The organism is Streptomyces sp. NPDC054883, assembly GCF_053610645.1.
Genome location: NZ_JBSGYT010000061.1, coordinates 1 through 46,719, shown reverse-complemented (window position 1 = coordinate 46,719; position 46,719 = coordinate 1). Strand labels below are relative to the sequence as shown.

General features: G+C 69.5%; 42 protein-coding genes, 1 tRNA gene and 1 pseudogene. 13 read left to right on the top strand and 31 right to left on the bottom strand.

Features of this window, described 5'->3' with window-relative positions:
* Positions 1-49: 49 nt before the first annotated feature.
* From ACWGH1_RS31590 to ACWGH1_RS31580, 3 genes are all read right to left on the bottom strand, one after another.
* On the bottom strand, positions 50-1,969 hold the full coding sequence (locus ACWGH1_RS31590; protein ID WP_453357433.1) for an RICIN domain-containing protein: 1,920 nt from the start codon (positions 1,967-1,969) through the stop codon (positions 50-52).
* 302 nt (positions 1,970-2,271) lie between these two features.
* Positions 2,272-3,909, bottom strand: a complete 1,638-nt coding sequence (locus ACWGH1_RS31585; RefSeq protein WP_453357024.1) for a trypsin-like serine protease — start codon at positions 3,907-3,909, stop codon at positions 2,272-2,274.
* A gap of 264 nt (positions 3,910-4,173) precedes the next feature.
* Entirely contained in the window at positions 4,174-4,695 is a 522-nt protein-coding gene (locus tag ACWGH1_RS31580; protein WP_453357023.1) for a hypothetical protein, read from the bottom strand.
* Between the two features lie 600 nt (positions 4,696-5,295).
* Here ACWGH1_RS31580 and ACWGH1_RS31575 point away from each other — a divergent pair.
* Together ACWGH1_RS31575 and ACWGH1_RS31570 are read left to right on the top strand one after the other, a co-directional pair.
* Complete coding sequence (locus ACWGH1_RS31575; RefSeq protein ID WP_453409220.1) at positions 5,296-8,655, top strand: hypothetical protein; 3,360 nt, start codon at positions 5,296-5,298, stop codon at positions 8,653-8,655.
* A 157-nt stretch (positions 8,656-8,812) separates the two neighbouring features.
* On the top strand, positions 8,813-9,340 hold the full coding sequence (locus ACWGH1_RS31570) for a hypothetical protein (RefSeq protein WP_453355749.1): 528 nt from the start codon (positions 8,813-8,815) through the stop codon (positions 9,338-9,340).
* 187 nt (positions 9,341-9,527) lie between these two features.
* On the opposite strand, the gene ACWGH1_RS31565 is transcribed toward ACWGH1_RS31570, so the two are convergent.
* The 5 genes from ACWGH1_RS31565 to ACWGH1_RS31545 all read right to left on the bottom strand — a co-directional run bounded on the left by ACWGH1_RS31565 (position 9,528) and on the right by ACWGH1_RS31545 (position 15,396).
* Entirely contained in the window at positions 9,528-9,935 is a 408-nt protein-coding gene (locus ACWGH1_RS31565) for a hypothetical protein (RefSeq protein ID WP_453355748.1), read from the bottom strand.
* Positions 9,936-10,072: 137 nt separating this feature from the next.
* A complete protein-coding gene (locus ACWGH1_RS31560) occupies positions 10,073-10,738 on the bottom strand; it encodes a DedA family protein (RefSeq protein ID WP_453355747.1) in 666 nt (221 codons plus the stop codon).
* 67 nt (positions 10,739-10,805) lie between these two features.
* On the bottom strand, positions 10,806-11,996 hold the full coding sequence (locus ACWGH1_RS31555) for an MFS transporter (protein WP_453355746.1): 1,191 nt from the start codon (positions 11,994-11,996) through the stop codon (positions 10,806-10,808).
* Positions 11,997-12,105: 109 nt separating this feature from the next.
* The gene (locus ACWGH1_RS31550) at positions 12,106-14,655 is read right to left on the bottom strand and encodes an ABC transporter permease (protein WP_453356127.1); all 2,550 of its coding nucleotides are present in this window, start codon (positions 14,653-14,655) and stop codon (positions 12,106-12,108) included.
* A 6-nt stretch (positions 14,656-14,661) separates the two neighbouring features.
* Entirely contained in the window at positions 14,662-15,396 is a 735-nt protein-coding gene (locus tag ACWGH1_RS31545) for an ABC transporter ATP-binding protein (protein ID WP_453356130.1), read from the bottom strand.
* 194 nt (positions 15,397-15,590) lie between these two features.
* Here ACWGH1_RS31545 and ACWGH1_RS31540 point away from each other — a divergent pair, with 194 nt between their 5' ends.
* From ACWGH1_RS31540 to ACWGH1_RS31525, 4 genes are all read left to right on the top strand, one after another.
* A complete protein-coding gene (locus ACWGH1_RS31540; RefSeq protein WP_453356128.1) occupies positions 15,591-15,971 on the top strand; it encodes a BlaI/MecI/CopY family transcriptional regulator in 381 nt (126 codons plus the stop codon).
* A gap of 10 nt (positions 15,972-15,981) precedes the next feature.
* Complete coding sequence (locus ACWGH1_RS31535) at positions 15,982-16,938, top strand: M56 family metallopeptidase (RefSeq protein ID WP_453409219.1); 957 nt, start codon at positions 15,982-15,984, stop codon at positions 16,936-16,938.
* Between the two features lie 518 nt (positions 16,939-17,456).
* The gene (locus ACWGH1_RS31530) at positions 17,457-18,488 is read left to right on the top strand and encodes a hypothetical protein (RefSeq protein WP_453352071.1); all 1,032 of its coding nucleotides are present in this window, start codon (positions 17,457-17,459) and stop codon (positions 18,486-18,488) included.
* A 347-nt stretch (positions 18,489-18,835) separates the two neighbouring features.
* Positions 18,836-19,309, top strand: coding sequence for a nuclear transport factor 2 family protein (locus ACWGH1_RS31525; RefSeq protein WP_453352070.1), 474 nt, complete (start codon positions 18,836-18,838; stop codon positions 19,307-19,309).
* Positions 19,310-19,364: 55 nt separating this feature from the next.
* Here the strand turns inward: ACWGH1_RS31525 and ACWGH1_RS31520 are convergent, their stop codons facing one another.
* The 5 genes from ACWGH1_RS31520 to ACWGH1_RS31500 form a co-directional block, all read right to left on the bottom strand.
* A complete protein-coding gene (locus ACWGH1_RS31520; protein ID WP_453352074.1) occupies positions 19,365-19,583 on the bottom strand; it encodes a transposase in 219 nt (72 codons plus the stop codon).
* A gap of 8 nt (positions 19,584-19,591) precedes the next feature.
* Entirely contained in the window at positions 19,592-19,732 is a 141-nt protein-coding gene (locus ACWGH1_RS31515) for a hypothetical protein (RefSeq protein WP_453352075.1), read from the bottom strand.
* Between the two features lie 182 nt (positions 19,733-19,914).
* Positions 19,915-20,538, bottom strand: coding sequence for a transposase (locus ACWGH1_RS31510; RefSeq protein WP_453352069.1), 624 nt, complete (start codon positions 20,536-20,538; stop codon positions 19,915-19,917).
* A gap of 578 nt (positions 20,539-21,116) precedes the next feature.
* Entirely contained in the window at positions 21,117-21,479 is a 363-nt protein-coding gene (locus ACWGH1_RS31505; protein WP_453352068.1) for a hypothetical protein, read from the bottom strand.
* Positions 21,469-21,693 carry a Ku protein gene (locus ACWGH1_RS31500; RefSeq protein WP_453352073.1) on the bottom strand — a complete coding sequence of 75 codons (225 nt, stop codon included), beginning with the start codon at positions 21,691-21,693 and terminating at the stop codon, positions 21,469-21,471. Before ACWGH1_RS31500 ends, ACWGH1_RS31505 begins: the two co-directional genes overlap by 11 nt.
* Before the next feature lie 678 nt (positions 21,694-22,371).
* Here ACWGH1_RS31500 and ACWGH1_RS31495 point away from each other — a divergent pair.
* Entirely contained in the window at positions 22,372-23,178 is an 807-nt protein-coding gene (locus ACWGH1_RS31495; protein ID WP_453352067.1) for a nucleotidyltransferase, read from the top strand.
* 108 nt (positions 23,179-23,286) lie between these two features.
* Here the strand turns inward: ACWGH1_RS31495 and ACWGH1_RS31490 are convergent, their stop codons facing one another.
* Both ACWGH1_RS31490 and ACWGH1_RS31485 read right to left on the bottom strand, forming a co-directional pair.
* Complete coding sequence (locus tag ACWGH1_RS31490) at positions 23,287-24,879, bottom strand: ISL3 family transposase (RefSeq protein ID WP_453352066.1); 1,593 nt, start codon at positions 24,877-24,879, stop codon at positions 23,287-23,289.
* Positions 24,880-25,200: 321 nt separating this feature from the next.
* The gene (locus ACWGH1_RS31485; RefSeq protein ID WP_453352065.1) at positions 25,201-25,329 is read right to left on the bottom strand and encodes a hypothetical protein; all 129 of its coding nucleotides are present in this window, start codon (positions 25,327-25,329) and stop codon (positions 25,201-25,203) included.
* A 625-nt stretch (positions 25,330-25,954) separates the two neighbouring features.
* Between ACWGH1_RS31485 and ACWGH1_RS31480 the strand changes: the two genes are divergently transcribed.
* A complete protein-coding gene (locus tag ACWGH1_RS31480) occupies positions 25,955-26,356 on the top strand; it encodes a hypothetical protein (protein ID WP_453352064.1) in 402 nt (133 codons plus the stop codon).
* 411 nt (positions 26,357-26,767) lie between these two features.
* Here the strand turns inward: ACWGH1_RS31480 and ACWGH1_RS31475 are convergent, their stop codons facing one another.
* Complete coding sequence (locus ACWGH1_RS31475; protein ID WP_453352063.1) at positions 26,768-27,319, bottom strand: YceI family protein; 552 nt, start codon at positions 27,317-27,319, stop codon at positions 26,768-26,770.
* Between the two features lie 221 nt (positions 27,320-27,540).
* Positions 27,541-28,248, bottom strand: a complete 708-nt coding sequence (locus ACWGH1_RS31470) for a hypothetical protein (RefSeq protein WP_453352062.1) — start codon at positions 28,246-28,248, stop codon at positions 27,541-27,543.
* Positions 28,249-29,019: 771 nt separating this feature from the next.
* Between ACWGH1_RS31470 and ACWGH1_RS31465 the strand changes: the two genes are divergently transcribed.
* Entirely contained in the window at positions 29,020-29,229 is a 210-nt protein-coding gene (locus ACWGH1_RS31465; RefSeq protein ID WP_453352061.1) for a hypothetical protein, read from the top strand.
* Between the two features lie 15 nt (positions 29,230-29,244).
* On the opposite strand, the gene ACWGH1_RS31460 is transcribed toward ACWGH1_RS31465, so the two are convergent.
* From ACWGH1_RS31460 to ACWGH1_RS31440, 5 genes and pseudogenes are all read right to left on the bottom strand, one after another.
* Positions 29,245-29,655, bottom strand: coding sequence for a hypothetical protein (locus ACWGH1_RS31460; RefSeq protein ID WP_453352060.1), 411 nt, complete (start codon positions 29,653-29,655; stop codon positions 29,245-29,247).
* A gap of 133 nt (positions 29,656-29,788) precedes the next feature.
* Positions 29,789-30,617, bottom strand: a pseudogene (locus ACWGH1_RS31455) (transposase).
* A 1,039-nt stretch (positions 30,618-31,656) separates the two neighbouring features.
* Positions 31,657-32,652, bottom strand: a complete 996-nt coding sequence (locus tag ACWGH1_RS31450) for an alkane 1-monooxygenase (RefSeq protein WP_453352072.1) — start codon at positions 32,650-32,652, stop codon at positions 31,657-31,659.
* Positions 32,653-33,081: 429 nt separating this feature from the next.
* Positions 33,082-33,996: an SDR family NAD(P)-dependent oxidoreductase gene (locus ACWGH1_RS31445; RefSeq protein ID WP_453352059.1), complete on the bottom strand. Its 915-nt coding sequence runs from the start codon at positions 33,994-33,996 to the stop codon at positions 33,082-33,084.
* Positions 33,997-34,051: 55 nt separating this feature from the next.
* Positions 34,052-35,077 (bottom strand): 3-oxoacyl-ACP synthase III family protein, encoded by a 1,026-nt coding sequence (locus ACWGH1_RS31440; protein WP_453352058.1) that lies wholly within the window; start codon positions 35,075-35,077, stop codon positions 34,052-34,054.
* A 283-nt stretch (positions 35,078-35,360) separates the two neighbouring features.
* On the opposite strand from ACWGH1_RS31440, the gene ACWGH1_RS31435 reads away from it, so the two are divergent.
* The gene (locus tag ACWGH1_RS31435) at positions 35,361-35,975 is read left to right on the top strand and encodes an HtaA domain-containing protein (protein WP_453352057.1); all 615 of its coding nucleotides are present in this window, start codon (positions 35,361-35,363) and stop codon (positions 35,973-35,975) included.
* A 169-nt stretch (positions 35,976-36,144) separates the two neighbouring features.
* Entirely contained in the window at positions 36,145-37,995 is a 1,851-nt protein-coding gene (locus ACWGH1_RS31430) for an acyl-CoA dehydrogenase family protein (protein WP_453409218.1), read from the top strand.
* A 97-nt stretch (positions 37,996-38,092) separates the two neighbouring features.
* Here the strand turns inward: ACWGH1_RS31430 and ACWGH1_RS31425 are convergent, their stop codons facing one another.
* The 3 genes from ACWGH1_RS31425 to ACWGH1_RS31415 are packed head-to-tail and all read right to left on the bottom strand — an operon-like array spanning position 38,093 to position 40,710.
* A complete protein-coding gene (locus tag ACWGH1_RS31425; protein ID WP_453355054.1) occupies positions 38,093-39,322 on the bottom strand; it encodes a beta-ketoacyl-[acyl-carrier-protein] synthase family protein in 1,230 nt (409 codons plus the stop codon).
* The gene (locus tag ACWGH1_RS31420; RefSeq protein WP_453355053.1) at positions 39,319-40,338 is read right to left on the bottom strand and encodes an acyl-ACP desaturase; all 1,020 of its coding nucleotides are present in this window, start codon (positions 40,336-40,338) and stop codon (positions 39,319-39,321) included. The genes ACWGH1_RS31425 and ACWGH1_RS31420 overlap by 4 nt, the downstream gene beginning before the upstream one ends.
* A 60-nt stretch (positions 40,339-40,398) precedes the next feature.
* Positions 40,399-40,710 (bottom strand): acyl carrier protein, encoded by a 312-nt coding sequence (locus ACWGH1_RS31415; protein ID WP_453355052.1) that lies wholly within the window; start codon positions 40,708-40,710, stop codon positions 40,399-40,401.
* A gap of 371 nt (positions 40,711-41,081) precedes the next feature.
* On the opposite strand from ACWGH1_RS31415, the gene ACWGH1_RS31410 reads away from it, so the two are divergent.
* A complete protein-coding gene (locus tag ACWGH1_RS31410) occupies positions 41,082-41,978 on the top strand; it encodes a class I SAM-dependent methyltransferase (protein WP_453355051.1) in 897 nt (298 codons plus the stop codon).
* Positions 41,979-42,065: 87 nt separating this feature from the next.
* Here ACWGH1_RS31410 and ACWGH1_RS31405 read toward each other — a convergent pair whose 3' ends face one another.
* The 3 genes from ACWGH1_RS31405 to ACWGH1_RS31395 all read right to left on the bottom strand — a co-directional run bounded on the left by ACWGH1_RS31405 (position 42,066) and on the right by ACWGH1_RS31395 (position 44,786).
* Positions 42,066-43,424, bottom strand: a complete 1,359-nt coding sequence (locus ACWGH1_RS31405; protein ID WP_453355056.1) for a cytochrome P450 — start codon at positions 43,422-43,424, stop codon at positions 42,066-42,068.
* A gap of 188 nt (positions 43,425-43,612) precedes the next feature.
* Complete coding sequence (locus tag ACWGH1_RS31400) at positions 43,613-44,020, bottom strand: nitroreductase family deazaflavin-dependent oxidoreductase (RefSeq protein ID WP_453355055.1); 408 nt, start codon at positions 44,018-44,020, stop codon at positions 43,613-43,615.
* Positions 44,021-44,525: 505 nt separating this feature from the next.
* Positions 44,526-44,786 carry a hypothetical protein gene (locus tag ACWGH1_RS31395; RefSeq protein ID WP_453355050.1) on the bottom strand — a complete coding sequence of 87 codons (261 nt, stop codon included), beginning with the start codon at positions 44,784-44,786 and terminating at the stop codon, positions 44,526-44,528.
* A 267-nt stretch (positions 44,787-45,053) separates the two neighbouring features.
* On the opposite strand from ACWGH1_RS31395, the gene ACWGH1_RS31390 reads away from it, so the two are divergent.
* Positions 45,054-45,127: transfer RNA gene (locus tag ACWGH1_RS31390), tRNA-Met, on the top strand.
* A 118-nt stretch (positions 45,128-45,245) separates the two neighbouring features.
* On the opposite strand, the gene ACWGH1_RS31385 is transcribed toward ACWGH1_RS31390, so the two are convergent.
* From ACWGH1_RS31385 to ACWGH1_RS31375, 3 genes are all read right to left on the bottom strand, one after another.
* Positions 45,246-45,668 carry a hypothetical protein gene (locus ACWGH1_RS31385; RefSeq protein ID WP_453357689.1) on the bottom strand — a complete coding sequence of 141 codons (423 nt, stop codon included), beginning with the start codon at positions 45,666-45,668 and terminating at the stop codon, positions 45,246-45,248.
* A 282-nt stretch (positions 45,669-45,950) separates the two neighbouring features.
* Positions 45,951-46,097, bottom strand: coding sequence for a hypothetical protein (locus ACWGH1_RS31380; RefSeq protein ID WP_453409217.1), 147 nt, complete (start codon positions 46,095-46,097; stop codon positions 45,951-45,953).
* Positions 46,098-46,398: 301 nt separating this feature from the next.
* A partial coding sequence (locus ACWGH1_RS31375) for a MerR family transcriptional regulator (protein ID WP_453357691.1) occupies positions 46,399-46,719 on the bottom strand: 321 nt, incomplete at its 5' end.

Here is a 46,719-nt window from a genome sequence, read left to right as displayed (position 1 = left end):
CGTGAACGCAGGGCGGTCGGCCGTTCGTGGTGCGCCCGGACGCTCCTGGTCACAGGTACCAGGTCTGGCCCGGGTAGGCGGGGTCGGTGGAGTGTCCCCACTGCTGGGCGGGGGCGCCGTTGTCCCTGCTGGAGTTGGTGATCTCCAGCGTCTTGCCGCTGTTGACGTTGCTGATGTTCAGGCCGACTGTGCTGCCGGCCTGCTGGACCGTCCAGAGCATCGTCGGAAGGGTCGTGCAGGTCCACTGCTGGGCGGGAGCGCCGTTGTCCTTGCTGGAGCTGGCGATCTCCAGGCACTTGCCGCTGTTGACGTTGACGATCTGGTAGACGCCCGGGGTGCCGGTCGCACGGAACTCCCAGTTCGCGCCGGCCTGTGCGCCGCACGTCCACTGCTGGGCGGGGGCGCCGTTGTCCTTGCTGGAGTTGGTGATCTCCAGGCATTTGTCACTGTTGGCGTTGTGAATCTGGCCGGTGGCAGGAACCGGGAGGGGGGAGGGCCAGGCGTTGACGCCGTAGGCCAGGGCACCCTGGCCGTTGCCCTTGTAGAAGTTGAAGCGCTGCTGGTTGCTCCACAGACCGCCGAGGTCGGTCTTGCCGTCGCCGTTGAAGTCACCCGACAACACGACAGGCATGCCGTTCCAGCTGGTGTCGGGCCACATGGAGACGCCGGAGTCGAGGCCGCCCGCCGCGTTTCCACTGTAGCGCCGCAGGGCGCCGTCGGATGCGATGGCGACGAGGTCGTCACGGCCGTCGTTGTTGAAGTCACCCGCGGTGATCTTCTGAATGCTCAGCCAGGTGGCGTCCGGCCACATCTTGCGGTTCTGGCCACTGAGCACGCCGTCCGAACCGGTCGGGTACGCGTAGAGGGAGCCTTTGGAGCCGCCGGAGCCCCACACCGCGAGCAGCCCGTCACGCCCGGAACCATCGAGCCGGTAGCGAGTCAGCTGGAGCATGGCATTCCAATTGGTGGTCTGGTCGCCCCACATGGACTTGGCGGGGGCCAGCGAGCCGTCCGGCCGGCCGGTGTACAGGCGCAGCGTTCCACTGCTCCACACCGAGGCGATGTCGGTGATCCCGTCGCCGTTGAAGTCACCACCGATTATCTTCGTAGCGCCGTGCCAGCTACCGTCGGACGTCCACAGAGGACGGCCGTACTCGAACGTGCCGTCGGGCCGCCCGGCGAAGGCGTGCAAGTTCCCGTCGTCGGTCACGGCAGCGACATCGGTGCGCCCGTCCCGATTGAAATCGCCGGTCGCCATCACGCCGGTGACCTTGGGCACCAGCGACGCCAGCCGCACCGCGGGCGTGCTCTTGCGGACCTGGTCGATCCAGGCCGCCACATCGTCCAACCGTACGGCGACCGCACCGGTACGGGTTTCGGCCGGATCCGTGCCGAGGCAACCACCCTGCCAGGAACGCGAGTTGACGGCCACCAGCTCCACGCCACCGTCCTGCTGCCGCAGGGCGGGACCACCGGTGTCGCCCTTGCAGACCACCGTGCCCCCGGACGCGCTCAGACCGAGCGCACCGCCGTCCGTGGAGGCCACGGTGAACACACCCGTGTGCGCCTTGTCCGGGACCCATTCCGTCTTCGTCCGCCCAAACCCCAGGGACGTGAGCTGCTCACCTGGCAACGGGGCGGTGGTGGCGACCTTGACCGGATCCGTCCCGACGAGCCGCCAGGCCAGCTTGACCATCACCAGGTCGCGGTCCGGGTGCGGCACCAGCTCCACCGCCTCGACCACGGTGCCCGTGGACTGGGCGAGGTCGGTGCGGCCCACGGTCACGGTCGTCACCAGCGCCGGCTTCCCGGCCGGGACCGGCACGGCACCGTCCCGGAAACAGGACGCGGCGGTCATCACCCACTGGGCGTCGACCAGCGCGCCGGAACAGGCGGCCTTGTCACCGATGGTGACCTTCGCCGCAAAGCCGTAGCCGGTACCGGGGGCGTCAGGGCCCGCGAGGGCCATGGCGGGAGCGATCGCGAGGAGTCCAGCTCCTAATGTCGTAGCGACCAAGGTGGCAGCCCACGCGGTGCGCGAACCATGTTTGGACATGATGATCCTCTTGGTATGGGAAGGAGCGGAATCCGGTCGGACCACGGCGCGGACACACCCTCGGGCGCGTCAGGTGCGGATGGCTTCGCCGCCCGGCCCGCGGACCGGCTGCGGGCGGGAACGCCATGGCTCCTGCTCCTCCGGAAGGGTGGCGCCCGAGCGCGTACCGGTCCCCGCGGCGCCGTGGGGCTCCGCGGGGACCGGCGTCCGGTGGGTCAGAGGGTGCCGGCGACGGAGACCGTGCCCAGGGTTCCGGCGACGCCTTGGGTGTTGACCGAGGTGACCGGAGACCAGGTGCGGTCGGTGTGGCGGATGATGTGCACGATCCGGTTGTCGCTGGTGGTGACGGCGAGCTGGAGTTCGCCGTCGACAGTGCCGGCGCCGATGGAGGTGGCCGTCAGGGTCCCGAGGCTGCTCTTGAGGTCACCGAAGGGCGCCCACGTGCCGTTGGCGTAGCGGACCGAGTGGTACTGACGAGTGCCGTTGTCGGTGGCGATGACGATGTGAGTGTCGCCGCCCGCGCCCGCCGTGCTCACCGAGCTGATGGGGCCGGTGGCTCCGGCGGCCTGTGCGACGTTCCCCCACGTGGTCCAGTGAGCCGTGGTCCGGCGAATGGTGTGGAAAGCCTTGCCGCCGCTGACGGCGACGACGTGGAGCTCGCCCCCGGAGCTGGCGGTGGCGACGGAGGTGACGGTACCGATCGGGCTCGTGGCGGCGGCGACGTCACCGAAGGCGGTCCAGTTCCCGGTGGCGTTGCGCACGGTGTGGAACACCTTGCCGCCCGCGACCACTATCACGTGGAGGTCGGCGCCGATGGAGACGGTGGAGACCTGGGTGATGTTGGCGAGGGCGCCGGCTTCGGCGGAGAGGTCACCGAACGCGCCCCAACTGCCGTCCGCCTTACGCACGGTGTGCCGCAGACGGCCGTCCGTACCCAGCGCCACCACGTGCGTGTCGCCGTTGATGCCGGCGGCGGCGGCCGTGCGCACGCCGCCGATGTTTCCGGCCTTGGACTGCACGTCGGTGAAACCGGTCCAGGATCCGTCGGTCAGGCGGATGCCCTGGTAGAGGCCGGTTCCCGCCTGCACGAGGGCTTCGGCCTTCCAGCCCGGCGTCAAGGCCCTCGCCTGCTGCACCCAGTCGTTGAGGTCGTCGATCCGTGCGGAGACGGCCCCGGTGCGGGTTTCGGCGGTGGCCGTCCCCAGGCACCCTCCCTGCCAGGAGCGGCTGTTGACGCCGATCAGCTCGCCGGCCGCGTTGAGCAGCGGGCCACCGGTGTCACCCTTGCAGATGACGTCCGTTCCCTTGCCGGTGATGGTCAGCGTGGTGGGGTCGGCGGCGTCGACGGTGAAGGTGCCGGTGTGCGCCTTGTCGGGCACCCACTCGGTCCTCGTACGGCCGAACCCGGCCGACGTGGTGTCGGCGCCGACGGCCGGGGCCGCGGCGCTGCGCTTGATGCCCGTGATGCCGGTGGCGGGACCGGCGAGGCGGCCCAGGACCAGATCGCGGTCCGTACGGGGCACGAGCTCGACGACCTCGACAGCCTGGCCGCTGCTGAGGGTGGCGGTGCTCTTCAGCACGGGCTTCCCGGCGGGGACCTGCGCACCGGGCGTGGTGGCGAAGCAACTGGCGGCGGTGGCGATCCACCACTGGTCGACCAGGGTCGCGGTACAGGCGCGGGAGTGGGCTTCGTCGCCGATGTTCAGCTTCGCGACGTTCACGAGCTGCCCGCTGGCGGCCTCGGGACCGGCCATCGCCAGGGCGGGTACGCACGGGATCAGACCTGCCGAAACCGCGGTGGCGGAGACCAGGAGACCGGCCATCCGTGCCGAGTGCATACGGAGTGCAGACATGCGTCTTCCTTCAATTGATCAAGTGCGTAGGAAATCGATCGAGGGTGCTGCCGCGAAACGCGTCGTCGGTCGCGCACGTCATACGCCGCACCGGAGTCGGCCGGGGCTCATTGCCTCGATCGCGCGTCACCGGACTGCCGGCGATGTGGGGTTCCGTGAGTCCGCGTGCCGTCACCGGGAAGTCTTCCGTCGGCCGGGTCGGATTCATGCTGCTGGAACCGCAGTCGGCGACTTCACGGGCGGAAGTCACCGGTCCTGCTCCGGCTACTTGGTAGACCTGATTTCCATGAGCATGAAGTCCCGCCCCTGCTCATCCGCGCTTTCGCCGACCGGAGTCCACGTACCCTTGGCCACGTCGAAGGTCTTCGACTCCGCGCCCACCGACATGTCGACCTGGGTGGCGTACGAGTTCCCCTTGATGCTGAAGACCGAAGGAATCTCCAAGGTCAGGTAACCCTGGTTGCCCGTGATACGGAAGCAGATCTTATCGTTCGTACGGGACCAGACTTCAAGCAGATCGTTCGCGCTCGCGCAATCGGCGAGAAGGATGTGCCCGTCACCGCGCTTCAGCGTGATGTGCTGTTCCGCGAGAATCTTGTCCGCGTTCGGGTACCCGAAGTCCTCTACGGCGTAACCGGGGCCCTCTTCGACAACCGCCTTCATGCCGGTGCCACTTGCGGCGACGGTCGTCCCACCCGTCACTCCGCTCGCGATCGCGGCCCATGCCAGGGCGCCCGCGCCCATGGCCGCGCCAGCGGAGCGCACTATTGCCTTGCTTACCTTCATCGCTGTCCTAGTCGTCGGTTCCGGGAGTGACTCCCGCAACGTGTGCCAACGCGGAGGTGAAGGCCGTGAATGACCAATGGGAAATGCGGTCGCACGCGAACGCATCACCCCTGGAAGTCCCCCACTCCCAGCAAGATCGAACTGCGTGCCCAGTTTTCCGTAACTCCCCGCAAAAGGAAGAGAGATGGCGGACGGCGGTAAGTGTGCAGTACCGCAGGGCCCTACGTATAGAAACACCTGCCTTGGTACTCGTCCATCCATATATTGGTGACAAAGCAGGGCAAGCGGGCCAGTTGGTACGTGATGTGCGCCACGTTTGCCACCGCCTCTCACAGTTTCGGAATATTGCATTCCACACGTAGTCCGCGGAAGATTTCATTCCAGGTTTTGACGAGGATCACGCGGCGCCTTCCCATTCGAAGTGACGGGTGTTCAACCCGCTCTTTGACGCATAGGGTCGTGGCGCGTGCCCATCACTTCCCCCCGATTTCCTTGCACGCCGGGGGACATGGGCGCAGCCAAAACAACTCGCTGTCTGGCGATGCCGTCACGCGCGCGCCGCCCACCAGGCACTGATCCTTAAGGACCGTTTTGGACACCATGTATTGGAGCAGGCGGCGCATCCTCGGCGCCGTCGCGGCCACCTCGGCCGCCATCACCACCTCCAGCCTCGTGCTCAACCCGGCGGCCGCCTGGGCCGCCGCCGCGCCGCCGGCGGACGACAACGGCGACCCCTTCCTGCTGCCGGACACCGACCGGGCAAAGGTCGTCAAGGCGTGGCTGCTGGGCGGCAAGGCCGTTCGCGCGTCAGCGGCAGCAGCGCTGACCGGCTCCGACGCGGAGGTACAGAACTTCCTGACCGTGAAACTGCCGTCCGACACGGCCATGGACAACCGGGTTGCGATCGTCACCTCCCTGGCGCGGGGCGGCAAGGGCAGCCGGCGCGAAGCCGTCGCCGCGATCAACGGCGGTGACTCCACCATTGCCGCCTACCTGGCGGGCGGCTTCAAGGGCGCCATCGCCGAAGACCTGCGGGTTGCCACCGCCATTGTGATGGCCAGTGGCGGCAAGGCCGTGAACCGTGTCGGCAACGCCGCCATGAACGACGGCTCCCAGGCCGCCTTGGAGGCGTTCCTCACCGACGGGCAGTACGCGGCTCGCGAGGAGGACATGCGCGTCGAGACCTCCAAGCTGATGGTGCAGGCAGGTCCGGAGGTGCAGAAGTACGCCTCTCGGGCGCTCTCCGGCTCCGCTGCCGACATCGAATGGTTCCTCGAGACCGGCCAGTACATCGCCCGGGCCCGCGACCAGGAGGCTTCGAAGATCCAGGAACTCGTAGCGGTCGTCCAGCGCGAAGGCAAGAAGGCCGACGCGATGACGAAGCAAGCGGTGGAGGCCGGCGCCCGGGCCGTCGATGCGGCGTCGAAGGCCAAGGAAGCAGCGGAGAACGCTGCGGCCGAGGCCCAGGCCGCCCAGAACGACGTCGCCAAGGCCGGTAAGGCGGCCCGAAACGCCGGAGAGGCGGCAAAGGGCGCGGCCGACTCGGCTCGGGTCGCCATGAGCGCGTCCAACGCCGCTGTTCAGGCCTCTCGCCGCGCTGCCTACGCGGCCGCTGCCGCGAGTCAGGCCGCGGCCAGCGCGGGCTCCGCCGCCGCCCGGGCGTACGGCGCTGCCATCGCCGCCTCCAAGGACGCCTCGCAGGCAGCCGCCTGCAAGGACGCCGCCATCGCCGCTCGCACCGCCGCGGCCCAGGCACGCAGCGCCGCTACGGCTGCCGACTTCGCCGCCGGTGCGGCGTCCCAGGCCGCGGGGGCCGGGGACGCCGCCGCCTCGGCGGCGCGCAACGCCTCCGCCGCCGCGAACGCTTCGGCCGCCGCAGCCAGTGCCGCGGGTGCGGCCCAGGCCGAGGCCGCGGAGGCCAAGCGGCAAGCGCAGATCGCCGGCGCCAACGCCCAGATCGCCACCAACGCCGCAGGCACCGCTCAGGTGTTGGCCAACGCCGCGGCGACCGCCGCGCGGACCGCACGCGATGCCGCGAACAGCGCGGCCAACCACGCCGAGAAGTCTGCGGCCGCCGCCGACTGGGCCGTCCAGTACGCCGGTCAGGCGGTGGAGTACGCGAAGAAGTCCACCGAGTTCGCCAACGAAGCCACGAAGGCCGCGAACACCGCCACCGACGCCGTCATCCAGGCGGTCGCGGTGGAGAAGAGCGCGCGCGAGGCCGAGTGGCAGCGCCTGGACCAGGACATGAAGCAGGCGATCGAGGAGACCCGCCTGCTGGCGCAGGCCGAAGTGCAGGAGAAGGCCGAGTACGCCAAACGGCGCACCCAGGCCCAGCAGGCCGAGCAGGCCACCAAGGACTTCGTGACCCAGGCCGAGTCCGCCCTCAGAACGGGAGACCTGGGGGGTGCGGCCACCCTCGGACGCAAGGCGGCCATCGCCCTGATGGCGTCCAAGGGATCGTGGTCGCAGGAGGCGGCGCGGTTCGCGCTGGCGGGCACGGACTCGGACGTGCACGTCTGGATCGACACCGACCGGCGGATCGCCCAGCGCCAGGACGACCGGGAGACCAGTCTCTACCTCGCCAAGACCTGCGCTCCGGACATCGCCTCCGCCGCGACCACAGCACTGGCGAGCAATGCCCCGGACGCCGCGACGGACTTCCTCAGCACCGGCGTGATCCGGGCCGCCGCGATGGACAACCGTGTCGCGGTCAACCGCGTCCTGGCCAACAACCCGGGCCGCGCGGTGACGAAGGCGGCGACCGACGCGCTCGACACCGGGACCCCCGAGGCCCTCTACGAATTCCTCGGCAGCACGTACGAGGCGGCGCAGCGGGAGGACGACACCGTCGCCACTGCGACCCTCCTCAGCACCGGGGGGCCGTACACCAAGTCCCACGCACAGGCCGCGATGGAAGGCCCGGCATGGATGCGCCGTAACTTCATCGCCTCGGTCCAGCACAAGACCGCGCAGCTCGACTACGACTCGGCCACCCACATCGCCGCGATGCAGGGAGCGATCGCCGCGGCCGCGAAAATCGCGCACAAAGCACAGGAGGACGCGGCGCGCGCTCAGGAGGCGGCTGCCAAGGCACGCAATGCCGCCAATGAAGCGCTGGAGTGGGCGAACAAGGCCACCCAGTCGGCTTCGAACGCGGCAACCTCCGCGCGGGAGGCGGATACGCTCGCGAGCAACGCCGAGAAGTCGGCCGCGTCCGCCCAGGCTTCGGCCGACAAGGCGAAGCAGGCCGCCGCCACCGCCCGGACCGCCGCGCGTTCGGCGAACTACTCGGCCAACCGCGCGGTGGACGCCGCTTTCAACGCGGTCGCCTCGGCCAACGCCGCCCAGGCGTCCGCCGCCTCCGCCCACTCCTCCGCGGTGCAGGCCGGCCATGACGCGAAGACCGCGGCGACGGCGGCGAGCGAGGCCCACCAGATCGCCCTGGACAAGCGGACGGCCGAAGTCGCGGCCGCGGCCAAGAAGGCTGCCGAAGAAGCGAAGGCGGCCAAGGACGCCGGTCTGAACCCGGCCGACAAGCCCGAAAACGACAGCGTCAAGGGCGGCCTTCCCTGGTGGAAGGAGGACGCGCGGTGGATGGCGGACGCCACGAACGCCCTCAGCATCATGTTCGGATTCGCCTCCGCCTTCACCGGTCTGGCCGGCTTGGGCATCGGGATGTTCTTCCCGCCCGCGGTCCCGTTCATCGAGGGTCTCGCGACCGGCTTCGGCTACACCTCCATGGCCTTCTCCGGGCTCAGTACGCTGTTCACCGGGATCGGCTACGGCTGGACGAGCAGCCAGTTCAAGTCCTCTCTCGCGAGCACCGCCCTGGGTGTCCTCACCTTCGGCCAGTCCAAGTGGATCGGCGCTGTGGGCGCCGGGACCGTCGCCACGAAGATCACGCAGTTCGGGCACGACCTGGTATCGCCGGTCACCAGCCTGCTGTCCCTCTTCTAACGGGACACGGCACGACAGGCGCCGCACGGGCTGACGGCAGAGCTGCCAGGGGCCCGTGCGGCGCCGTATGAGGGGCCGTCGCACCAGCACGGCCGGCCGTCGGCCGGCGGTCCGTCCGTCGGTGGGTCAGCAGGGGAGCATGTGCTCAAATGAACCCATGGCGGATACGCGCACGGCCCTGGGACCACTGGAACGTGTCGACGGCACCTGGGCAATTGGCGACCGCAGCCGACCCGGTGGATCCTGGATCGAGTTCCGCGCGGAGGGGCTGTACCGGCACGGGCGCGGCGGGGACGGAGAGTCGATCCCCTGGTCGAGGATCATGCTCGGGGTCGGGGTGGTCATCGGGCGCGGCCACCCGAATCACGGGCAGTACTCGCTGCTGGGCATGCTCGGGAACCTCCGGGGCCCCTTCAGCGGCCGCGGCGGCGGCCATATCGACATGACGCTCCGCCACCCCTACGAGAACCGCGAGCTGACCTTTGTCCGGCATGCGCGTGCCTACCGTCTCTTCGACACAGTGCTGTTGCAGGAAATGTTGTCGCAGGTGGTCGCCGCCGACGAGGCGCAGCGGCTCGGTGACCCCGACTGGGTGGAGCACCTGGTCGGCCGGCTGGAATTGCTGACTCCCTGGCCGAAGGGCTCGAGACTCAGCGAAGCGGTGGAAGGGGCCTGGCGGGCCTGAGGCCCGCCGCGGTGCCCCGCTCGGCCCCCGTGCACCGTCCTTCCTTACCAAGTCCCCCCTGGCAGCCCGGTTTTCGGCGAGGGTGTGCCCAATACGGTGAGGGGCGGACCGTACCTGGGTTGATGTACGCGGGCGGTGACGCGTGCACACTGCGTGACCGTGCAACTCGGTGAACTCCCGCGCGAGGTCACAGGCCAGGGCGAGCTCCGGGCAGGCACTCCGCACAGCGTCGAGCTGGGCAACGTCGAGAGGCGTTGAGTGTCTCCTGGGGGCGCATGATCCATGAGGTGATGTCGCGCGGGTGGGGTGTCACCGATCGAGCAGGGACCGCGATGCCTTTCCGGATGGTCACCACGTAGCGGTTCCCTACGTGGTAACCGTCGGTGTAGCCGAGGGCGAGCAACTTGCGATAGAGCTGCATCGAGCTGGTGCAGTCCGCATGGAAGCGGTGCTGCACCAGCTTGATGAACGGGTCGCGGACGCCGTGCCCTCGATCCTGCGCCGAGGCGAGAAGCCCAGCCAGGTCTTTGTTCCGGTAGAGCCTGACCGTCTTGCGATCCAACTGCAATCGACGGCCGATGGCGTTCAGCGACATGCCGGTGGCGGCGAGCTCGCTCGCCGCCCTGAAGACACAGGCCCTGGCCCCGGGCCCGATGGCCGACAGCAGGCTGCGGGCGGACTGATGCCCGGTGCCGAGCCCCGTGCGGGACGGCAGTCGGTGGCGGGGTACGGTCAGTGGCGATCCCCGCCGTTGTCCTGGCGGGCATTGTGGTTGTCTCCGGCTGAAGCGGGGGCGTCGGCGCGGCGGCGTCGGCGGATGTGCCACACGATGAGGGCGACGGCTACCAGTGCGGCGAGTAGCAGGGCGATGGCGCGTCCGATGAGGCTCTCGACTCGGGTGTAGGCGGTGCCGGCGAAGTAGCCGAGGGCGGTGAACCCGATGCCCCAGGTGAGTCCCCCGAGGGCGTTGAAGAGGAGGAAGCGGCGGTAGGGCATGCGGGAGATGCCGGCGAGGGTGGGCATCATCGCGCGGAAGAATGCGAGGAACCGGCCGAGGAAGACGGCCACCGCCCCGCGGTTGCGGATCAGCTCCTGGGCTTTGCCGACGCGGTCCTGGTGGCGCCGTAGCGGGCGGGTGTCCATGATCCGCGATCCGAAGTGACGGCCGATCTCGTAGCCGACGCTGTCGCCCGCGATGGCGGCGAACACGACGACCAGCGCCAGCCACCACACGGACACCTTGCCCTGACTGGCGAGGACGCCGCCGAGCACGACGGCGGTCTCTCCGGGAAGCACGAACCCGAAGAACAGGGCGTCCTCGGCGAAGACGAGAGCGCCGACGACCGCGTACACCACTGGCCCGGACAGCCCGCCGAGCCAGTCGGTGATCGAGTGCATCAGACTCCCTCCTTGTTCCACGCTACGGCGCGCGGTACGGGGCCGCCGCCGGACGCCGCATTGCGGCTTACCCGGCCGGTTCGCCGCCCGGTGGCGAGCCGGCCGTGCCGGCGCGGGCCAGGATCAGGGCGGCGGCGGCCAGCAGCAGCGCGAGGGCGGCGTAGCCGGGGGTCAGGGTGGCGATCGTGGCGATGGCGCCGACGAGCAGGGGGCCTGCGGCGTCGCCGAGTTCGCGGCCGAGTTCGGCGGCTCCCATGGTTTGCCCGAGTCGCTCGTGCGGGGTGGAGGCGGCCAGGGCGGCGAAGCCGATCGGGGTGATGATCCCGGTCCCGATACCGATCAGGGCGGCGGCGATCAGCACGGGGGCGATGCCCGGGAGCGTCGCGCTGGCCAGGCCAGTGGCGGTGATGAGCAGGCCGGCGCTGATTCCGGCTCGGGTGGTGATCCGTCCGGCGTCCAGGGCGCGGCCCGTCCCTGGCTGGATGACGGCGGCGCAGGCTGCGAGCACTGAGACGGCGGCGCCGGTTGCGACTGGTCCCATCCCTGCCGCCGTGCCGGAGACGGGCAGGAACCCCACGCCGACCGAGAGGGCTGCGGTGGCGCATGCCAGGGCGGTGGTCGGTCGCAGGAAGCTGCTCTGGTTGAGCCGGCGGGCGAGGTCGAGGACGGTCTGCCGGGCGCGGGGCAGTGGCGTAACGCTGGGCACTGCCAGGGCTGCCCAGATCGCTACGGCTGTCGCCAGGGCGGTCATCACGCCGAAGAGCAGTGACAGGCCGCCCGCCCAGACGGTGAGGCCGCCGAGGAGAGGGCCAGCGGTGTAGCCGAGGCTCTTGTAGAAGCCGTAGGAGCCGAAGGCCCGTCCGTGCCCGGCGGCGGGGTTGAGGCGGGCGACGAGCGTGGAGGCTGCGGGTGAGAAGGCGGAGGCGGCGGCGCCCTGTCCGAGGCGGGCTGCCCAGAGCAGGCCGGTGTCGTCGGCGAGGACGAACGCGGCTGAGGCCAGCGCGAATCCGATCAGGCCGCCGAGCAGGACCGGGCGGGGCCCGATGCGGTCGGCGAGGGTGCCGAAGACCGGTTTGAGGAGGACTTCGGCGCCGTCGTACAGCGCGAGGAGGCCGCCGAGGACGAGTAGGGATTCGGCCTGGTCGGAGGTGAAGTGGCCGAGGTTGGCGGCGATGCCGTGGGCGCCGAAGGCGGTGGTGAACCCGGCCGCGTAGAGCGGCCACATCCGCCACCGCGGGGCGGTCGGCGAATCGGGCATGCGTGCCTCCTGGCGGGTTCGTTGCCGGACATCTTCCCAGCCCGGCCTACGGGCCCGGTGGTGCGTCCGTCGGCGGGTTCCGGGGGGACCCGCCGACGGACGCGGTCTGTCACCCGGCGGCGATGGCCACCAGGACCTTGGTCCGCGCCGCCTTGAAGGCCGGCAGGATCGCCGCCGCCAGGCCGGCGAGGGCAGCGCCTGCGAGGACGGCGAGGATGGTGGTCCAGGGGATCGTCAGCGTGGTGATCCCGTAGAGGGTGAGGACCTTCTGGCCGGTAATGCCCCAGGCAAGGCCGAGGGCGAGGCCGAGCAGGGCGCCGTGGCCGGCGATCAGCACCGATTCCAGGCGGATGAGGCGGCCGATCTGGCGGCGGGAGGTGCCGATGGCGCGGAGCAGGCCGATCTCGCGGGTGCGTTCGACCACCGAGAGGGCGAGGGTGTTGATGACGCCGAGGATCGCGATGGCGATGGCGAGGGCGAGCAGGCCGTAGATGAGGTAGAGGACGGAGTCGACCTGGCCGGTGATCTGCTTCTTGTAGTCGGCCTGGCTCTGGACGCTCACCTGGGGGTAGCCGGTCAGGGCGCGGTCGAGGGCCTGCCCGAGCTGCTTGGCGGCGCCGGGGGTGGCGTTGAGGTAGAGGGTGAAGTCCTTGGCTTCGGGGGCGTAGCGGCCCAGGGTGTCGAGGGAGACCTGGAAGGTGCCCGCGTCCTTGCCCGCGCCGGCCGGGGGTTTGGTGATCGCCCCGACGGTGAGGGTTGCGGTGTTGCCGTTGAGGAAGTGCAGCTCCACCGTGGAGCCGATCTCGAGGTGGTCGGTGTTGGCGGTGGTCTCGTCGACCATCAGCTTCCCGGCGGCGATGTCGGCGGTGGAGCCGGCGACGTATTGGGGTTTGACGGCCTGGTCGACGGTGGCGGTGTCCACGCCGGAGGCGATGACCTGGAAGCCGTTCAGCTGGGCGACGGCGTATCGCTGGCGGGTGACCGCCTGGACGCCGGGGATGGCGCGGACCTTGCCGGTGATCTCGGGGCCGATGGGCTGCTGACCGTTGCCGCTGACGATGTAGTCGGCGCCGAAGGTGTTGTCGACATCGCGGTCGACGGAGGTGGTCAGGGAGGCGGCCAGGACCGCGACCGCGCCGACGAGGGAGAGGCTGATCATCAGGGCGCCGGCGGTGGCTCCGGTGCGGCGGGGGTTGCGTACGGCGTTGAGCCGGCTCATCCGTCCGACGGCGCCGAAGAGCGCCGGGTAGGGCGCGCCGAGGGTGTGCACGACGACCTGGGAGAGGGCCGGTCCGAGGATGACCAGGGCGACGAGGGTGGCGACGATGCCCGCGCCGAGCAGTCCGGCGCCGGTGACCAGGGTGGCGTGGTGGGTCGCGGCGCCGTAGAGGGCTCCTGTGCCGGCGAGCAGGACGACGGATCCGATCACGGCGCGGATCGCCAGCGATGTGGCGGGCGGCGCGGCGGCTTCGCGCAGGGCGGCCATCGGGGAGATGCGGGCGGCTCGGCGGGCGGGCAGGTACGCGGCGATGAGAGTGACGAGGACGCCGACGGCGTAGGCGGCGGCCGGGGCGGCCCAGTTGATGACCAGGGCGGTGCCGGACAGGTCCACACCGAACTGGCCGATCAGGGACTTCAGTGCGGCGGCGAGGCCGATGCCGGCGCCCAGGCCGAGGGTGGAGCCGGCCGCGCCGAGCAGCAGGGCCTCGGTTAGGACGGAGCGGGTCACCTGGCTGCGGCTCGCGCCGAGGGCCCGCAGGAGGCCGAGTTCGCGGGTGCGTTGGGCGACCAGCATGGCGAAGGTGTTGAGGATCATGAAGATCCCGACCAGCACGGCGATGCCGGCGAAGCCGAGCAGGGCATAGGTGATCACGCCTAGGAAGGCGGTGATCTGCTGGGTGGCGGACTGGGCCTGCTCCTCCTTGGTGGCAACCGAGTAGCTGTCGCCGAGCACGGCCTTGATCCGCTGTTGGACGGTGGTGTGGGTGGCGCCGGGCGCGGTGTCGACTGTGACGGTGGTGAAGAGGTCCGGCTTGCCGAGCATCACCGCCTGCGCGGTCGCGGTGTCGGTGTACACCATGGTGACACCGGGGTTGGCGGTGGCGAAGGAGGCGATGCCGACCACGGTGGCCGGTGTGGACCCCGACGGACTGAGCACGTGCAGCCTGTCACCGAGGTGCACGCCTTTGTGCCGGGCGCTGGCCTGGTCGAGGACCAGCTCCCCGGCCTTCGACGGGGCACGGCCGTCGCTGATGCGGACCTGTGGGTTGTCGTACCAGTTCTGGCCCATGGTCGGGGCGCCGGTGGTGGCGCCGATGGGCCTGTTGTCCTTGTCCACCACGGTCAGGGTTTGCAGGCTCACCTGGCCGTGCGCGGCTATCACGCCCGGTACCCGGGCGATTTTCGCCACCACGTCGGCGGGCAGGGTGGGAGTCTCCCCGGACAGTGCGCGGTCCTCGACCTCGGGGTTGAACGCCTGCTTCGGCTTGATCGTGACGTCGGCGGCGGTGGAGGTGGAGATGGAGGTGAACGCGGCGTTGATGGTGTCGGAGAAGACCAGGGTGCCGGAGATGAACGCGACGCCGAGCATCACGGCGAGCGTGGACAGGGCCATGCGGCCCTTGTGGGCGAGGAAGTTGCGCAGACTTGCCTTGATCACGGTTCGTCAGCTCCTGCGTCCGGCGCCGTCGAACTTGCGCATCCGGTCGAGTACCGAGCCAGCCGTCGGCTCGGCCAGCTCGTCCACGACGTGGCCGTCGGCGAGGAAGACGACGCGGTCCGCGTAGGAGGCGGCGACCGGGTCGTGGGTGACCATCACGATCGTCTGCCCCAGATCGGTGACGGACTGGCGCAGGAAAGCGAGGACCTCGGCGCCGGCCCGGGAGTCGAGGTTGCCGGTGGGCTCGTCGGCGAAGACGATCTCGGGGCGGCTCGCCAGCGCGCGTGCGCAGGCCACCCGCTGCTGCTGGCCGCCGGACAGCTCGCCGGGCCGGTGGGCGAGGCGCTCGCGCAGGCCGACCGTGTCGATCACCTGGTCCAGCCACGCCTGGTCCGCCTTGGTACCGGCGATGTCCATCGGCAGGGTGATGTTCTCCAGTGCCGTGAGTGTGGGCAGCAGGTTGAACGCCTGGAAGATGAAGCCGATCTTGTCCCGGCGCAGCCGGGTCAGGTGCTTGTCCTTGAGGGCGGTGAGTTCGCTCTCGCCGATCCAGGTCTGCCCCGCGGAGGCGGTGTCCAGGCCCGCCATGCAGTGCATCAGCGTCGACTTGCCCGACCCGGACGGGCCCATGATCGCGACGTACTCGCCGCGCGTCACGGACACGTCGACCGCATCCAACGCCACCACGCGGGTCTCCCCGGAGCCGTAGGCCTTGGTCAGGCCCGCAGCGCGGGCTGCCACCGTGCGGTGGGCCGTCCGCGGGGCCTCGTTGGCCGTTGTTGCTGTGCTCACGCACATCCTCCTGGGGGCTCTGGGTGCGCCGGCTCGCTGCGTGCCGGTGCGCGGGCGTGGCACACTCGGGGCATGCGAGTAACTTCTACGAGATCGTAGAAGTTCTACGTGATCGTAGAAGATAGCGCAGGAGGAACCGCACCGTGGACGCACCCGAAGCCGCCGCACCCAAGGGCCGGGCCAAGGGCGAACTGGAGGCCGAGGTCCTCGCGGAACTGCACCACGCCTCACCGCAGGCCCTGACCCCCGGCGACGTCAAGGACCGCCTCGGCGGCGGCCTCTCGTACAGCACGGTGGTCACAGCCCTGTCCCGTCTCTACGCCAAAAACCTGCTGACCCGCAGCACCCGGGGCCGCGCCTTCGCCTACCTCCCCATCGCCGACGAATCCGGCCTGGCCGCCCGACAGATGCGTCAGGTCCTGGACGCCCGCAGCGACCGCGAAGCCGTCCTCAGCCGGTTCGTCGACGACCTCTCCGACGACGACGAAGAGCTGCTGCGCAAGCTGCTCGCCCCCGGACAGTAGGCGCCACCCCATGCGCTACGCCGTCTACCTGCCGCTCCTCTTCCCGCTCCTGGCAGCCCCGGCCGCCCGGCCGCTGGGCGAGCGCCTGTCACCGCGGCTGGCCACCTGGATGCTGAGCGCCGGCGCCCTGGTGCTGGCCGCCGCGAGCACCGCGGTCCTGGCGATGCTCACCACCACCGGCCTACTGCGCTTTCCCCTGCTCGCCCGCCTGGCCCACGGGCACTGGTCGGCGCAGGCGGCCCAGCAGCACGACCCGGCCTCGCTGTCCGTGGCCCTGCTCGCGGGTGTCCTGCTGGCTGCCGCCGGTTCGATGGCCGCCCGCACGGCGTGGCGCCGCGCCCGCGCCCTGATGCACGCCGCCACCGAGGCCGCCTGCCTGCCGGGCCACGACCAGCTCGTCGTCGTGGACGATCCCGCCGCCGATGCCTACGCCCTGCCCGGCCGCCCGGGTCGCATCGTGATCTCCACCGGCATGCTCACCGCCTTGAACCCCGCCGAACACGAGGTCCTGCTCGCCCACGAACGCGCCCACCTCGCGCACCACCACTACCTGTTCGTCGCCTCCGCCCATCTGGCCGCCGCCGCCAACCCGCTGCTGCGGCCCGTTGCAGCCACCGTCGCGTACACCGTCGAGCGGTGGGCCGACGAAAGCGCCGCCACCCACACCGGCGACCGAAGGCGCGTCGCCCACACCGTCGGCAAGGCCGCACTGGCCGCGAAACGCACCACAAGCCGGGCATGGATCCCGGCCGGCGCCCTCGGCATCCTCGGCCGCCTCGCACCCGCCGGCCCCGGCCCCGTACCCCGACGGGTCGCCGCCCTCCTCGCCCCACCCCCACACAGTCACACCCTGACCGTCCTGGTCCTCGCGGGACTCCTACTGGCGAGCGGCCTGTGCGCCGCCGAAGCCGCACACGACCTGGAAGCCCTCCTCGAACTCGCCAAACACGCAGCATCGCGAGGCTGAGCCGTCAGGCCGCCCGGGCGGCGGGCAACAGCCGGGTCCCTCCGGCAGAGGACGGCGGCGCCAGATCCAGGTGCCGCAGCCCTCAACGCCCCGCCGACGGCCGACCCTTGGCCGGAGCATCGCGAGCGGCACCCCAAGGGCCTCCGTCAGCCGGTCCGCCGCCACCCCGGCACCGATCGGACCGCGCAGCGCGGCACGCACCTGCTCCGCGTCCACGGCCTCCACCACCGCCCGCGACCACAGCCCCGGACCGGCGTCCGCCGACGGGACCAGACCGCAGCCGGTAGCCCACCGCCACGCCCCCACCGGAACCCGCAGCCGGCCCGCCGCCGCGACTGCTCGAAGGACCTGCGGCGGTGGTCGGGCTCGGTGAATCTCCCCACTCGACGCTCAGGGGTGGGACGGACCTGCTCACCGAGATTCCCCACCCCCGGCACCGCTGAGCTCACCCGGCTGGGGGAGGGAGGTCGTCCCGGCGGCCGACGCCGCGCCACCACGGTCGATGCGACGTTCAGAACATGACCAGTGATGAACGGACGATGAAGGCACTCTGGAGCGCCTGGTGGCAGCGCTGGCCACGCTGGGTGGCCAGGGCAACGATGCTGTGGGCCGTGGTCTATGCCGGCTTCGGCCTGGCGTGCGCGCTGAGCGGGACCTCTTTGCTCTATCACGGCACCGACTCGGAGGTCTCCGGGCTGGGTTGGGCGGTCGTGGCGGTGGGTGCGCTGGCCGCATTGGTCAGCGGAGCGGTGGTGCTGTACGGGCTGCGGTCGGCGCTGCGGGTGCTGCTCTGGGTGGTCTGCGCCCTGGTAGGGATCACCGCGTTCAGCCTGCTGATGGATGTGATCACGCTGATGCTCGGTCAGGGAGTGGACAGTCGGGCCTCCGCTGCGAACAAGGCCCTCGCCGCGATCGGGGCGGTCCTGCTGGCGGCCACGGCCCGGTCCGACCGACCGACCGCCGGTACCTCCGTCCGAACACGATCCGCCGCACCGCGGTGTGTCCGACTCGCTGCCTGGGCGGGCACGCTGGCCTTCGTCCCGTACACGGCGATGAAGCTGGTCTGGGCGTCGGGCGGCACGTTCGCCGGGATCACCGGCGAGGAGATGCTCGCGGTCTCGGAGCGCAACGGCGCCTCGAAGATCTTCCTCACCCTGGAGTCCTGGGGGCTGGATCCGACCGCGCTGCTGGCCGCGCTCGGCGTTTTCCTGCTGTGGGGCCTGGTCCGCCCGTGGGGCCAGGTCTTCCCCCGCTGGACGCTGTTCCTGCGCGGCCAACGGGTGCCGCGCTGGCTCCCGCTCGCCCCGGCTCTGCTCGGTGCTTCCGCGCTCGCCCCGTACGGTGTTCTGGGGGTCGGATACTTGGCCCTAGCCACGGCCGACGTAGTGACGATGCGGCGCGGCGACTTCCACTCGTCGGGCGACGCCCTGCTGGTCGGCTGGATCGGAATGGTCGCCTTCGCCGGCTACGGCATCGCCCTGACCATCGCGGCCCGCTCGTACTGGCTTCGGACGCGTCCAGCTTGCCAGATGACTGTCGTCACAGAGTGACCGTCGGTGGCCAGCCAGATACCGCTGCCTGGCCACGGAGGATTTCAACTGGCCACTCACGCCAAACGCGGCCCGAGCCGTCCAGGATGAGCGAAACGCCGCCGCAAGCGCCCTTCGCTGCTCGGCACGGCCCCACACTCCGAGGCGGGCCGCCCCGACCCCGGTTGCCGAAGCAGCGGGCTGGGGAACGAAGAGCAGCCCTGGGGAAAATTCGGGCTCTGACCGAAGTTCCGTGAAGGCGTCGTTGCGCGAGGAGTGGAAGACCTGGACGAGGGGCGCGGGCGTAGGTGCTGAGTACCCTTCGGGGAAGCCTTCGCTTCCATGCGCGGGTCTGATAAGAGTTGATCATGGATGTTGAAACCCTTGGCCCGATGGAGCGCTTGATTGCCGAGCGGGCATGTGAGCGACTGATCATCGAGTTCGTCCGCCAGCTCGACCTCGGGGACCCGAGCTCGGTGGCGGACCTATTCACCCCAGACGGGATGTGGGAATGGCCCGCCGGGGATCGCCGCATATCGGGCCGCGAGGCGCTTCGTGTCTACTTCGACGGTCGGCCCGCGGACCGGCTGTCGCGGCGGATGTGCACCAACATCCTGGTCAACGTGACCTCTCCGGACACGGCCGCTGCCACCACATACTTCGCCACGTACCGAGTCGACGGCTACTCCGAGGGCATGGTGCCGCCCCGGCCCCCGACTCAAGTGGGGCATTACGAAGACACGTTCCGCAAGGTGGACGGAATCTGGCTGCTCGCAACCCGGACCTTGTTTCTGTCCTTCGCCGGTCCCACGGAACACCTCGACCATCCCGGTCAATCCTGACGATGACCTGCCGAGCTCTGAGCTCCCAAGCGTGATGCTCTGACTGGAGATTTCGTCAGGGTCGCGTTCGGGTGAGGATGCGGGTCCGAAGAAGATCGAAGGAGGCCCGTCCGTACATCGCCCTCTTGAGCGTTTTGACTCTGTTGACGTGGCCTTCGACGACGCCTGAGCTCCAGTGAAGAGTGAGTCCGGCAGTAACGGCGTCGAGGTCCTGTCGGAGGAAACCGGCAAAGCCGCTTACCGGCTTCGGGGCGTCTTGTTCAGCCTGGCGGATCCACTCGGTCAGAAGGAAGCCACGTCGGTGGCGGAGGAGCTCGGCGAAGGCGCGGCGAGGTCGCAGGCCCGAGCGATGTCCGGGCAAGCGATCAGCACATCGAGCAGGCAGCGTTCGAGTTCGGGTGGAAGGGTGTCTTGCGGTCGCATGATCCAGCTGGTGATCTTACGAGGGCTGGGAATGTCCGCGCGGATGGGTTCGGCGTTGCCGGCGCGGAGGGCGGCAAGGTGTTTGCGAACGACCTGGCGACTGCCGCGGTAGCCTCGTTCGTAGATCTCCAGGAAGAGGCGGCTGCCGCTGACCTGGCCGAGACTTTCGGTGAAGCGGGTGTTCAGGTACGGCTTGAACGGTTCCAGGACTCCGGCCGGCTGGCGTTCGTTGGCCGAGGCCAGGAGCTGGTCGAGGCCAGGAGCTGGTCGAGGTCGGTGTCGCGGAAGCGCCGGACGGTCTTGCGGTCGAGGTGGAGACGGCGGCCAATAGCGCTGACGGTCCAGCCCGCGGCGACAAGCTTCTGAACGTCAGCGTGGCGGTGCCGGGTCCGGTCGATGATCGGCGTCCGGGGTAGTTCGTGGAGTGGGAGCTGCATCAGCGGCGGTGCCTCCGGGATGCGGCTGGTCACCTCGTCGACGCGTTTGCGCAGGCAGGCGCGGTGCTGGTGGCAGGTCTTCTCCACGGCGGCGGCGAGGTTTTGGAGCCGGTGCCAGCGGTCGGCGACTTCCACGGCGTCGGGCGCCGCTTCTTTGATCGCGTGAGTGTAGGCCGAGGCCCGGTCGCGGCAGATGATTTCGGCGCCGGGATGCTCGCGCAGCCAGGCGGCGAAGGTCTCGGAGGTGCGGTCGGGCAGGACGTCCACTACTTGGCTGGCCTCCACGTCGACGAGGATGGTTCCGTAGGTGCGGCCCTTGCGGAAGGCGAACTCGTCGACACCGAGAACCCGCGGGGCTCGCTCCGGCACCGCCGGAGGATCCAGCAGCTCCAGCAGTCGCGTGCGTCCAGCAGCGAGGTGCATACTGCGGCACAGCCGTTCGCCGGCCGGCCCACCGAGCTCGACCGCGACTTGGCGGAGCCAGGCCTTCAGACCGAGACTGGAGCGGCGATACCGCTCGCTCGGCCCCGCTGACCTGCTCGACGAACGTCCGGCACTGACAGCCGGCCCGGTCGCAGAAGAACCGCCGGACCCGCAGCCTGACCAGCAACTTCCTCCCAGACAACGGCCGCTCGGCAAGACACCGCTCATAGCAGGAATGCACCCGCCGAGCCCGGGCACGGCACCCGGGCACCTGGGCGGTGGACCGCACGCGGCCGCCATCACTATCAACACCTCAGCCGTGAACTCCGCAGTCTCCAATCGCACATCGACATCTGGGAACAGCACATCGTCCAGCGAGCAGACCCCCACCAGCGAGAAATGCCCTGCCGGAACGTTCCCTCACACGGCTCCTGACCTGGGATTTCACGGAACTCCGGTCAGAGCCAAAATTCGGGGTCCCCATCAGCGGGCTGACCACTGCGAGTCAGGAGGTTCCCCCTGTCTCAGGCGCTGCGGGGTTTGCGGCCGGCGCTCTTCTTCGCCGGAGTCTCCTCGGCGGTTTTCTTCGGCGCTGCTGTCCTCTTGGTGGCCTTCTTCGCAGCGGGCAGGTCGTGGACGGTGGCATCACCGCAGCCGCTGCGGGAGGCTTTGGCCTCGCTGACGGACTTCTCCAGCATCGCCATCAGGTCCACCACCTCCGGCGAAGCCTGCGCGGGGGCTTCCACGGGCTCCGGGCGGGTGCCGCCGGCCTTGGCCTCGATCAGCTTCTCCAGCGCGTGGCGGTATTCGTCGTGCATGTCGCTGATGTCCCGGCCCGATACGGTGCCCGCGAGCGCGACCGCGGCGTCCACCTCCTCATTGGACACCTCCAGGTCCGGGCACCTCGACCTGCCGGGAGTCCCTGATCTCGTCCGGCCACCGTATCCCGTGCAAAACGATCGCATCGTCCAGCGCCCGCAGCAGCCCCAGCGGCTCCCGGTCACGCATCGCGAACTTGGCGACCGCGACCTTGCTGCTGCGCTCCAGCGCCTGCCGCACCAGCTCGTATGGCTTGGCCGCGACACCCTCGGCGGCGGCCAGGCAGGTAGGAGGCGCCGATCCGGATCGGGTCGATGCTCTCGGTGGGCACGAACGCGACGATCTCGATCGCCTTCGCCGTGGGCAGGGGCAGCGCGTCCAGGTCCCGTCGGCGACGGGGATGCCAGCCCAAAGCAGAACAGCACAAGCCAGTGAACGCTCATGACGCTAACCGGTCCAGGATCCGCGACACCCATCAGGTGACGCCGAGATCCTTCCGCATTTCATCCCTGGCCGCCGTCAACCGGTCCCACAACTCGCCGGTGCGGCTTTCCAGCTCTCGCATAGCGGCCTCCCAATCCAGGGAGCCTCTACGTAGTCCTTGTACGAGGCCGTACATCTTTCGCAGGGAGCCGTTCACTGCCCCCAGCGCAACGAGTACCTCACCTGGCTTTGTCAGCGAGTTACGGGTTCTGGCACAGATCTTGGGGAGCGGTCTCAGAGGGTAACAGCGGTATTCGGTTGCGGGGCTCGGGCTGGCATGAGACCGCGCACGTCCTGCCGCCGCAGCGCGCCGCGGGTTGGGGGAACGAACGAGGACGGCGAAGGTGCGTCCATCGATCCTGGCGGGCCGGTGCCGCACCGCCCGCTGGCGGATGCGTGGGCGGTGCTATTCGCGGACGCCGCACCGCCTCGGAAATCCGCTCGGCAACACGCAGCAGCACAAGGCACAGTGACCCCATGAATGAACGAGGGCTGGACCGCGACGGAACAATCGCACGCGAAGGCGCACTGGACCGAGTGCCGGCAGCGTTCGTCCCCGTCGTCGGTGCCGCCCGCGCTCACATCACCGAGACGTTCGGCAGAACGCGCCTGCACAGCGCCTACCTCTACGGCAGCATCCCCCGGGGCACCGCCACCCCCGGAGTCTCCGACCTCGACCTCCAGCTCGCCCTTCACGACGAGCCCACCGAAGCCGACCACGCTGACGCCAAAGCAATCGAGGCCGTACTCGACCGTGCATTCCCGCAGATCGATGGCGTCGGGATCCTGCTAACCAGCACGCGGGTTCTGCTCAGCGACCTCGAACGTCACGATGGCGGATTCTTCATCGCCTGCCTCTGCACCCCGCTGCTGGGCCCTGACCTCGCAGAACAACTGCCCCGTTACCACCCCACAGCCCTGCTCGCGCGGGAGACCAACGGCGACCTCGCCCGCGTGCTTCCAGACTGGCGTGCTAAAGGAGCCGAAGCCACGACGGACGCCGATCGCCGGACCCTCAGCCGTCTCGTCGGCCGTCGCATCGTCCGCACAGGATTCACCCTGATCATGCCCCGATGGGGCGGCTGGACCAGCGACCTCAACCAGTCCGCCGAGCTCTTCGGCCGCTACTACCCCGAGCGCGTCGAGCAGATGCGTGTCGCCGCGTCCATTGGACGTGCGCCCTCACCCGACCAGGCGGTGCTCGGGATGCTCATCAACGACCTCGGCCCTTGGCTCGCAGCCGAATACACAGCCGTGCACGGCGAGAAGGCCCCGCGTCCCTGATGGGCAGCCCACGCCATGAGTGACCCTCGCAGCAGCCGCTGACACTCCAGATGCCCAGCAGTGTCGATTCTTGGTTTGCACAGATCTTGGGGGAGCACTTGCAGAGGGTTACTGGAGCAGGATCATCTTGCGGAGTAGTTCGAAGCCGGCTCGTCCGTAGAGCTGCCTCTTGATCTTTTTGATGCGGTTGACCGCGCCTTCGATGCTGCCGGAGCTCCAGTCGAGAGTGAGCCCGGCTATCACGGCGTCGAGGTCTCGGAGCAGATGGAGCGCGAAGCCGGTGAGGCCGGGTAGCTGGCTGGCGTCGAGGGCGTCGATCCAGGTGGGGAGTGTGGAGCCGAGGCGGTCGGTGAGTATCTCGCCAAAGTCGCGGACATGTCCGGCGGCCTTGTCCAGCTCGGGGCAGCGGCCCAGTACCTCCTTCAGGCCGGCCCGGTCTTCCTCGGTCAGGGCCGTGGGGTGCCGGGTGAGCCAGCCGGTCACCTGCCGCACCGTCGGCGGCCGGGGCGGCGCCCCGGACGGAGTAGCGCGCAAAGTGGCGATGTGCGCGCGGACCATGCCGTAGGTGACAGGAGCGTGCTCGGCAACCAGCTCGCCGTGCAGCCGGGTGACGCTGGTGCATCCCGCGGCGAATCGCCGCTCCAAGTAGGGCTTGTAGGGGTCCAGTCTGCTGGGCCGGGGCCGGTTCTCGCGGATGGTGTCCTGCCAGCGTGCGGCGTTCGCGTATCTGAGCACGGTGTTGAGGCCCCATCCCAGGTGCCGGGCAATCGCCCGGCGTGAGTGACCTTGGGCAAGGAGCTCGTGGACCAGGGCATGTGCGGCCTTCTTCCGCTCGGCCCGCCGGCCGATGGGCGCCGAGTCGCCCTGCGGCCGACCGGAAGCCAGTCGGGTGGCCTCCGGCAACATGCCGCTGGGCGAAGGATTGCGCAGGCAGTCGCGATGGGCGGCGACGCAGGTCTCCACGGCCCGGCCGAGGCCCTGCCACAGATGGAACCGGTCGGCGACCTGCAGAGCGTCGGGGGCACCGCGCAGGGCACCCTCGGCGTAGGCGCCCGCCCGGTCCCGGCAGATGATCTCCACGCCGGGGTGGCGGATCAGCCAGGCGGCCAGCGGCCCGGCTTCACGCGTCGGGAGCACATCGACCACGCGATGGTCTTCGACGCTGGTCAAGACGGTGGAGTAGGTCTGGCCGCGGCGGATCGCGAAGTCGTCCACGCCCAGCACCCGCGGCGTGCTGAACAGTGGATCGGGCAATGCCATGACCCTGCGTAACAAGGTCATCCGCCCCGCGCCGAAGCCGAGCTGGGCGGCCAGCCGGGCGCCGGCCCGCCCGGCCAGCGCGAGCCCCACTTGCTCCAGGGCGTGGTTGAGCCGCCTGGTGAACCGTGCGTGCGGGGCGGCCAGCCGCGGGAACGGCTCGGCGAACGTCCGGCGCGGGCAGTCCCCCGACCCGCAGATGAAGCGCCGGACCGCCAGTCGGATCACAAAGCCCTGATCAGCAAGCGGTAGGTCCTTCAGCCTCCGCTGATATCGGTCGTGGACCCGGTCCGAGAAGCGGCCACAGTCCGGACATCCATAGCCAGCCTCTCGGCCTCTCGCCACCACCTCGACCGTGCCGAACGCGGCCGTCACCGCCTCGACATCCACATCGTCGATCCCGTCGAACACCAGAGAGTCCCAGAACGGTGCATCGGTCTGCATGACCAGCACCATCACCGTCCACAACCGACCGCAGCAGCGATCGGCAGGTACCTGAGGGAGCGTCAATTCTGTCCGTGGGACGACAAGGCGTACGCCGTCTCACACGAACCCGTCTCCTCACAATCGAACATCGAGGTAACGCTCCGCGACGACTCCCCAAGATCTGTGCCAGAACCGAGATTTGAGAGCACCTGGATGCTTGCTTCGGGACCATGGTTGTGCTCTGCACGATGAGGGGGCCCGGGTGCTGCCGAAGTCCAAGGTCGATCTGTACGCGGCGATCCGTCGTGACTCGCGCCAGGGGTTGTCGAACCGTGCTCTTCAGCGGAAGTACGGCGTCGGGTTCTTGACGGTGCAGAAGGCGTTGTCGTCGGCTTGGCCGGAGCCGAGGAAGCAGCTTCCGCCGAGGGCGACCCGCCCTGCCTCCCTGAGTTCGAAGCCGCATGACACCAACGCATCCCTGGCACTGCGAGCAGCTGCATTGATCCTCGCGTAGGACGCCCGACGCTCTTCTAGGATCTGGGTGTCGTGAGCGTGCTTCCGGTCCTCCAGCCGGTGCCTGTCCAAGCGTTCCCGGTCTTCCCTTCGAAGCCGCTCCGCTCCCCGCTGCGTCAGCAGAACTGACATCAGCGTGACCAGACCCCCTACGACAGCGGCCCCGAGAGTAAGTAGCTCCGGCCCCATAAGTCCCCCTCCATCGACACTCCCGGCCGTACGCACCACCCGGGAGCGCCCATCCTCCTGACCGACGACGGGAACCGCTACCCGCCCTCCGAAGGTCTACGGGCTGCGGCCGCAGCTCGCCAACGGCCTGCTCCACGAATTCAGCATCACCCACATCCAGACGAGGAGGCGGCTCTGCTGGTTGGCCGTGACGAAGGCCGTCCAGGCGAGTTGTGACCAGGCGAGAAGCGTGGGAGCCCAAGTTCGCCGTGCCCCTCCTACCACCGCGCCGCCCTCGCCATCGGCGCGGGACTCTTCGTACGGTGGGCACCGGCCCTGGGCCGCCCCCTCCCATCGGCCTCACTGTCCATTCCCTACGCTGGCCGTGCAGCAAGATCAAAACAGGAGCGCCGTGCCTTACACCAACCGCTGGCATCTGCAAGGTTCCGCCGGTCACGCGTACTCCGGCGAAGAAGCTCGACAGCTGCTTCGACACCGGTGGGACTGGGCGAGCCAGGAGACGTGGTTTGAAAATGACGCTGGCGAGCTCTTGGCCGTGGTCACCAATGGCCAACGCGCGAAGGTCACCTTGACGGGTCGGTCAGGCGATTTCGATGAGTATCTCGTCGATCCACGCGGTGCAGGCTGCTCCGGCGGCTATCTGATGTCCACCGGACAGGTCGATAGCTACGACGACCGGGACACCGTCACCTTCGACGTCGCCGGCCATGCCGTGGCACACCTCATCGAGCATGGCGCCTGGCCCCCGGAGGTGACCGTCGAACGCGGCCGGGTGAATGACCGCGGCTGGTGAGGCCCTCTCATCGATCGGCTGCCCTTGAAGACCCAGCCTCGTGAGCGCCCAACCAAGGCGCTGCGGCTGGAGAAGCGGGGTGCCGAACCGACCGCCGGGCTCCAGCCCGGCGTGCCGGTCTCACCCCGATGGGAGCCGTCGGCGACGGCGGCCCTCCCGTGGACCGCTACTCCACCGAGGACGTCGCGCTCCTGGAGGTGGTCCGCCCCTCCGTGGTCTGACGGGCGGTGCGCACCGTGGCGGCGGGCCGCCGCTCCCCGCTCGCCGCCCTTGACCCGCTTGCCCCGGACAGTGATCGAGTGTTCCTGGCGGAAGTGGCGCGGATCGCCCGGGTGGGCCGGGCCGCGGTGGCAGGGCGGACACCGCGACGCCCATCGAAAGCTCTGGGCAAGATCAATTTGGAGACGGACCCTAGCCCTGCTTGATCGCGGAGATGTCGAACTCGAGGACGATCTTGTCGCCGACCAGGACGCCGCCGCCTTCCAGGGCTGCGTTCCAGGTGACGCCGAACTCCTTGCGGGAGATGGTCACCGAGCCCTCCAGGCCGACGCGCAGGTTGCCGTAGGGGTCGACGGCATTGCCGGTGTACTCGAAGTCGATGGTGACCGGCTTGGTGGCGTCCTTGATGGTGAGGTCGCCGGTGACCCGGTATTCGGCGTCGGACTTCTGCTCGACCGCGGTGGTGCGGAAGGTGATGTCGGGGAAGTTCGGCGCGTCCAGGAAATCGTTGGTGCGCAGGTGCTGGTCGCGCTGCTCGACGCCGGTGTCGATGCTCTGTGTCTTGATCACCACCTGGCCGGTGGACCCGGCCGGGTCGGCGCCGTCCAGGTGCGCGGTGCCCTCGAACTGGTGGAAGGCGCCACGCACCTTGGTGACCATGGCGTGTCGGGCGACGAAACCGATCCGGGTGTGGGCCGGATCGAGGACGTAGTCCCCGGTGAGCTCAGGGAGTGAGACGGCCATGGTCAGGTACCTCCGTAGGGTCCGGATCCCGACGGCGGCCCGCCTGGATCATTCCCGAATCACGCTAGGGGGCAGCGACTCCCGACCCGGCCGAACGCGCATGGCCTCAGAGGATTTCACCCTGACCGGTGAGTCTGAATCACCGCCTTACCGCTGTCTGCCTCACTCGCAATCGACAGCCGGTGTCGATCCGAACACCCCCGTGACCTGGTGCTAAACCTTCAGGATCCGATTGTCGAGGGCGTCGTACTGCACGCGGACTGCTTGGCCCGCCGCATTGACCCGGGTGACCAATCGCCCGGCGGCATCGTGGACGTACCGCACGGTGCGGCCGTCGAAGTCGGTCTCGGACTCCGGCATTCCGGCATTCCGGCGGCGTCGTACGTGTATCGCCGGCTGAATCCGTGCGAGTTGACCACCTCAATCAAGCACAGTCGGGCGTCGTGGACGAAGGTGTGGCGGGCGCCGTCCGGACCGGTACGGGCTTTCACGACGTCGAAGTCGCCGTACTCGACGGCTGTGGTCCCGCCGAGCGCGTCGGTGTGGCGGATGCAATTGCCCTCGCCGTCGTACGCCCAGGACTGGGAGGAACCATCGGGGTCGGTGCGCCGCGCGATCCGGCCCTCCGTCGTCCACTCCAGCACGGTGGTCTTGCCCAGCGCGTCTGTGATCCGCACCGGCCGCCCCGGCTTGTCCCGTTCGCAGCGGGTGACCGCCCCGAAGGGGTCCGTGATCTGGACCGGCAGCCCGGCGCGGTCGCAGCGAACCCGGGTGCTGGCTCCGAGCCCGTCGGTGACGGACGAAATCCCGCCCGAGGCGTCGTACGTGTAGCGGGTCGTGTCCCCGACCGGGCGGGTGCGGGAGGTGCGATTGCCGCGCTCGTCGTAGGTGAACTGCCACGAGGTGCGGTCGGCCTCGGTCTGGGCCACGGGGCGCCCGGCCTCAACGACCGGTTGGAGCGGTCGTCGCGTCCGGGGCTATCGGCTTGGACCCGGCTGATCTTCACCCGCGGATGCTGACGGTGACCGTCCTGGGCGGCCGCCGGCAGCGCGGCAGCCCCCACCCCCGCTCCGGACGCCAGGACGACAACGGCGATACGACGGACCGAGGAAGAAGCAGATGACATGGGTGACGCTCCCTCAACAACACTGCCAGACCTGCAAAGCAGGTGACGGCAACCGGTGCGGATTCCCGGCCCGGAGTGAGCCGATGGCCACACTCTCGACCCCGGCCCCGCCCAGGCGCAGCACCCCCTGAGGGCGGTTACCGGATACGGACATTCACGTCACACTTGCCTGCACACCCCATGCACATCTGCCCGGCGTGGCCCTGACATTCACCGCCGCGTACACCCACCCGCCCGACGAGCGACACCCAAGGGCAGCGCGCTCCGGCGCACCACCAGGCCCGCCCCTCCCTCACCTCACCCACCTGGAGTAGCCGATCAAGTAACAACCTCACCTCGCCAGTCCTCGGCGACGGCGCGTTCACGGCGGGCGAGGAGATCCTCCTCCAGTTCGTCCGGGCGGGGCTGCATCTTCGGGTGATGCTCAGCATCGGGCAGCGGATGCACGCTTGTCCGAACTTGTCCGGTGAGACCGGTGATGCACGTAGCTGGTGGCCGGTCACAGAGCGTGGTGCGCAAAAAGAGGACGGCGTGCTGGTCGGGGTGGGCGCCCTGGGCTCAACGGCGCGCGGGTGTGCGCTGGTTCGCTGAAGCGGCCGGCGCGGTGGTGCCGCAGGGCATGCAGACCCCGCCCGGTTCGCTGGTGGCGGGCGTCCCGGCCGAGGTCAGGCGCGAGCTGACGGAGGCGGGAGCGCCTGGGCATCAAGGCCAACGGCGATATCTGCTGCTCGCCCAGGCGCACTCGAAGCTGTTCGCGGAGGGCGGCGAAGCGGATTTCGACTGAGCGGACTCTTGTGGGTCAGTGCCAGTAGGAGGGCGAAGACGATCCGGAGCCGTTCCAGGAGATGATCAGGAGAATGACGATGATCGCCAACGGGACGGCGACGAGCAGGGCGCACCCGATGGCACCGGGCAGGTTCTTCCTGCGAAGGCGCTGATCGAGCAGCTTGGCCTCGGGGGTGTCGTTCCGCCAGTGCGGCTGGAGCTCCGCGGTGCCGTCGGCGATCGCCCCGGCCACCCGGTCGACGTCCGCGGGGTGGTACGTGCGCCACTTGCTCTCGCCCCAAGTGGATTGCGATACATAGAGGTTTTTGCGGACTCCGTTGGCATTCGCGGTGGCGTCCAGGCACGTCGCCCGGATGGTCGGCCAGGCTCGGGCCAGCTGCCTCTCGGACAACCAGGCGACGTGCTCCGGTTCGGTTGCTGCCACGGGCGCACCTACTCTCGGCTCGCAACCAGTCTCTCCCCGCTCAGGCCGGATGGGCAACACCCTCTTCCCGTAACCGGCTTGGCTCCTCGTGCTGCCAATATTGACTGGACGTCTAAGAGTGGCCGCCAGTGGGTCATCGGACGCGGGAGCTTCGTGGGCGGGTGTCCCAGCGGTAGAGAGGCCAGGCACGTCGGATCAGGCAGCGGACGGTGATGATTGTGCTGGCCAGGGCGATGAAGAACTCGACGGGGGCTCTTCGTCGCTCGGCCCAGCGGCGGAGCTTGCCGAAGCTGTTCATCCAGGAATTCGTGCGCTCCACCACCCACCGTCCGCCGGTCTGGATCGAGGTCTTCGCGCCGCACTTGGCGATCTGGCCTGTGATTCCTCTGGCCTTCAGGTCGAGGTAGACCATGCTGTAGTCGTATCCAGCGTCCGGGCGCAGTCGCGGGTGCTGGGGCAGCGGCCCCAGGGATGCTTCGAGGTCGGTGAAGCAGTTGAGGGTGGCGGGCAGCAGGGTGTGATCGCGGGTGTTGGCCGGCGCGGGGTCGGTGACCAGCGGTATGCCGTACCCGTCCGTCAACTGCAAGCGATTGGAGCCGAGTTCGGCCGGTCGACGGGCGCCTGCCGGCGCACTCGCCGCCGGACCAAGCCTTGGCGATGCAGCCGTCGGCGGAGAGCTGCTCGAGTTCGAGGTCGATCGTGCGGTCTTAGCAGGAGAGCACGAGCAGATGCAAGGTCTCCATCACGCCGGCGGCGATCCATTCATCTCGGCGGCGACGCAGCGTGGTGGCAGAGCACAGGTGATCGGCCAACCGCTCGTATCCGCAGCCGAAAACCAGGACCTGCACCAAGCGGTCGAAGACCACTTGGTCACTGATGCGCGGATTGTGGCAGCCCCACGGATGGCGCTCCTCCCGTACGGGCAGCAAGGCGAGAAACTGGTCTCGGATCGGGTCGAGAATGCATGATGGGACGGCAGCCCGAAAGGATGTGCTCGCGGGCCACCGGGGCCGGACTCGTCGGTCGGCTGCAACTGCCGCGTCCGCTGGCCGTTGTGGTCACCCCGCGGTTGCGGCCGACACTTCCACCGAATCGGGGCACGTCATCGACAGCCGCGTCCAGGCGTGGGCGGACGTCCCGAATCGGATGCCGGTAGACGCCGCCCCGATCGATGGCAATGTCGGCGCTGATCTCCGCGACGAGATCGGGCTGGACCAGGGTGGTGTCGAGGACGTCGCGGGTGCCCCAAGACGAGGAGAACCTCGCACCGGGTCCAGGGATGGCCGATGGCGGCCGGGGTGAGGTGCTCGGCGAGTTCGCGGGCCGCGTCGGGGCGCAGCGGTACCGTGCGGCCGGTGGGGTCGTGGCAGCCGAGGATGAGGAGCTGGGAGTGTGCCAGGGTGTCGGTGATGGCGCCGATGATCGCTTCGATGGTGCCCCGGCGTCGGATCTTGGTCCAGGCGCGGTCGCGGGATCCGGGCCGGTAGCGCTGGTTGAGGGCTTTTACGACCAGGGCCCTCGACACCGGAGACGTCCGTCCAGTCTTCCAGCCGTTCTCTGGCCTTGGCCGGGTCGGTGGTCATGGGGCACAGCGTTCATGGGGCGGTCAGCGTGCGGGCCGCGAACAGGACCTCCAGGCGTCGGCGCTCGGCGCAGGGCAGGGTCAGCATTTCCTCGCCATCTTGCTGCAACAGGTCGAAACCCACGAACCGGCCGTGACGGCTGCAGCGTTGCGGCTGCGGGCGGCAACCCGCCGCTGCGACCCGGGCTCTCGAACCGTGCAGCCGCCCCGTTACCGCCATGAGGACACACGCCCGCGAGGCGCATTGGTCCGCAGGAGGATGCACCACCGATGACTCACGCCGGCTCCTCGGCCAGGATTGTCGGGGCCTGCGGGTCATTCCGCGCGGTGACCTCATCACCGCTGATGGATCCGTGCACGCCTTCGCCGGCCCACGCGTCGAACTTGTGCGCCGTCTCCGACGCCTCGGCCAGCGCGACTCACGCCCGGTTCACGCGACTCAAGTCACCTCCTGCCTCCGCCAGCACACGCGGATCCATCACGTGCCGCCACAAAGGCGGACAGAATGCCAGCACGATCATGGAGACGTATCCGGCGGGGAGCTGTGGCGATTGCTCCACATGGCGTAGTCCCTGGTACCGCGCTGTCGGACGCACGTGGTGATCGGAATGCCGCTGCAACTGGTAGAGGAAGACACTGCTCGCCAAGCGACTGCTGTTCCAACTGTGGCGGTGGGACACGCCCTCGTACCGGCCGGGACTCCGCTCCGCGCGCAATAGACCGTAATGCTGTACGTAGTTTCCGCCTTCGAGAACGCTGACGCCGACGAGTGCCTGAAGAATCAGGTACGGAAGGACATTCACCCCGAACACCCATACCAGGACGGCGAAGAGGGCAGCTGACCCGGTCCAGGAAACCAGCAGTCGATTGCCCGGCGCCCACACCGGACGGCCGCGACGCCGCAGGCGTCGGCATTCCAGGCCCCAGGCACTCAGAATCGTTCCGCTCACCGCACGCGCCAGGAACGCCCACAGGCTTTCGCCCATCCTGGCGCTTGAGGGGTCCGACGGAGTCGCCACGTGCCTGTGATGCCCCAGGTTGTGCGAGACGGAGTAGTGGCCGTACCAGGACTGGGCCAGCCCCACGGCAGCCAGCAGCCGTTCCAGACGGTCCTTCCGGTGCCCGAGTTCATGCGCAGCGGTGATGGCCACCCCGGCAACGATTCCGGTCGCCAGGGCCAGGCCGGTCCCGTTCACCCAGCCCAGGTTCTCATTCGACCACTGGTCACAGGCCCAGAACAGGCTTCCGTACTGAAGCGGGATGTAGAGGTAGACACACCACCGGTAGTACCGGTCGCCGTCCAGCTGGCGGTCGGCTCCCTCCTGGGGGCTTTCTGTGTCCGATCCCAGGCAACGGTCCAGCAGGGGAACCACCAGCACGACAGCGACAACCCCCCACCACCAGAAGACGGACATGCCGGTCACGGACGCCAGCGCGTGACATTGAAGGGGCAGCGTCGGCGCGACAAGGGCCACAGGCCATAGGTAGCGCCTCCTGTCACGCCACCCAGCCGCAGCCACAACTGCCGCCCCATCGCGCGTGATGGACATGCCTGGCTCCCTCATCAAAGAACGATCGCCGTGCCAACGACCCACCGGAGCAACCCGTCACGGCAAAGATCACTGCTGTGCTTGCAGCGCCCTGATGGTGACCTCGGCCTCAGATTTCGGGGCGGCCGCAGTCGCGGCATGCACGAGTGACCCATAAACGGCAGGATGGAGGCATAGGCCCCGCTCAGCGCGTGATCGTCTACCCGCCGCCCGCCCGGGGCGGACGCCTCGTCGGCTGCGGCGCTGCGATCCCCGGCCGCCCCGGCCCCAACGACCTTCTTGAGCGACCCGACGTTATGGACGGGATTTTCCCTTCGGACACTGAGGTATCCCGCCCAGCGTGCTCAACCATCGTGATGCGGTCCGCGGCCCCGACAGGCCCAGTACGAGACGTTTGGCCGGGTCGCTGATCGCGTACGGGAGGGCGGCAATCAGGGGCGCGGCGATCCGGGCGTCCCTCCCTACGGTGTAGCGGGCTCTGGGCCGACGGGCGGTCAGGGCCCGGTGCACGACGGCGGCGGCCGGTTCCGGGCCGCCGAACCGTTTCGAAGCGTTCAGCGCCGCGGCAGCGCTTCGGTAGCAGTCGGTGAAGCGCGTCGAGACGCCGCTTGGTGGTGTGAGGGAGAGGATCGCGTCGTCCAGCAGGCCCGTCGCGTGGAAGCCGTGCTCGATCAGTACGACCTGTACCCCGGAGCCGGCCAGTTCCATTCGTAGTGCATGTGTCAGGGCGGCGGATGCCGCCCTGCTGGCGCCGTACCATCCGCCCAGCGGCAGCACTGAGCGCCCGGCAGCGGAGGAGAGATTCACGATCCGGCCCCTGCCGCGCCGGCGCATCTGGGGTAGTGCCAGCCGGGCGATGCGTACTGCGGCGAAGGCGTTGATCTCCATGAGGCGGTACGCCGCTTCCTCGGTTACGTCCTCCACGGCCCGTGCCACCGCGTATCCCTCCGCGTTGACCACTGCCTCCGGGCCGCCGTCCGTGCGGTCGGCGATGTCCTCGAACGCCGCCTTGCAGGCGTGCGGGTCGGATACGTCCAGCGCTGCTGCCCGCAGATCGAGACCTTCTGCGCTGGCCCGCATAGAAAGCCCGTCGGCTTCGTCCGGCGTGCGGGCGGTGGCGAACACGTCGTATCCGGCCCGGGCCAGCCGAAGGGCTGTGGCCTGGCCGATACCGTTTCCGGCACCGGTGACCAGCACGCTGGAAGTCATCGGCGTCTCCTTGTTTCCGTCGGTATCCGCATCCGCGCCTTGGCCTGCGCCTGGGTCAGAGGCGGATGATCGTGATGCCGGCGCTGAAACCGCTGGCGAAGCCGATCAGGGTGACCAGGTCCCCGGGTCCCGCGCGGCCGGTCTGCTGGGCCAGGGCCAGCTGAAGGGGCAGGGACGCTGAGGCGGCGTTGCCGTGGTCGGCGACCGTGAGCATGCACCGCTCCGCCGGCAGGGCGAGGGCGGTGATCGTCTCGTGGAACTGGGTTACCGAGATCTGGTGGACGGCGATGAACGCGCTGGACCTGACCAGTTCGAGTTCGGCCTGGTAGCCGGTCAGAGCGCGTGTGGCGTGCTGTCGCCCGGCCGCCGCCATGTCGCCCTGCATCTGCACGTAGGTGGTCTCGTCGTCGTCGGGCCGCCAGTTCATCGAGCCGCCTGCCCGGACGGTGCAGACCTGCCAGGCAGCAGACTCGGCGCTGAAGCGGGTGGTGAGGATGCCCGGGTCTCGCTCGCCGGCGGGGCCGGCGGTGAGGAGCATGGCGGCGCCGGCGTCGCTGACGGTGTAGCCGACAGCGGCGCTGTGCAGTGTGCGCACGTCGGGCAGGTGCCAGCGGGTGCCCAGGGTGGGGGTCTCGCCGCAGGTGATGAGGATCGTGCGGTGCTGACCCGATTCGATGAGGGCGCGGGCCACCTGGAGGGCGTTGAGGACGCTGTTGCAGGCGTTCTTCACGTCGAAGACGGGGCAGGAGGCGCCGAGTTTGGTGGCGACGATATGCGCGGTGGCGGGCTCGAGGAGGTCCTGGCACGAGGAGGCGAACAGCAGCAGGTCTACCTCCCGGATGTCTGTTCCGGCGGTGGCGAGGGCTTTGGCCGCGGCTTCGGCGGCGAGGTCGGATGCCTGCTGTCCTTCGGCTCTGACGTGCACGCCGCGTACGCCGGTGAATCGCTCGAGCAGGCCGCGTGGGGGGACCACGGGGCTGCCGGTGGCGGCGATCCGGGCGCGGGTCTGGTCCGTGGTCCGGTATTCGGACGGCAGATGAACTGCTGTGGCGAGCAGGCGTGCGCGTGTGGGGGTAGACACGGTGCCAACGTAGCGAGGCCGGGCGCCTTGACCGGTACCCGTTCACTCTTGAGGTGCATGGCGAACGGTTGAGCAATTTCCGCGAGGTTGGGGCGCTGCTACCACTGCCGCATGCATCACGCGTGGGAACGGGAGCAGCCCGGCTGCGTGGGGTCGGCTCGCTCGACGGTCGCACGCGGGCCTGTGCCCGCTGTGTGGTGCCGCCGGCTGACGGGAGGGTGGCATCGGAGTGATCATCAGCGGCTGAGCATTCCGTTTCGGCTGGTCTGTCGTTACGGGAGACGTGAAATCTGTACTTTCCAAGAAGCGTCTTGTGGTCCTTTCGGCTGCGGCGGTCGTCCTCGGCGTTGGGGCTGTCCAGGCCGGTGCCATCGCCGCCGATCTCAACCTGCGCGGGGCGGGCACTTTCTGCCTCTCTCCGGAAACAGCCCGTAGTTTGGCAACTCAGGAGGTGACCCTCGAGGCGATCGCTCCGGCTACGGCCCGTGGCACCTGCGTGACCATGCCGGGCACGGGCACGCTGGCTCCCGACCTCACCGGCGGTGAAGTGCCCCTCGAAGGAGGGATGCGCTTCAAGGGTGCCGGGCACCGTCTCGATATCACCAAGATGAGCGGTCATGTCCGCCTCGGTGAGGGCTACAACACTGCCGATGTCGCCGTGGATGGCGAGACGGCCGCCAACTTCGACATCGCCCATTGGCCGGTCTCCATGAGCAGGGTCTCGTTCACCCCCACCACGGTGAGTATGAAGGACAACCCGCTCACGCTCACCGACGCCGCGAAGAAGGCCTTCGCCAAGGCCTTCGGCGCCAGTCCGACAGCCGAAGGCGCACCGCTGTTCTTGTTCACCGGGCAGGCAGAGATCACCAATCCCTTCGCCCGGCTCCCCAAGTCCTGACCGCCTCCCTCATGGACACCGGTGGGGCTGCGGGTCTTCCCCCAGCCCCGCCCGCACGGCCGGCACCCCCGGTTCTGGTGAGTGCGCGGCGTTTCCAGCGCGACAATGCAGGCCGTCGTCTCCTGCCCGGGCTGCGTGTCCGGTGCGGCTGTGCCTTCGTTGGGCGGGCATGAGCGCGATGACGGTCAAGGCATCCCTTGCGGACGAGGCAAACGCGCTGAAGTGCGTGCTGTTCGGTGAACAGGCCGAGGAAGAGCTACTGCACGAGCCATGGCGTCGGCTGCTGTCGACCCCGGCGTTCCGCCGGCCCGCAGGCCAGTCAGACCAGGAGCATCTGGAATGGGTGTACGAGCGGCTGCGGCTTCTTGGGAACGCAATCGGCGAACCGCTGGAGCTGGCGGGTGACCCGCTGCGGCTGGCGTGCCTGCACGAGTGGTTGTGCTTCGTCGACCCCACCCTGACGGCCCTGGCCACCATCCACTACAACCTCTTCCTGGGAAGCCTGACCGCGCACAACGCCGAGGAACGCCGGGACCTGGCCCCCTACACCTCGATGCGCCGACTGGGCACCTTCCTTCTGACGGAGGTAGCGCACGGCAACGACGCCGCCGCTTTGGAGACGACCGCCGTCTACGACCGGACGACCGACACCTTCACGCTCCACACCCCGAACGCGGGGGCACAGAAGTTCATCTCCAACACCAGCCCCGCCGGGGGACCGAAGACCGGCCTGGTCGGGGCCCGGCTGATCGTGGACGGCGCGGACCACGGTGTCTTCCTCTTTCTGGTGCCGCTGAGCGATGGCCCGGGTGTGCTGCCGGGCGTCAGGGTACGGCGGCTGCCGGCACGGCTGGGCAGCCCGCATGACCATTGCCTGACCTCGTTCGACGCGGTGCGGGTACCACGGGAGGCGATGTTGGGCGGCCGGCACGGCCGGATCATCGGGGACGGAGTGTTCGTCAGCGAGATGCCCGAACGGCGCCACCGCTTCCAGGCATCCATCGACCGGGTCATGACCGGCCGGATCTGCCTGAGCGCCGGCACGGTCGGCGCGACCCGGGCAGGACTGGTAATGGCCATCCGCTACGGCCACCACCGGCACATCACCGGGCTGACCGAATCCTCCACGCTGCCGGTAATCGCCCTGCGCAGCCATCACGGGCCGCTCGTCGAGGCCATCGCCACCGTCTACGCGATGAACCTGCTCTACCGGGAAGCCGCCCGACGCTGGAGCCGACGCGGCCCGGGCGACGCGTCCGAGGCCGCTCTGTTCGTGTCCGTGGCGAAGGCGTGGATCACCTGGCAGGGACGCGAGGTCGGCGCGCAGATCCGCGAACGCTGCGGCGCGCAGGGCCTGCTGGTCCACAACGGCATCGCCGTCCAGCTCATGGCCGTGGAGGGTGCGATCACCGCCGAGGGCGACAACCAGGCCATCATGGCGCAGGCCGCAGCCGAACTCCTCCTTCGTCACCGCCCCGGCCACCGGGCGCCCAGCCCTCACGGGCGCAGCCTGAGCGATGCCGCCTTCCTGCACGAGCTGCTCGCCGGGGCGGAGCGGATCTGGCTGGACCGTGCCCGCGAGGCCAGGCGCAGCGCTCCTGTCGAGGCGCTTGCGCGGCGCAATCACGCCATGGGCCCGGCGCTGCGGGCCGCGCATCTGTACGGCCACCGTCATGCCGCGCAGGCACTGGGCGGCGCTGTGGCGGAGATGCCCGGCGGTGCGGGTCGCGAGCTGCTGGCTTCGGTGCATCTGCTGTTCGCGCTGCGCGCGGTCGCCGGCCACAGTGGGGACTTGCTGCGCCATGGCCTGCTGACCGGTGAGCAAGTCGACGAGCTGCCGGTCATGGCGGAGCGGTTGGTGGCGGAGCTGGCTCCGCGGGCCGAGGTGCTGGTGGGGGCGTTCGCTGTACCGGAGGAGTTCTTCGAGGGCATGCCCATCGCAGCCCACGACTACATCGGCGCCTACGACGACCCCGACGGGCCGTGGCACCGGCCCGCCCCCGGCGGGCCGGTGCCGTAAGGGTGGCAGGGCGGCTCCGCCCAGCGCGGCTGTGGCGCCCGGCCCGTTCCGGCGGATCGCATGCTTCGGCGGCTCCGTACCTGCTCCCGGCCCGTGTTCAGTGGGCGGCGAAGACGAGTGCCGCGTTCTGCCCACCGAATCCGCAGGACGTGGACAGGGCCAGGTCCATGGCTACCGGTCGGGGGTGCGCGGTGACGATGTCCATCTCCCGTCCGGTGTCCTGATGAGCGAGGTTGGCCGTCGGCGGGACCTCCTGGCGTTCCAGGGCCAGGACCGTCAGTGCCGCCTCGATCGCACCGGCGGCGCCCAGGGCATGCCCGATGACGCTCTTGGACGCCGTCACCGGGGGCGGGGCACCGTTGAAGGCGCGGAGCAGGGCCAGAGCTTCGGCCGTATCACCGGCGCGGGTGGCAGTGCCGTGGGCGTTGATGTGTCCGACGTCCCCGGGCGCGCAGCCCGCATCGACGAGCGCCTGCCGGATCGCCTGCTCGGCTCCCGCCCCCTGGGGGTGGGGGGCTGTGGGGTGGTGGGCGTCGGCGGAGGCTCCGTAGCCGCGCAGCCGGGCCCGGGCGATCGCGCCGCGGGCGCGTGCGTGGTCGGGATGTTCGAGGACGAGGACGGCGGCGCCCTCGCCGAGGACGAAGCCGTCACGGTCGGTGTCGAAGGGGCGGCAGGCGAGTTCGGGATGCGCGGTGCGGGTGGACAGGGCCCGCATCTGGGCGAAGCTGGCGGCGGACATCCGTGAGCGGGCCGATTCGCTGCCGCCGGTCAAGACGACGTCGCAGGCGCCGCTGAGTAGCAGGTCGCGGGCCACGCCGATCGCGGTGGTACCCGAGGCGCAGGCGCTGGAGACGGTGAAGTTGGGGCCTCGTGCGCCGGTGTCGATGGCGATCTCACCGGCCACCATGTTCGGCACGCTGCGCGGCAGTCCCAGAGGCGAGACGCTCGTCGCCCGGCCCTCGCCGAGGCGCGTGAACTCCTTGACGTAGGTCTGCAGGCTGTTCGCACCGACTCCGAGGACGACAGCCACCCGGTCGGGTCGGAGGCTGGTCATGTCCAGGTGCGCGTCGGTCAGGGCGCGGCGGGCGGCGGTCAGGGCCAGGTGCGCGAACCGGTCGAGGCGGCCTGCGAGGCGGATACCGAGCTCGGATACGGGGTCGAAGTCCGGGACGCTGCACGCGATATCCACCGGCAGGTCCGCGAGGTCGGGATCCTTGCGGGCCAGGGACCGGCCGGCTGCCATGGTCTTCCAGACGCTCTCTGCGTCATGGCCGGCCGGAGTGACCAGGCCCAGACCCGTAACGGCCACTTCCCCGCGCGCGGTCACCGGCGTACTCCCTCTCGGCTGTCGCTCTCCCCGCTGGTGCTCTGTGCGAGCCCGCTGTCCTGGGTGGTGCGTTGTTGTCGCCGGCGCATGCGGCCGCGCAAATCTTCGAGCCGCCGTGTCTTGTCGGCCAAGACGTCCAGGTGCCGGCCGATACGGTCCCGTGCCTGTTCGCCGCGTGGGCCCAGGTCTGTGCGCTCCATGACACGCAGCGTGCGCAGCAGGGGCAACAGTACGTGCTGGTGGTGGATGGTGATGTCGTAGATGCCTGCTGCTGCGATGCGGGCGGCTCTGGCCTCGAATCCGGGGATGCCATGGCCGGGCATGCGGAAGTCGCAGACGACATCTGCGAATGCGGCGGTGAACTCGTCAGGGATCAGTTCGAGAAGGTCGGCGCACAGCGCCCGGTAGAAGACCATGTGCAGGTTTTCGTCCGCGGCGATGCGGCTCATCAGCCGGGCGCCGTTGGGCTCCCCGCATGCCTGGCCGGCGTTGCGGTGCGCCTCGCGGGTGGCGAGCTCCTGGATGGTGACGTAGGCCAGGCCGTGCGCGAGGGAGGGCTGGGTGCTGCGGTAGCCGGTGCTGACGTGGGCCATGCGGGCCTGCTCCAGCTCGACGGGGTCCACGCCGCGTACCGCGTGGAGGTAGCCGCGTAATGCTTCGGCATGCCGGCCCTCTTCGGCGGTCCAGCGGTGTACCCAGGTCCCCCAAGCGGTGTCGCGGCCGAAGCAGGAGGCGATCTCGTAGTGGTAGCTGGGCAGGTTGTCCTCGGTGAGGAGGTTGACCAGCAGGGCGTCCCGGACGGCCGGCGTCAGCGGCGAATGGACGGGGTGCCAGGGTTCGCCGTCGAGCGGGCCGTCGAAGTCGCGGGCTGTGCTCCAGGGCACGTACTGGTGGGGGAACCAGTCCATCGCCGCGCCGAGGTGCCTGTCGAGGTGGCGGGCGACGGCCGGTTCGAGCTCGCGCAGCAGGTCGGCGTGATGGTGCACCGGCAGCGCGGTGATGTGACGGTCATTCATGGCGGTGGAGCGATGCCCCTTTCCTGTTCCGGCTGGTGCCGTGATGCGCGTGGCGGCTGCTCAGTCGCCGTCGCGCGGCGCGGGCAGGTTCCGCTCCGCGGGCGCGGCGCTTCGGCCGACGGCTGCGGTCTTGATCACCTGAGCCGCATCGCGCAAGGTGCTGGCGAGGGAAAGGTCCTGCAGCTGGTCCAGGAGCTCGATACCGCTACGGTCCTCGAGGACCACCATCAGTTCCATGAGCGCCAACGAGTCGAGGCCGAGTTCGTCGAGTGTCGCGGCCGCGTGGAGCCGGTCACGCGGCACGTCGAAGTACTCGTGCACCAGATCGGCGAGGGCAGCCTCGTCAAAGTCCTGCACTACGTTCACCGTCACGGCTGTTCCCCTGCACTGTCGGATCTCTTTTCCGATGTGACAACCGAGTACGGGCCGGAAAGTCACTGATCCGCGGCGTCCCGCCTTCGCTCTGGATCCGCTTGCGCCGGACCCAGGGCCCGCAGCGTGCGCACCCAGGACGGGCTGCCAGCGACCGTGTCCGCCATTCGGGTGATCACCGATTTGATCGCTCTGAGACCCGGTGACACCGTTGCCACCCCATGGTCCGTACGAGGCAGATGTCCGCGTCGGCGTCGCATGAGGGTTCGGCCGGTTGATCGCGCACTCGCCGCGTACTGGGCAACGGTTCTTCATCCCGCGATGTCAAGCTTCATCGTGGCGCCATCAACCGCACCGGGAGCAGGTAGAGCGTGACCACAACGACGGGCGCCAGCGCTGCGGACATCGAGTTCCACTACGACGTCGGCAACGATTTCTATGCCCTGTGGCTCGATGAGACCCTGACCTACTCCTCGGCCCTGTGGGACGGCATCGGCACCGACCTGGCCCCCGACCACGCGCTCGCCCAGGCGCAGCGCACCAAACTCCGCCATCATCTCGACCAGGCGGGGCTCCCGCCCGGAGGCCGGTTGTTGGACGTCGGCTGCGGATGGGGCGGCCTTCTCGCCCTGGCTACCGAGGAAGGGCGCGCCGGGGAGGCGACCGGGCTGACTCTCAGCCGCGGCCAGCTGGCGCACGTCGGCAGTCTGAACTTGCCCGGAGTGCAGGCACGGCTCGAAGACTGGCGCTCCCACGTCCCGGAAGCGCCCTACGACGCCATCGTCTCCATCGAGGCGTTCGAAGCTTTCGCCGGCCCCGGCCTGACCAGCGCTGAGCGCATCCAGGCGTACACGGACTTCTTCACCGCATGCCACAGCTGGCTGGTGCCCGGCGGCAGACTCTGCCTCCAGACGATCGCCTTCGACGCGGGCGTCGACGCCGGCGGGCCGGTCGGCGCCTTCTTCGCCAGCGATGTCTTTCCCGCATCGGCGCTGCCACGCCTGGCGGAAATTGCTGCCGCCTGTGACGCCGGCTTCTCCCTGACTGCTGTCGAAAGCGCACCCGAAGACTACATCCGTACGCTGCGTGCCTGGTCGACACGGCTGCGTGCCCAGCACGAGAAGGTGGCGCAAGTGGTGGGCGCGGACACCTACCAGCGCTACCGCCTCTACCTCAAAACGTGCGAGTTCCTCTTCCTGCGGGGAGAGGTCACTTTGTATCGGCTGGTCATGCGACGGCGCAGCCGGTCGCTCGACCTGCCCCGCTAGCCGACGGGCCGGCGCTTTGCCCGCGGTGAGCCAAAGCGCGGGCGCCTCCGGGAAGGAGTCACAGCGGCGTCAGGTCGTAGCCGTGGGTCAGATGCCGCCCGCCCAGGGGATGCGGGCCGTCGCCGTCATGACGAGCCGGTCGGGCCGGGTGACCACTCCTGCGACAGGGCGCACCGGGCGCTCAGGAAGGAATGGACGCAGCTGGAACCGTGCGGCCACTGCTGCCAGGGCGATGGGGGCGATCAGAGTGGCGAAGGGAGCTCCGATGCAGCGGTGCGCGCCTGTACTGAAGGGCATGTAGGCGCTTGTCAGGGCGAGGGGCGTGGTGTCTGCCGTCCAGCGGTGGAGGTCAAAGGTGTGCGGGTGCGGATAGTGGTCCGGATTGCGGTGGATGCCGTGGACGTTGAGCAGGACCTCGGCGCCGCGAGGAATCCGGAAACCCCCGACGGTCACTTCGCGTAGCGCGTTGCGGGGCATTACGGGCACGGGGTAGAGGCGCAGGACCTCCATGACGGCCCTGGTGGTCAGGGGCAAGTGCTCCAGGACCTTTTCCGGCAGGGGCCGTCCGCTGTTGAACAGGGCATCGGCCTCGGTCTGCACGGCTCGTTCGGCTTCCTGGTGGCGGGCGAGTTCATGCCAGGCCCACGCCAGTGTCACAGCGGTGGCTTCGCTGCTGGCGACCAGCAAGGTGACCAACTCGTCGACCACTGCCGTAGGCGTGAGGCGGGCCTGCCCCTGGGCGGGGCACACGGCGCTTTCCAGCAGGCTCAGCACGTCGTTGCCGCCCTCGGCGGGTGTGTGGCGGGCAGGCAGTGCCGCCACCACCTGCCGCAAGCGGTGTGTCGCCCGTCGGCGGGCGATGCTTTCCGGGGTGGGCAGGCCAGGGCTCCACGCGGGTGCCAGCATGCGCAGCAGGACCCCCCTCGAGAGCGGGGCCGCCTTGGCGGCCAGCCAGGAGACCGTCTCTTGGTCCACGTGGGATCCCAAGAGGCAGCGAACGGTGATGTCGGCGCTGAGCCGCAGCATCTCGTGATCCACGTTGAGGGCCGTGCCAGATGGCATACGCCCGGCTCGCTCGCAGGCGACCTCGCAGATCAGCGGTGTGATGCGGGCAAGCGGAGCGCGGCCGAAGGCGGGCGCGAGAGTCCGGCGGTGCTCGCGGTGCTCCGGCCCCTCCAGGGCAAGCAGCCCATTCCCCGTTACAGGGCGGAACCCTCGGATTACCCGGCTACGTCCGAAGGCCTGACCCTTGTCAACGAGGATCTCCTGTGCGAGTCCCCCTTCACTCACCACGTACTTGGTCACCGCGCCGAACTGCAGTCTCACCACCGGGGGTCCGGCGCCCAGCCGGGCCAGTGCGGGCAGCAACCCGTGCTTCAGCAGCGGCAGGTGACCCAGCCGGTACCCAGGCGCCCGTGGAACCTCCCGAGCGACTCCGGTTGCCACAGCATCGTCGGTCTCATCCGTGTCTGCCCGTCCCGTGATCACGCCTGACCAACGCCATGGGGCCCGCGAAAGACACCGCCGCGGTGGGCAGTCCTTAGGTCATGGCCTGCGACCGCGGGGGCGGCCCAAGACCCCGCAGCCCACGCCGATTGATGGGAGCCAACGCGACCACTGCGGTCACTCGTCTCTCACCGGGGAAGCGCGCCCTCATCGGGGACTGCAGGCTGCAGGGAGAAGACCCGAACGTGCCGACCGGAGCGGTCACAGTAGGCCTGGTAGTGGCTCGAAATACAAAGGAAGCCCTGCAAGATCTCATCTCGTTCGACGCCAGTGACGAGCCGAGCCGAAACCGGCATGCGCCGGCCTCCCGTACAGAGCGTGGCCGCCGGATTCTTCAGGAGATTACTGCTCCACGCCGGATGGTGTACCTGGCCGAAGTTCGAGGCCACGACCGCGAAGCCGTCCGCGTGGCCGACGTAGCACAAAGGAGTGGGAACGGGGCGACCGGAGTGGGCACCGACCGTGATCAGGAGCAGCGACGGAAGCCCCAGCAGCCCGGAGACACTGAACCGGCCCCCACTGCGCACTTGGACCATCCTGTCCAGGGGCACCACCAACACCCTCATCACCGCAGCTGCCCAGCGCTCTGGGATGATCCTGTCCATCGCCCGAAAAGCAGCTCCGCGCACCGGTGCACCGGCCCCCCTTGACACACCTCGCAACCCCTGATGGCCCCCCGGCCGCTGCACAACCACGGGAACCCCGTCCACTCCGCCGCTGTCCGAACCCGTTGCGTCCATGCCTCACCAACGTGCGGGACGCCCCGACGTCACCGCCGCGGGGCGGTCCAACCCTCCAGACACAGCGGAGGCTGGCCCTTCCCCCGGGGCCGGAAGCCGGGCTCCATCACCGGCGCAACACACCCGCCGTGTTCCAGGCACCCGGGCACAGGGACGGTGCCGCCGCAGGACTGCGCGCGCACCGGCAGTCCTGCCGATGCCAGAGACCCGGCCGTGCCGGACTGCCCACACGACGAGTCGCTCGTGACCGGGATCAGCTCCAGGTCTGTTACCTCGGGGACTTCTCGGACCCGGAGCCGCCTCACGGGCGGCGTGCCACTGGACTTCCTCCGAGGGCCACAGCAGCGGCCCGGCCGGGGCGGCGCCGGCCGCCGAGGTCAACCTCCTGCACGAGGCGGGCCGCAGCCTCTGGCTCATTCACACGGGCCTTCTCGGCCACGGCCGTCAAGGGTTCCGGGTCGATCTGTGCGGCGATCTCGGCACCGCTGATCGGTTCGTTCGTGCCTTCGCCGGCCCACGAGTCGAACTTGTCCGCCGTTTCCGGCGCCTCGGCCAGCGTCACCAGCAGAGCCCCAAAAGCGGTGTGCCTGGGGTGTTCTCGCTCATCGGCCACCCTGCCCACACAGATGCGGCACCGTCCACGGTGCCCCGCTCGACCCGTTGGCCCCGCGCCTCGGCTGGTGGCCGACCACAAAACCCGGCCGCGCCGAAGCCGGACGGACCGGGACCGGGACGGCAGGGGCCTCCCCTTCACCGGACAGCAGCCCACCCGAGCAGGCCATAGCTGGTCAGGAACCATCTGGCGGTGCCGTAGGGTGGGGTTCACCGACGCGGGGTGGAGCAGCTCGGTAGCTCGCTGGGCTCATAACCCAGAGGTCGCAGGTTCAAATCCTGTCCCCGCTACTACCCGGAAGGGCCCGGATCCTGGAGGATCCGGGCCCTTCTGTCATGCCCCGGCGTTTCAGGTAAGGGGCGCGGCGACCGGGCCGGCGGACCTCGGCTCGTCGGCGCCCGGCCGCCGTCAGGGGGCGGGTTCGTAGACGACTGTGGTGGTGGGGCAGTCCTCGGCCAGGCCCAGGAGGGCCTGCCGCTCGGCCTCGTCCACGGCGAGATCCCATCGGAGCTTCGTTCCTACCCAGGTCGCCGCGTAGGTGCAGTGGTACGAGCCGTCCGAGGGCAGCCACTCGGCCGGGTCCTTGTCCGCCTTCGACCGGCTCGACGCAGCGGAGACCGCGATCAAAGTGTCCCGGCGCTTCTGGTCGTTGGCGTACGCCTCACGCCGCGCCGCACTCCACGGACTCTGTTCAGAGTCGAACACCTCTGCCAACAGGACAAAATGATCTACGTCCAGGCGGGCGGCGTCGGTGACGACCACATCGTCGTACGCGCTGCGCCAGGTTCCGCCAGTCAGCTTGCACCCAGCCGCGACCTGCGGTGTCTCCACCGCCTCGAGACGGACACGCCGGCCACGGCGGGGTGGTGGTCGGCTCGTGGGTGACGCCGGCGGTGGTGAGCAGGGGCAGGGCGGCGAGGGAGAGCGTGGGAAGACCGCGGCACATCAGGTTCTTGATCACGCCCCGGGTTGCAGCCGCACCACGCCCCCGGCGGGAGAGCCTCGGCGCGCGGGTCACCCGCACGGCCGCCGGGTTGCACCGCAGAAACGACACCTTCCGCAGGATGCCGAGCGCGCACTGCCGTGACGGGCGTGGACCAAGCGTTCGACGGCTCAGGGGCCGAAGAGGCGCAGGACGTGGGGTGCGTGGAGCAGGTCCTCCGGGGTGGCGGCCGTACCGGTCAGGGGCAGCATGTGCCTGCTGGCGCAGTCGCCGGGCTGCTGGTGGTCGATCTCCCAGTCCCGGCCGGCCGGCGTCACGGCCGAACTGGCCGCGTACAGCGGCTGAAGACACGTACGACACCAGTAGAACGATCGCCGCGTCACGCCTGCCTCCGACGCGGGGTCGAGCCGAGCGCTGCCGGATCGCCCACTGGGAAGGCGGTGTTGAACGGCGGGAAGCAGCCGGGCGTGCTGCTGCGCGTCGAACGGTGGGAGGCCCGGCCGGGAAAGCGGAATGTGTCCTTCATGTCAGCCGAAACGATCCGGCGCCGCCCCACGTCACCCGGCACTCGCCCGGAAAGACGACGGCGTGTGGGCAGAGTGGAAGGTCTGGGTCACCTCAGGCCGCGGCCGTTGGGTTCGCCGACTCGGCGGCGCGCCTGTACTGGGCGTTGATGCGCTGGGCTTCCTGGAGTTGGTCTTCGAGGATGACGATGCGGCAGGCGGCCTCGATGGGGGTGCCGCGGTCGACGAGTTCGCGGGCACGAGCGGCGATGCGCAGCTGGTAGCGGGAGTAGCGGCGGTGTCCGCCCGGGGAACGGAGCGGGGTGATGAGGCGGGCTTCGCCGATGGCGCGGAGGAAGCCCTGGGTGGTGCCGAGCATCTCGGCGGCCCGGCCCATCGTGTAGGCGGGGTAATCGTCGTCGTCGAGACGGCCGAA

What these genes read in the sequence shown, in the direction of transcription:
- ACWGH1_RS31475 (WP_453352063.1), bottom strand. Translation starts at nt 27,319, where the DNA reads ATGGCCGTCTCACTCCCTGAGCTCACCGGGGACTACGTCCTCGATCCG.
- ACWGH1_RS31530 (WP_453352071.1), top strand. Translation starts at nt 17,457, where the DNA reads ATGACCAGTGATGAACGGACGATGAAGGCACTCTGGAGCGCCTGGTGG.
- ACWGH1_RS31535 (WP_453409219.1), top strand. Translation starts at nt 15,982, where the DNA reads ATGCGCTACGCCGTCTACCTGCCGCTCCTCTTCCCGCTCCTGGCAGCC.
- ACWGH1_RS31555 (WP_453355746.1), bottom strand. Translation starts at nt 11,996, where the DNA reads ATGCCCGATTCGCCGACCGCCCCGCGGTGGCGGATGTGGCCGCTCTAC.
- ACWGH1_RS31430 (WP_453409218.1), top strand. Translation starts at nt 36,145, where the DNA reads ATGAGCGCGATGACGGTCAAGGCATCCCTTGCGGACGAGGCAAACGCG.
- ACWGH1_RS31445 (WP_453352059.1), bottom strand. Translation starts at nt 33,996, where the DNA reads ATGACTTCCAGCGTGCTGGTCACCGGTGCCGGAAACGGTATCGGCCAG.
- ACWGH1_RS31450 (WP_453352072.1), bottom strand. Translation starts at nt 32,652, where the DNA reads ATGTCCGTCTTCTGGTGGTGGGGGGTTGTCGCTGTCGTGCTGGTGGTT.
- ACWGH1_RS31490 (WP_453352066.1), bottom strand. Translation starts at nt 24,879, where the DNA reads ATGCAGACCGATGCACCGTTCTGGGACTCTCTGGTGTTCGACGGGATC.
- ACWGH1_RS31525 (WP_453352070.1), top strand. Translation starts at nt 18,836, where the DNA reads ATGGATGTTGAAACCCTTGGCCCGATGGAGCGCTTGATTGCCGAGCGG.
- ACWGH1_RS31565 (WP_453355748.1), bottom strand. Translation starts at nt 9,935, where the DNA reads ATGTCGCTGAACGCCATCGGCCGTCGATTGCAGTTGGATCGCAAGACG.
- ACWGH1_RS31515 (WP_453352075.1), bottom strand. Translation starts at nt 19,732, where the DNA reads ATGCGACCGCAAGACACCCTTCCACCCGAACTCGAACGCTGCCTGCTC.
- ACWGH1_RS31580 (WP_453357023.1), bottom strand. Translation starts at nt 4,695, where the DNA reads ATGAAGGTAAGCAAGGCAATAGTGCGCTCCGCTGGCGCGGCCATGGGC.
- ACWGH1_RS31560 (WP_453355747.1), bottom strand. Translation starts at nt 10,738, where the DNA reads ATGCACTCGATCACCGACTGGCTCGGCGGGCTGTCCGGGCCAGTGGTG.
- ACWGH1_RS31495 (WP_453352067.1), top strand. Translation starts at nt 22,372, where the DNA reads ATGAATGAACGAGGGCTGGACCGCGACGGAACAATCGCACGCGAAGGC.
- ACWGH1_RS31570 (WP_453355749.1), top strand. Translation starts at nt 8,813, where the DNA reads ATGGCGGATACGCGCACGGCCCTGGGACCACTGGAACGTGTCGACGGC.
- ACWGH1_RS31420 (WP_453355053.1), bottom strand. Translation starts at nt 40,338, where the DNA reads ATGAATGACCGTCACATCACCGCGCTGCCGGTGCACCATCACGCCGAC.
- ACWGH1_RS31585 (WP_453357024.1), bottom strand. Translation starts at nt 3,909, where the DNA reads ATGTCTGCACTCCGTATGCACTCGGCACGGATGGCCGGTCTCCTGGTC.
- ACWGH1_RS31575 (WP_453409220.1), top strand. Translation starts at nt 5,296, where the DNA reads ATGTATTGGAGCAGGCGGCGCATCCTCGGCGCCGTCGCGGCCACCTCG.
- ACWGH1_RS31400 (WP_453355055.1), bottom strand. Translation starts at nt 44,020, where the DNA reads ATGGTCCAAGTGCGCAGTGGGGGCCGGTTCAGTGTCTCCGGGCTGCTG.
- ACWGH1_RS31590 (WP_453357433.1), bottom strand. Translation starts at nt 1,969, where the DNA reads ATGGCCCTCGCGGGCCCTGACGCCCCCGGTACCGGCTACGGCTTTGCG.